The sequence below is a fragment of the Pseudomonas sp. GD04158 genome, from assembly GCF_029834875.1.
Taxonomy (GTDB): Bacteria; Pseudomonadota; Gammaproteobacteria; order Pseudomonadales; family Pseudomonadaceae; genus Aquipseudomonas; species Aquipseudomonas hydrolytica.
Window position 1 is genome coordinate 1 of the sequence record NZ_JAODYT010000025.1, and the last position, 54,755, is coordinate 54,755.

Here is a 54,755-nt window from a genome sequence, read left to right on the forward strand (position 1 = left end):
GGCGAACTGCAGCGGGCGCAGATCATCGAAGCCGAAGACGCCGGTGCAACGCGCCATGCGGCCGTTGACCCAGGCCAGCAGGCGAGTCCGCGGGGCGTTGGCAGCCCTCTGCACCTGATTGCGCGCTACCCGCTGCTGGCGAGTCAGGGCCGCAGGCTCGGCGCCCTGTACCTGCTCGACGAACGACCGCACGAACTGGACGCCGGCCAGCGCCAGGCGCTGCAGGACTTCGCCACCCTGGCGCTCGAGCTGCTGGCGCGGGAGGCGGACGAAGCCCGGCAGCGCCATGAGATCGCGGCCCTGCGCGATAGCGAGCGGCGCATGGCGCTGGCCATCGCCGGCAGCGGAACCGGCATCTGGGACCGCAACGTCGCCACCGGCGAGATTCATTACTCCAGCGGCTGGAAGGCGCTGCTGGGTTACGCCGAGCATGAGGTCGGCAATCGCATCGAAGAGAGCTACACGCGGGTGCATCCCGCCGATCTGGAGTACGTCAAGGCGACCATCCAGGCGCATCTGGATCAACGTACCGCGGCCTACGAAGTCGAGCATCGCCTGCGCTGTCGCGATGGCCAGTACAAATGGGTGTGCAGCCGCGGCAAGGTGGTCGAGCGCGACAGCCAGGGCAGGCCGCTGCGCATGATCGGCACCACTACCGACATCACCGCCATGCGCATGCTGGCCGAGCGGGTGCGGCAGACCGCGGACCTGATGACCGATCTGACCAACGAAGTTCCCGGCATGGTCTTCCAGTATCGGCGTGCGGCCAGCGGCGAGTCGTGCTTCACCTATGTCAGCGCCGGTGCCCAGGCCATCTGTGGGCTGAGCGCCGCGCAGCTGATGGAGGATGCCCAGGCGCTGACGGCCATCGTCCATCCCGAGGATCGCCGAGCCTTTATCGAGTCCTTCGAACACTGCGCCGAACGACTGTCGCCCTGGCACCTGGAGTTTCGCGTGCAAGCGCCGGGGCGCGACATCGCCTGGTGTCAGGGCGAGGCCCGCCCGCGGCGCCAGGACGATGGCAGCGTGCTCTGGCACGGGTTCATGACCGACATCACCGCGCGCAAGCAGATCGAAGGCGAGCTGCAGGCTCTGGCCACCACCGACTTTCTCACCCAACTGGCCAACCGCCGGCACTTCATGGCCCAGCTCGAAGCCGTACTCGCGCGCCTGCAGCGCAGCCCAGGGCAGAGCGCGGCCATCCTGATGTTCGACCTGGACCATTTCAAAGCCATCAACGACCGCTGGGGCCACGACGTGGGCGACCAGGCGCTGCGCCACTTCGCGGCCATCCTGCGTGGCCAGTTGCGCAAGACCGACACGGCCGGACGCCTGGGGGGCGAAGAATTCGCCGTGGTACTCAGCGAAGCCGATCTGCCAAAGGCCATGCAGTTCGCCACGCGCGTCCAGGGCGAACTGGCCAGAACGCCGATCCTGCATGACGGTGAGCAGATCTTCCTCGCCGTCAGCGTCGGCATCTCATCGCTGAGTAGCTGCGACGCCAGCGTCGAAGCCGCCCTGTCGCGCAGCGATATGGCCCTGTATTGCGCCAAGCGCGGCGGGCGCAATCGCATCGAGCATCACTGAGCTCAGGCCGCCGCGCCCTCATCGCTGCGCGCGAAGTGCGCCGACAGGCTTTACGCTGCCTGCAATGCCTGGCTCAGCGCTTCGTTGAAGGCTGGCAGATCGTCCGGGGTGCGCGAGGTGATCAACTTCCAGTTCTGCCCGGGGCAAACCTTGACCTGGGCATCCACCCAATCGGCGCCGGCGTTCACCAGGTCGGTGCGCACGCTGGAGTAGGAGGTCAGCGCCTTGCCGGACACCACTCCGGCATCGATCAGCAGCCAGGGGCCATGGCAGATCGCGGCCACCGTCTTGCTCGCTTGGCGAAACTCCTGCACCAGGCGCTGGGCATCGCTGTCCTGACGCAGGGTGTCGGCATTCACCGTACCCCCGGGGATCACCAGCAGGTCGTAGTCCGCCGCGCTCAGGCCCTTGAGCTGGGTGTCGGACTGCACGGTAACGTCCTTCTCGCTGTCCTTCAGCCAGGTCTCGGCCTCGCCACCCTTGACGCTGGCATGGGTGACGCTTGCGCCCTGATCCTTCAATGCCTGCATCGGCTTGAGCAACTCGTCGCGCTCGATGCCGCTGTTGGCAGTGATGAACAGCACCTTCTTGCCTTGCAGATTCGAACTCATGGGAAATACCTCCGCTGATGCGCCGTTGGGCGCAGTGATTGATCGCGTTCGCGAACGCGGCATGCATCAGGGTTGAGGGGTGGGGCGCGCAGAAGTTCGAACTGATTGGCCGCTAGTCGCATCGCTGGGGCTGCTCGTACGGCATTGGCACCGGGTCTTCAGCGGGCTGGCGTGCCAAGCCCCGGCAGGGCAGGTTCACAGATGGGCGGAGGGTAACTGCAACCAGAGGGAGAACACCCCCAGCGCGGCCCAGAACACGATGAACAGCCAGGGCGAACGCAGAAAGAACAGCAGGGACTTGTAGGTGCTTTCACGGCTCGCCTCCTGCTCGCTGAACAGTGGCGAGTCGTCATAGGCATGGCCGAACTTGGGGTCACTGCGCAGCAGCTGCTCCTGCTTGTAGTGCCAGTGCTCGACGATGGTGGCGGAGGCCCTGATGCCCGGCCAGGCGTGCAGTGAGTTGATGATGCCCAGCAGCGTCAGCATGGCGGGGACCACCAGGGTGAACACTGCACCCCAGTTTTCGTTGGAGTTGGCCATGGACGAGGCGTAGGCGATCACCAGAAACGACTGCGCCGTCAGATAGGCATTGGTGCGCCCGGCGAGCAGACTCGTTTCGTACTGAATTTCCCGTCGATAGAAATCGAGCCGCTCCTTCGGCGTGCCGAAAATCAGCAATTCCGCCTGCTCCTCGCGCGGCGCGCCATGGGTTTCAGTGGTAATGATTCGCGAGGTTTTCATCGCCTTTGCTCGACTGTAGGTGGGCTTTGCCGCTCGGCCAGCGGCTGCCAGGGGAATGAGGCTTTAGACTGCGGGCCTTGCGGTCATTCACTGTTTTTCTCCCGTGAACGTGCCCAGGTGCAGGTGACAAGATGCGCAAGCCGGCGGACAAGCGACGCCCACCCGGCTTTGCAGGGCTGCTCCAGCTGCAGCTCCGAGCGCCTGGTCTGATGCCCGCCACCGGGCGACAAACACATCAACGTGTCTCGGATTTTTTGCTGCGCCTTCGCAATGGCATCTAGCGCGTGCGCGCAGGGGGAGATTGACGGTGAATTAAGTTTCGGAGTGTCAGAAAGCTGAAGTTCCAACACCCGGTAAAAGCTCTGGCCGCGTAATAGCGAATAGCTAGTTCGCCAGTTTTCGTCAGCGCAGTTGATCTTTCCAGGTAACGATGGAATTGCAGTCCACACGATAGCCTTATGCCGGCTATTGCATTTTGCACGCCAGTTCTAAGCTCGCAGCCCCTGGCCACCCTAGAAAATTCAACGGCTTACAACTCAGAAACTCTTGGCATACATCCTGCCCTATGAGCTCACACTAATCGCGATGGAGTTCAAATGTCATGGATCACGTCATTCGTTACCTGAGCAAACAATTGCCTGGGCACGAGGTTGCGCTCAAGTCGCGCCCCGACGGGAAGTTATTGATGTCACTTAGCCAGAATGGCAAGAGCATTTACATGAAGGTTTTTGATCCCTGCACCTTGATGCGAGAGAAGGATTTGAGTTCGATAGTTTATGAATTCAAACTCAACCAGAAGATAATCAAGGGAAATGTTCATCGGGAAGATATTGGCAATCAGCTACTCCAATATTCCCTTCCCACCTTTAGCGGTAGCCCGATCAATCCCACCGCGGCCAAGATGCTTTGGAAGAAACGCCAGGCGATGCCTTGCGCAACCCGCTAGAGCCCGGTTTCCATCATCAAGGAACTCCGTGACGCCAGACCGGCTTTGCATGGAAGTGTCGGGCTGGCGTCAGGCACACAACGTATCGACCACATTCAATCCCGCCCCGGATCGCGGTAGGCGCTCGGCGTTATGCCCACTTCGCGGCGAAAGACCTGCGAGAAATGGCTGGCGCTCGAGTAGCCCACCTCCATTCCGATATCGATCACGCTGCGGTCGGTTTCCAGCAGCAGTTGCCGGGCACGTGCCATGCGCAGGCGAATGAAGTAGTGCGACGGCGACAGCCCGGTGGCGCGTTTGAACAGCCGGCTGAAGTGGTATTCGCTCAGTTGTGCGGCTTGCGCGAGGCTGGACAGGGAAAAGTCTTGCGCCAGATGCTGGTTCATCAGGTCGACGACGCGCCTCAGTTTGTAGGCCTGCAGGGCGTTGCTGCGTCTGCCTGTGGCCGGTGGGGCGCGATAGGTTCGCACCAGATGAATCGCCAGCGCCTGGGCCAGGCTGTGCACGAGCAGCTGACTCGGCGTGCGGCTGCCGGTGAGCTCCGTACGCAACTGTTCGAGCAGCATGCGTACCCAGTCGTCACGGCCACCGGAGACGTCGACGAAGCTTACCGTCCCGGCCTGTTGCAGCCCCAGGTCGTGCGCGGCGCGGTCGATCAGCGTAGGCGCGAGATACAGATGCATCACTTCGAAGCTGTCGCCCGCTCTGGTTTGCCAGCGCATTTCATAGGGTTGCGTGGTGCTGGTGAGGAAGAAGTCGCCAACGCGCACCTCGGTTTGCTCCCATTCGCCGCCCGCCACGCGCTCTTCGACGATGGCCGACCCTGCCAGCACCATCACCAGCAGCGGTTCGGCCACCGCCGGCACAAGGATCGGCTCGGCGATGCTGCGGTGCGTGAACAGGTGCAGCACCACGTCCTGCGCGGCAGGCGGCTGGGGCTGTGCCGGGCGGCCATCCGGCATGTATTGCCACATGGCCTCGGCCGGAATCCGCAGGGCGTCAGTAGAGGCGACAGGTTCGGATTGGCTCACCAGCAAGGCTTCCATCAATGGTGCCCGGTATCAGGGCGGCGCTGGACAGGTTAGCGCAAGGGCGCCGGGCATGTCTCAGCGGCTGCTCAGGCGGATTGAGCGCAAGATCGCGACAGCCAGCGCAAGGCGGCGAAAGCCCGCCATGGCCAATCGGGAGAGGATGAAGCCGTCTTCGAACGCACCCCACGGGGTTGCATGCAGACGAAGGTTTCGTTTCGCCCAATTGAGGAGTAGTCACCATGGCTGACATCAAGAACATCATCACCCAGGAAGTCGAGGGCAAGGTTGCCCTGGTTACCGGCGCCGCCAGCGGTATCGGCAAGGCCACCGCGCTGTTGCTGCATGCGCGCGGGGCCAAGGTCATCGCGGAGGACATCGATCCCGCCGTGGAGGAACTGGCCCAGCCGGGGCTGGCGCCCCTGGTGGCCGACATCACCGCGGACGGAGCCGCCGAGCGCGCGGTGGCTTTGGCAGTCGAACAGTTCGGTCGGCTCGACATCCTGGTGAACAACGCGGGCATCATCATCAACAAGGCGGTGGTGGACATGACCCGGCAGGATTGGGAACGCATCCAGGCCGTCAACGCCACCGCGGCGTTTCTGCATTGCCGCGAAGCGATGAAGGCGATGATGCCGAACAAGTCCGGCGCCATCGTCAATATCGCCTCCTACGCGTCGTACTTCGCCTTTCCCACCATCGCGGCCTACGCCGCTTCCAAGGGAGCGCTGGCCCAGCTCACCCGTGCGCTGGCGCTCGAGGCCATCGAGCATGGCATTCGGGTAAACGCCGTCGGTTCGGGAGATGTGGTGACCAACATCCTCAACGATGTGGTGGAGGACGGCCCGGCCTTCCTGGCCCAGCACGGCGAGGCCGCGCCGATCGGCCGTGCGGCTCAGCCGCAGGAGATTGCCGAGGTAGTGGCATTCCTCGCCTCCGAGCGGGCCAGCTTTATGGTTGGCGCGGTGGTCATGGCCGATGGCGGCATGACGGTGACGGCCGGCTGACCGGCAATGGGATGCGTTTGCGCCCAGGGCATCTGGCGCAAATGCATCGCTTGTGGCGCATGAGAGGCAGAGGAAAAGAACCTGCCTGCCGGACTGTCACTGCGGCAGCTGAACCGTCTTTTTCCGGCTGCCAAACAGATTCCAGCTGGCGACGAACAGTGCCGCCACCAGCGGGCCGATCACGAAACCGTTGAGGCCCAGCAGGGCCAGGCCGCCGAGGGTGGAGGTCAGGATCAGGTAGTCGGGCATGCGCGTGTCCTTGCCGACCAGGATGGGGCGCAGGATGTTGTCCACCAGGCTGATCACCAGCACGCCGAATACGCTCAGCGTGACCCCTTGCCAGACGCTGCCGCTGAGCAGCAGGTAGGCGGCCATCGGCGCCCATACCAGGCCGGCGCCGACTGCCGGCAGCAGGGACAGAAAGGCCATCAGCGCTCCCCACAGCAGCGGGCTGGGCAGGCCCAGCACCCAAAGGATCAGGCCGCCGAGGGCGCCCTGGACGGCCGCCACGACGATATTGCCTTTCACTGTGGCGCGTACCACACGGGTGAACTTGATCTGCAGGCGGCGCTTGGTGGTGTCCCCCAGCGGCACCGCGGTGCGGACGTCGCGCGCCAGGGTCCGACCATCGCGCAGCAGGAAGAACAGCAGGTACAGCATGATGAAGAAGCCGATGAGAAACTCGAAAGTCATCTGGCCGATGACGAACACCTTGGTCGCCAGGTACTGACTGCCGGCCATGGCGCCCTTGGAGATCTGCTCGCGCAGGCCTTCGAGGTTGCTCATGCCGAAGCGGTGGAGCTGGTCCTGCATGAACGGCGGCAGCATTTCGATGGTGTTGGTGACGTAGGCACCGATATCCAGTTCCCCCGATTCCAGGCGCTGGTAGAGGCTGGTGCCTTCGGCCACCACCGCCGAGATGACGAAGATCACCGGCAGAATCGCCACCAGCAGGCAGACGATCAGCGTCAGCAGCGCCGACAGGTTGCCTCTGCCGCCGAAGCGGCGGGCCAGGCGCTGTTGCAGCGGCGCGAACACCACGGCCAGCACGATGGCCCAGAACACGGCGCCATAGAAGGGCAGCAGTATCCAGAAGAAGGCGATGGTCACCAGGGCGAGCAGCAGGATGAAGGCTTTGTGTTCGACGGATGGGCTGGGCATGGTCGGTTCGCAGGGTTGGCTCATGCCTGTTAGTCCCCCGTGCCGCGAACAAAGTGCGGAAAAGTTGCCCTGCCTTCAGAGTGGAGGGGCTTGACAGCTCTGGGATACTGGATGAAACGCCGCGCTCGGCGCGGCCGTCCTCAAACTGCAAAGGAAGGTGCTGCATGACCGAAGAAGAACTCAAGGCGCTGTTCGATCAACAGGCCGCAGGCTACGACAAACAGTGGGCGGGTATGGCGCCCATCCGCAATACCCTGTACTTCCTGCTCGATTCGCTGTTCGTCGGCCTGCCGCAAGAGGCGCGGATTCTCTGCGTCGGTGCCGGTACCGGAGCGGAGATCGCCCATCTGGCCGAGCGCTTCCCCAACTGGCGCTTCACCGCCCTCGATCCCTCTGGCGCGATGCTGGACGTGTGCCGCCAGCGCGCACGGCAAGGCGGCTTCCTCGACCGTTGCGATTTTCATCAGGGCTATCTCGAAACGCTGGAGGCAGGTCAGGCCTATGACGGCGCCACCTGCTTTCTGGTGTCGCAGTTCTTCACCGACGCACAGGCGCGTACCGGCTTCTTCCGGCAGATCGCGCAGCGGCTGAAGCCTGGCGGGCTGCTGGCCAACGCGGACCTCGCGGCCGACACTCGGTCGCCTGCCTACGAACGGCTGCTGCACAGCTGGATGACCCTGATGTCTTCGGCCGGCGTCGACCCGCAGATGCTGGAGCGGGCACGTGCGGCCTATGCCACGGACGTGGCAGTGCTGCCGGCGCAGCAGGTGGCCGACATCATCCAGGCGGCCGGTTTTGCGGCGCCGGTGCAGTTTTTCCAGGCCGGGCTGATGCATGCCTGGATCTGCTGGGCCGATGGTGCGGGCGAGGCGTAGCGCGCGGCGCTAGCCTTCGAAGCGCTGGCTCTCGTCACGATCCCGTTGATAGTGACGCTGCAAGGGGAAAGGCGGCAGCCAGGCCTCGCGGCGGATGGTCCACAGCTCGTAGGTGGGGGCGAACTGGTCGGGGGCGTCCAGCGTGCCGAGGTTCACTTCGATCTCGTCCGCCGTGCGCCCGAACACCGATGAGCCGCAGTGCGGGCAGAAGTGCCGGCCGGCGTAGTGAGCGGTTTCGCCCTCGATCTTTACCGCGCTCTGCGGAAAGATCGCCGAGGCATGGAAGAGGGCGCCGTGGTGCTTGCGACAATCCATGCAGTGGCAGACGCCAACCCGGTAGGGCTGGCCGGTGGCTTCGAGGCGTATCTGGCCGCAAAGGCAGCCGCCGGTGACCTGGGACATGGCGTTGTTCTCCCGTTTCGCGTTGAGCAGTTGAACATAGCAGGGGACTGGCCAGTGTTCAGGTGAACGACTTTCCCATGGTTGCGGTGGTTTGCCTGTCGGGCAGCTACGCTTGGCTGGTACGGAGCCGGCTGGCGGCGCCTATCTTCTTTATCGGCACAGGGATGCGTGATGAAACCTTTGCACATTCTTCTGGCGTTGGGCTTTGCCTGGCTGCCCGGCTGCGGCCATGGCGTTTCCGAGCGGGTGATCCATGAGCAGGGCGGCGACTGGTCGATCCGCCAGGTGACGCAGCAGCATGCGTCCATCGGCCCGCGCACGCACTACCGCCTCTACTACCGGGGCGAGCTGGTGCGCTTCGCGCCTCCGCTGGTGCGGCGGGAAACGGTCGAGCTGCTCTCGGTGGGGCACTTCAACCCCGGGGTATCTCCCTATCCGGACCTGATCGTGCTGGTGCATGACCGTTTCACCAACGAGCGCGGCTTTGGCGATGCGCAGGTGCGCGCGTTCCAGCTGATCGCCCGCGCGGGGCGGGTGGACATCGTGCCCATCGCCATTCCCTGACGGCCCGGCGCCCGGTTACCCGGCAAGCGGGGGGATGTATCATCTGGCCCATGTTTGGTCGTGCGCCGACCTGCGAACGGCGGCGGCGATGAAACGCCTTCTTCCCTGTTTCGGGCTGCCCAGGCCGGCAGCCCGCCATCTGCGAGTGATGACACCATGATCGAGGTAACCGAAGTTTCCATCGCCGAGCTGCGTGCCGCGCTGGAGTCCGGCCGCACCACGGCGGTCGAACTGGTCAAGGCCTATCTGGCGCGTATCGATGCCTATGACGGGCCGAACACGCCGACCCGACTCAACGCGGTGGTGGTGCGCAACCCCGATGCGCTGAAGGAGGCCGAGGCCTCCGATGCGCGCCGCGCCCGTGGTGAAACGCTCGGCCCGCTCGATGGCATCCCCTACACCGCCAAGGACAGCTACCTGGTCAAGGGCCTGACGGCCGCCTCGGGCAGCCCGGCGTTCAAGGATCTGGTGGCGCAGCGCGACGCCTTCACCATCGAGCGTCTGCGCGCGGCCGGCGCCATCTGCCTGGGCAAGACCAATATGCCACCGATGGCCAACGGCGGCATGCAGCGCGGCGTCTACGGCCGTGCGGAAAGCCCGTACAACGCCGATTACCTCACCGCGCCGTTCGCCTCGGGTTCGTCCAACGGCGCCGGTACGGCGACCGCCGCCAGCTTCTCCGCCTTCGGCCTGGCCGAGGAAACCTGGTCCAGCGGGCGCGGCCCGGCCTCGAACAACGGCCTGTGCGCCTACACGCCTTCGCGCGGGGTGATCTCGGTGCGCGGCAACTGGCCGCTGACGCCGACCATGGACGTGGTGGTACCCTACGCCCGCACCATGGCCGACCTGCTGCAGGTGCTCGACGTGGTGGTCGCCGACGATCCGGACACCCGTGGCGACCTGTGGCGTTTGCAGCCCTGGGTGCCGATCCCGAAAGCCTCCGAGGTGCGTCCCGCGTCCTACCTGGCGCTGGCAGCCAAGCCCGAAGCGCTGGCCGGCAAGCGCCTGGGCGTACCGAAGATGTTTATCAACAAGGACGAGCTGGCCGGTACCAGCGAGAACCCGGGTATCGGCGGGCCGACCGGCCAGCGCATCCACACCCGGCCGACGGTGATCGCCCTGTGGGAGGCGGCGCGCGAGGCGCTGGAAGCGGCCGGCGCCGAAGTGGTGGAAGTGGACTTCCCGCTGGTGTCGAACTGCGAGGGCGACCGCCCCGGCGCGCCGACGGTGTTCAACCGCGGCATCGTCAGCCCGGAATTCCTCCATGACGAGCTGTGGGAGCTGAGCGGCTGGGCCTTCGACGACTTCCTGCGCGCCAATGGCGACCCGAAGCTCAATCGCCTGGCCGATGTGGACGGCCCGCAGATCTTCCCGCACGACCCCGGCACGCTGCCGAACCGCGAGGGCGACCTGGCGGCGGGCATGGACGAGTACGTCAACATGGCCAAGCGCGGCATCAAACCCTGGGATCAGATCGCCACGCTGCCCGACGGCCTGCGCGGCCTGGAGCGCACCCGCAAGATCGACCTGGAAGACTGGATGGACGAGCTGGGCCTGGACGCGGTGCTGTTCCCCACCGTGGCCGACGTCGGCCCGGCCGATGCCGACGTCAACCCGGCATCGGCGGACATCGCCTGGAGCAATGGCGTATGGGTGGCCAACGGCAACCTGGCGATTCGTCACCTGGGTGTGCCGACCGTGACCGTGCCGATGGGCGTGATGGCCGACATCGGCATGCCGGTGGGGCTGACCTTCGTCGGCCGCGCTTACGACGACTCGGCGCTGCTGCGACTGGCGGCGGCCTACGAGTCCACCGGCAGCAAGCGCCTGATCCCGCCGCGCACCCCGCCCTTGGCGTGAACGCCGCTCGTGACGCCTGAGCCGCGGTTCAGGCGTTCACGGTTGGATCAGCGCAGCATCTGCTCCACCAGACGTTTCTCTTCGGCCAGTTCGCGCTGGCGCGCGTCGATGCGCGAGGCCATCTGGAAGTTGTTGCTGGCGCGGCGCTTGGCGAAGTCGAGCTGTTCGATGGCCTGGTTGTAGTCCCCCACCAGAGCGAAGAACTCGGCGCGGGCCTGGTGCAGGCCGACGGTGTTGCCGCTCAGGCCGCGTACCTCGGCGACCTGATACCAGACGTCCGGATCCTTCGGCCGGCTCTTGAGCAGGTTGTCCAGCGCGCGTTCGGCGTCGCGGGTGCGCTGCTGCTTGAGCAACAGGTCGATGCGCGTCTGCTGCAGCGGGTAGTTGCTGGGGTAGAGGGTGAACATGCGCTCCTGCCGGCGCTCGGCGGCATCCAGGCGGTTGGCGGCCATGTCCAGTTCGATCTGCGCCAGGTTGTAGACGATGTCATCCGGCGCCTTGCTTAGCAGCGGGGCCAGGGTCTGCGCGGCTTCGCCAAGCTGGCCGGTTTTCATCTGCGCCAGCACCAGGCCGTAGCGGGCGGCGTCCAGGCCCGGGTTTTCGTCGAGCATGGCGCGGAAGCGCTTGGCTGCCACCCCCGGGGTTTCCTCGTAGGTCAGCTGCACGCGGGCGCGCATCAGCTGGTAGCGCAGGCTGTCTTCGCGGCCCTTGGCCGGGTACTGCTCGGCACGGTTGCGGGTGTCGGCGATACGCGATTCGGACACCGGGTGAGTCAGCAGGAACTCCGGCGGCTTGGCGTCATAGCGGTACTGGCGCATCAGCCGTTCGAACATCATCGGCATGGCGCGTGGGTCGTAGCCGGCCTTTTCCAGGTTGACCAGGCCGATGCGGTCGGCCTCCTGTTCGTTCTGCCGGGAAAAGCGCCGTTGTTCCTGAATCGCGGCGGCCTGGGCGGAGAAGATGGTGGCCATGCCGGCATCGCCGGCGCCTGCCGCGGCGGCGACGATGCCGGCGAGCATGGCGGCCATCACCGGCAGTTGCATGCGCTGCTGGGCCTCTACGCCGCGGGCGAAGTGGCGCTGCGACAGGTGCGCCAGTTCGTGCGCCATCACCGAGGCGTACTCGGCTTCGGTCTGGGCATAGAGGAACAGGCCGCCGTTGACCCCGACGATGCCGCCTGGTGCGGCGAAGGCGTTCAGCTGCGGGCTGTTGAGCAGCACGAATTCCAGGCGGCGGTCCTGCAGCTGGCTGGTTTCCGCCAGGCGGTAGACGCTGGATTCGACGAAGTCCTTGAGCTGCGGGTCGTCCAGTTGGGACACCTGGCCGCGCAGCAGGCCGAGCCAGGCGCGGCCGAGCTGATGCTCCTGTTGCGGCGAGACGATCGAGGAACTGGCGTCGCCCAGCGACGGCAGGTCACTGGCACCCGTGTGGGCGGCGAACAGGCAGGCGAGCGTCAGCAGGGTGGGGCGCAGAAATGTCATGCACTCAAGGCTCTCGGGCGGCAAAGGAGATACTGTAGCCGGCCAGCTACCGCGCTGGCCAGGGTTGCAGCGGCTTGGGTATCCTAGCCCTCTTTATGGAGTAGACGATGACAGACGTACCGGCCTTCGATGCCGAACTGGACGCCTGCGGGCTGAGCTGCCCGCTGCCGTTGCTCAAGGCCAAGCTCGAACTCAATCGCCTGGGCAGCGGTGCCGTGCTCAAGGTCAGCGCCACCGATGCCGGTTCGCAGCGGGATTTTCGCGCCTTCGCCAGCCTGGCAGGGCATGCGCTGCTGCATGAAGAGGTCGAGGCGGGCGTCTACCGCTACTGGCTGCGCAAGGCCTGAGCGGCTGTCGCAGCTTGAAACACATCCCAGTGGTCATTCATTCACGGCGTGCGCCATTTTTCACATGGCTGGCGTAGTGAAAGAGCCGGTTTCTCCCCGTTAAGGAATTCTATGGTCAAGGTTTTGCGTAGTTGGCTGCATCGTTACTTCTCCGATGAGCAGGCGGTGGTGCTGGCGGTGCTGTTGGTGCTGGGGTTCGCCGTGGTGCTCACGCTCGGCGGCATGCTCGCGCCGGTGCTCACCGGTTTGGTGCTGGCCTTCCTCATGCAGGGGCTGGTCAATGGCCTGGAGCGCCTGAAGGTGCCGCAGATTCTGGCGGTGTGGCTGGTCTTTGCGCTGTTTCTGGGAGGCTTGACCATGTTCATGCTGGTGCTGATGCCGCTGCTCTGGCATCAGCTGAGCACTCTGTTCAACGAGCTGCCGCGCATGGCGGCCGAGTGGCAGGCGGTGTTCCTGCTGCTGCCGGAGCGCTACCCGAGCCTGATCACCGACGAGCAGGTGGTGCAGCTGATCGACAGCATGCGCGGCGAGGCCGGCAAGTTCGGCCAGTGGGCGCTGTCGTTCTCGCTGTCCAGCCTGCCGATGCTGGTCAGCATCATGATCTATCTGGTGCTGGTGCCGATTCTGGTGTTCTTCTTCCTCAAGGACCGTGAGCAGATCGGCCAGTGGTTCCGCGGCTATCTGCCGCGCGAGCGCGCGCTGATTACCCAGGTCGCGCAGGAGATGAACCAGCAGATCGCCAACTACATCCGTGGCAAGTTCATCGAGATCATCATCTGCGGGGTGGTGACCTACATCGCCTTCGCCTTCCTCGGGCTCAATTACGCCGCGCTGTTGGCGCTGCTGGTCGGCCTGTCGGTGGTGGTGCCCTACATCGGCGCGGTGGTGGTAACGGTGCCGGTGGCGCTGATCGGCCTGTTCCAGTGGGGCTGGAGCGATCAGTTCCTCTATCTGATGGTGATCTACGGCATCATCCAGGCGCTGGACGGTAACGTGCTGGTGCCGCTGCTGTTCTCCGAGGCGGTCAATCTGCACCCGGTGGCGATCATCTGCGCCGTGCTGCTGTTCGGCGGTTTGTGGGGCTTCTGGGGCGTGTTCTTCGCCATCCCCCTGGCCACCCTGTTCAAGGCGGTGCTCAATGCCTGGCCGCGCGCCGAGCCGGAAGCCATCGAGTTGAACTAGGGACGCACAAAAAAAAGGCCGCAATTGCGGCCTTTTTTCTGGCGGTGCGGGGTCACGCCTTGTTCAGGGCTTCTGCGGCTTCCAGCACCTTGTCGACATGGCCGGCGACCTTCACGTTGCGCCATTCCTGGCGCAGCACGCCGTTCTTGTCGATCAGGAAGGTGCTGCGCACGATGCCCATGTATTCCTTGCCGTAGTTCTTCTTCAGCTGATACACGCCGAACTGCTCGCACAGCTTGTGCTCCTCGTCGCTGATCAGCTCGAAGGGGAACTCCTGCTTGCACTTGAAGCTTTCGTGCTTCTTCAGGCTGTCCATGGAAACGCCGAAGATCAGCGTATTGGCGGCCTGGAACTGGGCGAAGCGGGCACGGAAGTCCATGCCCTCGGTGGTGCAGCCCGGGGTGGCGTCCTTGGGGTAGAAATACAGCACGACCTGCTGCCCCTTGAGGTCGGACAGCTTGACCTGCTTGCCGCTGGTGGCCTCGGCCTGGAAGTCGGCAACGGGTTTGTCGAGTTCAACGGACATGAAAACTCCTTCATTTAGAGGTTGTCGGCGATCTCGCGAGCTAGAGCCATGCAAGGCAGAAGCAGGTGAGGCCGCGGAGTTTACGAGTTGTAAATGAGCAGGCCGAACCTGTTTCTAACGCAGCAGGGCCGACGCGCAGCAGATCGTCATGGATTCTGCGGGCGCCAGGGTTCGATCAGCGCATCCAGATTCAGCGCATCGGCGAAATCGAGGAACTGATCGCGCAGCCAGCTGATCTGGGTGCCGGCCGGCAGGGTCACGGTCAGCGTGGCGTTGAGCATGGTGCCGCCGGTCTGCGGGGCCTGGTAGGTATCGCAGGTGAGATTCTCCAGCTCGACGCGATGGTCGATGAAGAACTGACACAGCTCGTTGAGGATGTCCGGGCGATACACGGCGCTGACGTAAGCCACGTAGGGCAGCGCCTGCGGGCGGGCCTCGGCGGCGGCGCTGCGAATCATGCTGACCGAAAAGTCGCTCTTCTTGGCCAATAGCGGCAGGCTCGACTCCAGGCGCGCCAGAGCGTCCCAGCTGCCGGAGACTTGCAGCACCAGCGCACTGTATTCGCCATGACGGCTCAGGCGGGTGCTGATCACCGCGCAACGGTTCTCGTGACAGGCGCGGCTGAGCAGGTTGGTCAGGGCCATGGCGTCGGGGCCGAGAGCGCTGATGACGAGGAATTGTTCGCGAACGGGGGGGGTGGACATGCAGCCTTCCTAAAGCGATGAACGGTCTGCGCACGACACACCGCAGACCAAAGACAGCAGGTTAGCGAAAAGCACCGCCGAGGGGAATGCCGGGGACCATGCGCATGGGCCGACAAGCCGAGCCGTTAGGGCCTTGTCCGTTGCTTGTGCCGGACTGGTGGCACCAGTACCATTACGGCTCAATTTTTCCGGCAGGAGCGGTTGCATGATTGCGGGCAGTATGGTGGCACTGGTCACGCCCATGGATGCACAGGGTGGTCTGGATTGGGAGGCCCTGAGCAAATTGGTGGATTTCCACCTGCAGGAGGGCACCAATGCCATCGTCGCGGTCGGCACCACGGGTGAGTCCGCCACGCTGGACGTGGGTGAGCACATCGAAGTGATCAAGCGCGTGGTCGATCAGGTGGCCGGGCGCATCCCGGTGATCGCCGGCACAGGCGGCAACTCCACCCGCGAGTCGGTGGAACTGACCCGCGCAGCCAAGGAGGTCGGCGCCGATGCCTGCCTGCTGGTGACCCCGTACTACAACAAGCCGACCCAGGAAGGCCTGTACCTGCACTTCCGCCACATCGCCGAAGCCGTCGCCATTCCGCAGATCCTCTACAACGTGCCGGGCCGTACCGTCTGCGACATGCTGCCGGAGACCGTCGAGCGTCTGTCGAAGATCGACAACATCATCGGCATCAAGGAAGCAACCGGCGACCTGCAGCGCGCCCAGGAAGTGCTGGATCGCGTCAGCAAGGATTTCCTCGTCTACTCCGGCGATGACGCCACCGCCGTCGAGCTGATGTTGCTGGGCGGCAAGGGCAACATCTCCGTCACCGCCAACGTAGCGCCGCGCGCCATGAGCGATCTGTGCGCCGCCGCCATGCGTGGCGAAGCCGCCATCGCCCGCGCCATCAATGACCGCCTGATGCCCCTGCACAAGGCGCTGTTCCTCGAGTCCAACCCGATTCCGGTGAAATGGGCGCTGCACGAAATGGGCCTGATGGGCGACGGCATCCGTCTGCCGCTGACCTGGCTCAGCCCGCGCTGTCACGAACCGCTGCGCCAGGCCATGCGCCAGTGCGGCGTATTGGCTTAACCTAAGGATTCTACGCATGAAGCGACTGGCCGGATTTTCCGCCCTTGCTCTGATCGTCTCCAGCACCAGCGGTTGTGGCTGGCTCTGGGGTGACAATGGTTACTTCCGTGATCGCGGCAGCGACTACCTGGAGGCGCGCCAGACCGCGCCGATGCAACTGCCGGCCAACGTTCAGGCCAAACGTCTCGACCCGCTGCTGCCGGTGCCTGCGCAGGTAGCCAGCACCAGCGAAACCTCCGGCAAGTTCGAAGTGCCGCGCCCGCAGAGCCTGCAGGTGCGTGCCGACGAGCGTGAGTTCAGCCTGCAGCGCAGTGGCGATTCGCGCTGGGTGGTTGCCCAGCGTGTACCGGCCGAGGTCTGGCCGCTGGCGCGTCAGTTCTTCGAGGACAACGGTTTCCGCATCGCCAGCGAGCGTCCGCAGACTGGCGAATTCACCACCTCCTGGCAACGTTTCGATGAGCTCTCCGCCAGCATGGCGCGCCGCCTGAGCAGCCGCGTCTCCGGCGTCGCGCCGGACGCCGAGACCCGTGTGCGCGTGCGCATCGAGCCCGGCGTGCAGCGCAACACCAGTGAGATCTTCGTCACCAGCGCCGAGCGTCCGGCCGGCAGCACTGCCGATGTCGATTTCGCCGCGCGCAGTGGCAACGCCAGCCTGGAGGCGGCGCTGCTCGACGAAATGCTGGTGAGCATGGCGCGTGGCGTGGAGCAGGGCGGTTCCGTATCGCTGCTCGCTGCCCGCGATTTCGATGCGCCCAGCCGCGTCAGCCTCAGCGAAGACGGCAACGGCAACCCGGTGCTCAACCTCGGCGCCGACTTCGACCGTGCCTGGTCCGGCGTTGGTCGTTCGCTCGAGCTTGGCAACGTGCGCGTCGACGACCTCAACCGCAGCCTTGGCCTGTACTACATCAACCTGGCCGAAGGTGCCCAGGTCAACGAGCAGAAGCCCGGTTTCTTCGGTCGCATGTTCGGCAGCGAGCCGAGCAAGGAAGAGATCGAAGCCCGCGCCGAGCGCTACCAGGTGCGTCTGACCCCGGTGGGCGATGGCGTCCAGGTCACCGTGGAAAAGGATCTCAACACCGTTGCCCCGGCCGATGTGTCGCGCCGCGTGCTGAGCCTGATCCAGGATAATCTCGGCTGATCAGCGCAGCGCGCTCCAGCCGTTAATCGATGGGCGAAACCCGCAAAGGTTTCGCCTGTTTTGTTTGCCAGAAACGGAAATGCCGACATGAGCACACCCACCACCCTGAGCCTGAAGAAGATCTACTCGGGCAAGGTCCGCGACCTCTACGAAATCGACGACAAGCGCATGCTGATGGTGGCCACCGATCGTCTGTCGGCATTCGACGTCATCCTCGAACAACCGATTCCGGAGAAGGGCAAGATCCTCACCGCCATCTCCAACTTCTGGTTCGACAAGCTGGCCGGCCTGGTGCCCAACCACTTCACCGGTGACAAGGTCGAAGACGTGGTGCCGGCAGCCGAGCTGCCACTGGTCGAAGGCCGTGCGGTCGTCGCCAAGCGCCTCAAGCCTGTCGCCGTGGAAGCCATCGTGCGTGGCTACATCGTCGGCTCCGGCTGGAAGGAGTACCAGAAGAGCGGCACCGTCTGCGGTATTGCCCTGCCGGCCGGTCTGAAGGAGGCGGCCAAGCTGCCGCAGCCGATCTTCACCCCCTCGACCAAGGCTGCTGTAGGCGACCACGACGAGAACATCAGCTTCGAGCAGTGCGAAGCCATCATCGGTGCCGATCTGGCCGCCAAGGTGCGTGACACCGCGATCAAGCTGTACACCACAGCTGTCGAGTACGCCGCTACCCGCGGCATCATCATCGCCGACACCAAGTTCGAATTCGGCCTGGACGAAGACGGCACCCTGACCCTGATGGACGAGGTGCTGACCCCCGACTCCAGCCGCTTCTGGCCGGCCGACAGCTACGCCGAAGGCAGCAACCCGCCCAGCTTCGACAAGCAGTTCGTGCGCGACTGGCTGGAGTCCACCGGCTGGAACAAACAACCCCCGGCCCCGGCCGTGCCGGCGGACGTCGCGCAGAAAACCGCGGACAAATACCGCGAAGCGCTGACCCGGCTGACCGCGTAAGCGGCAGAGCCTGCCCAAGCGGCCAAAAAACGCCTCCCCTTTAAGGGGCGGCGTTTTCGTATGGGGCATGCGGAGTTTGAATGGCTTGACTGAGGTATGAAAGCAAAAGCCCCGGACCGCATTGCGATCCGGGGCTTTTCCATGAATGGCGGGAAGATAAGGATTTGAACCCGTTTTTACGGGTGCCTGTTGCTGCCCAAAGCCAGCAAAATCGAGCCTTGCGCCTCATGCCTTCTGCCCATTGCGGCACTCTTTCGCCCGTTGATTTCGACACTTTTTCGACACTCGGCTAGACAGCATTAGGGGCTCCGGGTAGCGTCTAGCCATCACAACGCCCTGGATCGTCTGAATTCTGGATGCTTTGCGTGTCGCTTTTCCTTCTGCCCAAGTTCCTTTCCTCATTTTTAGCTTGATTAAAATCAAGGGCTTAGCGAAATTCCAGGCAGGTTATCAGACGCCAGCGGGTATTTTATGCGACAGCAATGTCGCCTAATTAATAGTTAGAGGCTTTCATGGAAATTCGTGACGCTTTAAATCTTATTCACCGAATCGAAAACCTTCCAGAAATATATAATAAAATTGAAATGGCGGTATGTTCAGTCATACACAGCTACTTTGATGAGATGCTTGAGGTTGAAAAAAAAGAATCTGCAGTCATGGGGCGCGAAAATTACAGCTCCGATGAATTGAATTCATTTCTTGACCAGAAACGATCTATATATGATAAGTACTGGTCTAATCATTCCGCATATTATCAACCCTGCTCATCTAGTAGCGAGCCCCGGCATGTTTGGGCACACCTTTGCGACATTGAAGTGCTCCAGAATGGTGATGATGAAAATCCACTATTTATCTTTAAGGCGAACTACAAAAAACCAGATAGCAGCACAAAAATAGCTAAAGCGTTTATTTTAAAAGAATCTGGTTCATCACTTAAAATTGAACATGAGTTCTTTGGGTAGGCCTCTAACAAATGGTTCAAACCGTTCGCTTCGCTCACTGGGACGGGCTAAAGCCCGCCCCTTAACCAAACGTTAGGTCACACGATGAATTGGCGCCCACTTGCAAACTGCAAGAAAAAATCTTTTGGAAGAGGTGTGGTATTCCGTTTCCCGGCAAAAGCTCCATTTGAGAAAATCGTCGACTTCATGATTATCGAAGAACATGATTCACCAACGTTTTATAAGCTGATATGTTCATCTGGCCATCATGCCGGACAAACCGAGTTGGTGTTTCCTGCCGAAGCAAAGCATGAAACTGGCGCAGTGTCAGTGGCTTGGCTAAAGAAAAATTGGCAAACCTGGATTTATCCCGAGTGCGAAGTTGAAGCCGTCAGTTACGTGGACTGTTATCCACCGGGCCACGGCGTGAAACCTAACTAGTGGTTCAAACCGTTCGCTGCGCTCACTGGGACAGGCTAAAGCCCGCCCCTTAACCAAACGTTAAGAGCCACAAGGAAGTACCATGAAAAGACCACCAACAGATCGCAAAATTTTGCAGAAAATCCATGACCGGTATTTAAAAGAATTCGGCGATTTCAAAAAAAGGCGATCCGAAATCCGAAAGGCAAACGAAAATTTACGTGCCTATTGATTGTAAGGCTATAGCGAACGATCTTAAGGTCGATCCGGATATAGTATTTTGCCGCCTCTATTATCATCTAGATAAAAAATATGGATACCGCCAAGACGATGGATCTAAAGTGCACTTGTTCGCCTTTGCCTTAGGAAACGAACGACACGCCGTAAACTTTCCGCTACTCTCAGCTGTTTTGGCGGAGCTCAAACAATCTTGGTTTCAGTTTGCAGCTCCACTCGTCATATCAGTCATCGCCTTATTAGTTTCTCTAGTGAGCTTGCTGTGCGGCTCTTATCGCTCGCTTTGCTCGCTGGGACGGGCTAAAGCCCGCCCCTTAGCCAAACGTTAGGAGCCTTTGTGGAGTCTGTGCAGCTCAATCAAGCGTTCCTTAGCCATACGCCGATTTCTGGTGTGGCCTATCAGCATAATGATTTCGTGCTTGTCGTAAGTGGCGCGCACGCCGGCAGCAAAGGCTCGCTAGCTTCTCTTATATCTCTCAGCCCAGAACCAACATTTATTCTGGAGCTGGAATCCGGTCTTGATGTAGAAATCAAACAATCGGAGCTTGCGCATGCAGTCTCCTAACAATGCGCTCAAAGCGCTCACTTTTTTCGCTGGGACCGCGTTCCGCGGCCCCTTAGCTTAATCGTTAGGCAATAAAATGTTCGATCTCGATTATCAGCCTCTTCGTTACCGTACCCGCTGGTTCGCCTATCTGGACTTGTTGGGATTTACAAATTTGGTTAATTCAAAGGCTATTGAAGAGGTCATCCCAGTGTATTCTGAAGCACTTAGCCGAATGCGTTCGGCGTGTAAGCTAGGGATAAAAGAATCTGGATTGCTAAGTTACTGGTTTTCCGACACATTTATCATCTACACAGGGTCGGATAGCTTGGAGGACTTCGCTCACCTTGAAAGCGCTGCAAGGAATTTTTTCCAGCTACTTATTACGAAAAACATTCCGGTTCGAGGGTGCATTAGCCATGGGAAGCTTTACTCTCAAGCAAAGAAGAATATTTTCATTGGGCCAGCGCTGATAGAGGCTCATACTTATGGTGAGGCTCTGGACTGGATAGGCTTCTGTTTAGCTCCAAGCGTGGAAGAAAAGCTTAAGAGCGACTTGCCGCTAGATCAAAGGTATTGCTACAGGCAGGTTTCAGACAGGGCTATACTAAGAAAAGCTCCTGTAGATTATCTGTATGCTTATGCGTTCAACAACGGGTCCGTCAATGGGAAGAATCACTTCCGAACAGCGCTGACCAAAATGAAGCAGGACTCTCCGGTGAGTGCGCAAATTAAGTATGAAAATACGCTTGGATTCATCGATAAGCATGCCTAACTATCGCGTCAAATGCGACGCTCGTACCTCGCGCGCTTTACGCGGGCGTTAGCCAGCCTAGTCGCCATGCGGCATAACTTATGAAACTAGAAGAATTCGCAACCGAGTGGGTAAGAGCGATTGAACACTTTGATCAAAGTACAGAGGTTCCATGGACTGAGTCATTTCTGACCGATCTGTGGCTCAAAGGTAAGCACGAGCAACTCTGGGAATTTATCGTTTACACATCCCAGCTGGATCTTCCCGAGAATGTGGCAGGCTACTTGGCTGCAGGGCCACTAGAAGATCTATTGGCAAGTGCTGGGCCAGTTTTCATTGAGCGCGTTGAACTCCTTGCGGGCTCAAGTCCAAAATTTAAATCTCTGCTCCAAGGTGTTTGGAGAAATGAAATCGAAGAAGCCGTTTGGCTACGTATGCAAGCAATTCTTGCAAGCGGCTAACAAATGGTTCAAATCGTTCGCTACGCTCACTGGGACGGGCTAAAGCCCGCCCCTTAACCAAACGTTAGGCTTTTCAATGCATATATCGCGCTCAAATGACATTTTGCTCGCAGCAATCGTATCACTTGCAGTTGTCTGGCTTGCCTTGATCAATGGGGATGCACTGTACTTAGGTATTTGGTATTACTTTGCTGTTCCAATTGTCCTTTTAGGTGCCTGTGCAGCTCTTAACCCCGCGCCCCTTTTCCTAACAGGCACATCACTTGGCATTGCCATATCGCTGCTTTGTGTAATGTCTGTTAACTGGGGAGCCTCACGCCCCGAAGGTCTGCTTGGGCTAGGTCATTTATTCTCACTACCAGGTGCTATTATTAGCGCAATTCTTACAGCATCTCTGGTAAAAAGAAAATTTGGAAACCGGCCGCTTATGGCTTTATCCCTAGGTCTGAGCGGTCTACTTATTGGCTATTTCATCAACCAAATAATTGTTTGCAACTCTGTAATGTGGTGCGGGACACTTTCCCTGTCTGCCAAATGAAAAGCCTAGCAACAGGTTCAAATCGTTCGCTTCGTTCACTGGGACGGGCTAAAGCTCGCCCCTTAACCAAACGTTATTTCATGACATAGATATGATTGCTCGAATCACCGTAGCGTTCATCCTGATTGTGGCTATAGGCGGTATTTATCTAAATTTCACAACGCCTCATGCAAAAGAACAATTGTTTGACTCCGACTTGTGGATTAATCTCAATGGAGAGTCAATGCTGAGCGATCCTGGCTGCGTTAGGGGTGGAATGGCTCTATCTCTTATACGAAATGACAGGTTAATTGGCCTTCATAATACTGAGGTATTAGCACTTTTAGGCGACACTAAAGATCCAAATTCTTCTACCGAATTTCGCTATAGTCTCGGACAGTGTCATTGGGATTGGAAGCACAGCTCAATGGTAGTGCGCTTCAATGCCAGCGACATAGTGACGGATACTTTTATTGAGGCAGAGGAGTTTACTGAAAACTAATGTAGATCTGAATTTCTTAATCGATCTAAGTGCTACATAATTGCCTGTTGCTTAATTAAGTGGTTCTCAAAAAAATGAAATCGAAGCCATTTCTAATTGTTGGGGCGGTCGGGCTGCTATTTTTGTTCTTGGGGGCGAGTTTCATTATTGGGCTTAAAGTATTGCCGACTTCGGTTGATCCAAGCTGTAGGGCCATCTGTGGTCTAGGCCTGCTTTTCTCTACTTTCTTTGGCCCCGAGGTAGGTTCTTATCTCATTGGTCTTATATGGTCAGCGATTGGCATTTCCTTACTTGCTGCGGTTTATCGATTGTCACGATAGACGGAGCTTAATCAATCACTAGTCCCGGTAGTTAAGTCCAACATGCGACCTGCAATTTCGTCGCTCAATGCTTCCTTCTTTTCCTCCGCAGAAATCCTCCAGCTTTCTTTCTTCCTTGATTCCAGTAACTCGCAACTTCTCTTGCGGTCGCACTTGAATCACAGGCTTTGGAATTTCTCTAGAGCTGAGCACATTGTCAGCCCCTCTCGGGGTGTAGTTCTGATCGTTGAATACGGTTTGTTTGACTGCAGGGCTATCTGAGCCAGTGGGCTGCTCAGGTTGCTGCGTAGACATTGCGTCTCGCCTTGCCTGCTCTTCCACGATCTTGTCCCAGTCGTTCCTGGGCGCTGGTTCTGCTCGGCTGATTTCGGCAACCGGTGTGGGTTTCGGCTGCTGCCTGTTCTCGGCTTCAGCAATTGCCTGAACAGCTTCGACAAGGCCCTGGGTGAGTCTCGCTTGCCGGTGCCTGCTGGCCAGTCATCGCACGTGCTGCGGCACACCTTCGCCAGCCATTTCGTCATGAACGGTGGCAACATCCTGACCCTGCAGAAAATCCTGGGCCATACCACCTTGACCATGACCATGCGCTACGCGTACCTGGCTCCTGATCACCTGCAGGATGCCGTCAGGTTCGGACCAGCTAGCGATCACCAACGCTTTTTCGGCATCATCACTCCATAGCCATATCCGATGACGCGTGCTTTCCGGTGCCGCAAGCATTGCTTAGCATGTACACAACGTATATACGTTGTAGTTACGAATTGACTGATAGGTGACGACCATGGCCAAAGAAGCCGTTTTCAATCTGAAGCTTGAGCCCGAACTGCGCGAAGGCTTCATGGCAGCCGCCCAAGCTGCACACCGGCCGGCCTCACAGGTCATGCGCGACCTCATGCGCGACTTCATTCGCCAACAGCAACAGGCCAAAGAGCATGAGGAATTCGTGCAACGCAAGGTCGCTGCTGCCAGGGCATCGGTAGAGGCAGGTCGTGGCCGCTCCAATGATGATGTAGAAGCTGAATTCGCCGCTCGCCGTGCTAAGGCTCTGGGTCACTGATGCAGGTCATTTGGACACCCGAGGCACTGCAGGATCGTCTGGATATCTGGGAATACATCGCAACCGACAACCCACGCGCTGCTGTGCACCTGGACGAGCTATTCAGTGCTGCGGCCGCCAGTCTGGCTGACTTCCCCGACAAGGGCAGGTTGGGAACGGTGGCCGGTACTCGCGAACTGATCCCCCACGAGAACTACCGCCTTGTCTATCAGGCTGAGCCTGACGCCGTCTGGATTCTCGCCCTGGTGCACGTCGCCAGAATGTGGCCGCCGATCCAGAGCTAGCAGCAGTCTCAACCCGCTTTCGACACCTTGTATGTCGCAGATAGCAAAAGCCCCCGAAACTCTAGGAATTTCAGGGGCTTAGGCTTGAGATATGGCGGGAAGATAGGGATTTGAACCCTAGGTGCCATTGCTGACACAACGGATTTCGAATCCGTCCCGTTCGACCACTCCGGCATCTTCCCAGGCGGCGCGCATAATAACAGCTCAATGCGCTTTGGCGAAGCATATTTTGAAAAATTTTCTTGTTCTATCAGGTGGTTGAGTAAACGACGCGCACCGTGGCGCTCCCTTCTCTGCCTGCGCGTGGGTTCAGGCGAAACCACGTGCAGGTACTCCTGATGCGTGGCGTCTCAGAACGCCATGCTGAACCCGATGGTCGGGTTGAAGTGGAAGCGCGGGTCTGCGACGAACAGCTTGTCGTCACCGACTTTCTTTGCCACACGGACAATGTAAGGCGTGTCCTGCTGAATTTTTTCTAGCGAGTTTCTCCCAGCGACCTCAAGCAGCTCGGGACTTCTGGCCCAGTCTTCCAGATTGCTGGGGACGAACCTAAGCGATACATACCAAGCGCCCGACAACGCTGGCGGGAGGTCTTTCTCAGGCTCGCTTTTCTCGACTTTGATGTCAGTGATTTCGTAGCGGTTGGTAAAGCAGAAGCCAGGCATCTGTTCATCATGGACAGCTTTGCCCTTTGCAGTCAGCTCGTACTGTGCACCTGAGAGAACCACCAAGCCGGTGCTTGTGAAAGGTGCAAGAATTCTCTCGTTACCCTCGGCGCGTTTGGCATCCAGTGGGAATCTGAACAATGGCGATACTGCGCAGCCCTTCCTCCCTTGGTAGTTAGCCAGCGCACTCTTTATCTCCTCGTTGGACGGGGCGTTATCGCCACAGCCAATCAGGGCAAGTGCCAGAGGAAGTGTGATGGTGAAATTTTTCATATCGAGTCCTTTCGTTGGGGGCAGCGCCAAGGCACTAAGCATGACCAGTTCCTTTGGCGGCAGCTAAGGTGGGAGCGATAAATGTATCCGATCGCTTGGCAAGACTACCATTGCCATAGTTTCTGTCAGTGGCGTGGAGGCGCATATGTGAAGCCTGTCTTTTCTTGCGTCTGCGCCGATGCGTGCCTCAGGTGGGGCTCTGAGCCATCTGCCTATGGATGTGATCGAAACCGTAAAAATGAGGCTTGGCACAATGCCACTGCCTGGACTACTCTCCGGTCACCGGGCTAACGAAGTGGCCAACAGGCAGGACGCCGACCCCATACACTTCGTTAGCTCGGTATCCCAATCGCTCGCCGTGCGCGGTCATGCGGACGGAAAACGACAAAGCCCTCCGAGAGAGGGCTTTGTCGTTTCTGAGGCGTGAGGGCTGTGCGGAAGAGTAAAAAAGCGTCCCTGCTGGGTTTTCCCTTCCCGCCCTGTCTGCTGCTTAGCATAGGCGAAGCATGGCGCTCTGCCATGTCCGCTTGTGCATTTGACTGGAGAAGAGGGTGGCGCAGGCCGGGGAGTGCGCCGGTCTGCGCTGAGTTGCTGGAGGAGCCCCCGCCGTCCGGCGGGGGCGCTCAGTGGTGATGCTGCAGATGCGCCCTGTCGGGCTTGGCGGCGATCAGGTGCTCGGGCAGGTCGAGCAGGTCGGTGTCGTAGGTCTCCAGCGGCGGCGGGCGACGCTCGAAGCGGGCGCCGAGCACCAGCAGGCAGGGCGTCAGCAGCAGCGTCAGCACGGTGGCGAAGGCCAGGCCACCGGCGATGGCGCTCGACAGTTGCGTCCACCACTGCGTCGAGGGCGCGCCGAAGCCGAGGCTTGGCGTCACCAGGTCGACGTTGATGCTGAGCACCATGGGCATCAGGCCGAGGATGGTGGTCACCGCGGTGAGCAGCACCGGGCGCAGGCGCAGGCTGCCGGTTTCCAGCGCCGCCTCGCGCGGCTCCAGGCCCTGGCGGCGCAACTGGTTGTAGGTGTCGATCAGGATGATGTTGTTGTTCACCACGATGCCGGCCAGGGCAATCAGGCCCATGCCCACCATGACGATGCCGAACGACTGACCGTTGATCAGCAGGCCCATCAGCACGCCTGCGGTGGACAGGACGATGGCCGACAGCACCAGCGCGGCCTGGTAAAGGCTGTTGAACTGGGTCACCAGGATGATCGCCATGAGGAAAATGGCGACGATGAAAGCGGTCATCAGGAAGGTGGCGGCTTCGCGCTGGTCGGCGTCCTCGCCGGCGAACTTCACCTTGACCTCGGCCGGTACCTCGCCGAGCGCTTCGCGCAGCGCCTTGAGGCGTTCGTCCAGGCGCGCGCCTTCGGCCAGGTCGGCCTGCAGGGTGATGGTGCGGTCGCCGTCGACGCGGCGCAGGGTGCCGACCTTGGGCGCCGGCTGCAGATCGACGAAGTTGCTCAGCGGCACCTGGCCGGCCGGCGTATTGAGGGTCAGGCGACCAAGCTGGTCGAGCGAACGCCAGTTGCCGGGCAGGCGCACGCGGATGTCCACCTCGTCGGTGGCATCCTCGGGACGGTAGGTGGCCAGCTTCAGGCCGTTGGTGATCATCTGCACCGCGTTGCCGACGCTGAGCACGTCGGCGCCGAAGCGCGCGGCGGCCTCGCGGTCGACCTTGATCCGCCACTCGATGCCGGGTAGGGCGCGGTCGTCCTCGATATCGGCGAAGCCGCCGAGTCGCGTCATTTCATCGCGAATGCGCTCGACCCACTGTTCGCCCAGCGCCGGATCCATGGCGCTGATCTGCAGTTTGACCGGCTTGCCGTCGGTGGGGCCCTGTTCCTGCTTGCGGAATTCCAGGACCACGCCGGGAATGCCGGCGGTGCGCTGACTCATCTCGGCGAGAATGTCCTTGGCCGGGCGGCGCTGGTGCCAGTCGACGAACTGGAACTGCAGGGTGCCGATCACGTCGGCGCCGAGCTGGCCATCCGGTTGGGCCAGGGAGCGTGCGTACAGCGCCTTGACTTCGCGCATGCCCAGCACCTGGCTCTCCACCTGCTTGAGCAGGGCGTCCTTCTCCTGCACCGACAGATCGCCGCGGGCGCGCAGCCAGATCTGCGCGCTTTCCGGCTCGACGTCGGGGAAGAATTCCACGCCGTGGTTGAAGCGGCCGTAGCCGACGTAGATCAGCGCGATCAGCGCAAGCATGCCGAGCAGGGTCAGGCCCGGACGCCTGAGCAGCTTCTCCAGCAGGCGGCGATAGGCATTGCCGGCACGGCTGAGGCCCTGTGCCTGCGGTCGCGCATTGCCGCCGCTGACCGCACCGAGCACCGGCAGGAACACCAGGGCCATGGCCAGCGAGGCCAGCAGGCAGAGGATCACCGTGGCCGGCAGGTACTTCATGAACTGGCCGACCACGCCGGGCCAGAACAGCAGCGGCAGGAACACCACCAGGGTGGTGGCGGTGGAGGCGATCACCGGCCAGGCCATCCGCGTGGCGGCATTGGCCCAGGCCTGGCGCGGGCTCTGGCCCTGGTGCAGATAGCGGTCGGCCAGTTCGGAGACGACGATGGCGCCGTCGACCAGCATGCCGGCCACCAGAATCAGGCTGAACAGCACGACGATATTGAGGGTGAAGCCGAGCATCCAGATCAGCAGGATGCCGGTCAGGAAGGCGCCGGGAATGGTCAGCCCCACCAGCAGCGCCGAACGCATGCCCATGCTCGCCACCACCAGGATCAGCACCAGGACGATGGCGGTGAGCACGTTGTTGAGGAGGTCGCCGAGCATGGTCCGCACTTCCTGCGACTGATCCATGATGTAGCTGACTTCCACGCCCGGCGGCAGCAGCGGCTGCGCCCGCTCCATTAGCGCCTTGACCTGCTCGATGGTCTCGATGATGTTGGCGCCGCTGCGCTTGGCCACTTCCAGCACGATGGCCGGCTGGCCATTGATGCGGGCGAAGCCGGTGGGGTCCTTGAAGGTGCGGCGAATGCTGGCGACATCGGCGAAGGTGACCACGCTGTCACCGACCACCTTGATCGGCATTTTCATCACGTCTTCGAGGTCTTCGATGACGCCCGGCACCTTCATGCTCATGCGCCCGGCACCGGTGTCCAGGCTGCCGGCGGCGACCAGGCGGTTGTTGCGGCTGACCAGGTTGAACAGCTCGTTGTAATCGATGCCGTAGCTGTCGAGCACCTGCGGGTCGACGACGATTTCCAGCAGGTCTTCGCGGTCGCCGCCGATCTCCACCGAGAGCACCTCGGCGATGCCTTCGATGTTCTCCTTCAGGCGCCGGGCGATGTAGACCAGTTCGTTTTCGGCGATGGGGCCGGACAGGCCGATCGACAGCACCGGGAACAGCGCCACGTTGACCTCGTTGACCGTCGGCTCGTCGGCCTCTTCGGGCAGTTTGCTGCGTGCGGTGTCGACCTTCTCGCGCACGTCGGCCAGGGCCACCTTGGCGTCGAAGCCGGCGTCGAACTCCAGGGTCACCGAGGCGTGGCCTTCGCTGGACACCGAGCGCATTTCCTTGACGCCCTCGAGGCTGCGCAACTCCTGCTCGAGCGGGCGCACCAGCAGGCGTTCGCCGTCTTCCGGGCTGATGCCCTCCAGGGTGACCGAGACGTAGATGATGGGAATCGCCACATCCGGGTTGGATTCCTTGGGAATGGCGACATAGGCGGCCAGGCCGCCGAAAATCAGGAAGGCCAGGATCATCAGGCTGGTGCGACTGCGATCCAGCGCCGCGGCAATCAGTGCATGCATCTCAGCTGCCCTCGGCGGCAAGTTGCGTGCGCACCTGCTGGCCGGGCTGGACGAAGCCCTGGCCGAGGGTGATCAGCGCCACCTTCGGTGGCAGGCCGCTGACCCAGGCGCCCTGGTTGTCGACGCTGATCAGTTGCACCGGGGTGAACTCCACGCGTTGCGCCTCGTTGACCCATTTGACCCCGTGGCGGCCGCTTTCATCCAGGCTGAGCAGGGCAGGGGACAGGCGGTGAGCCATGGCCTCGCCGGTCTGGATATGCAGGGTGGCGCTGGCCCCGGCCAGACGCAGGCCGTCCGGGTTGTCCATCTTGACCTCGATGCGGAAACTGCGCGAGCCCGGATCGGCGGCGGCGGCGATAAAGTGCAGTTCGCCCTGCAGCGTGCGGCCGTCGAGCAGTTCCACCTTCACCGGCTGGCCCAGTTCAAGCTGGGTGACCTGTTGCTGGGCGATCTGCGCGCTGACCTTGAGGCGGTCGATGTCCACCAGGGTCAGCAGGCTCTGCCCCGGCTGGACGAAGTCGCCCAGCTCGACCATGCGCTGATCGTAGATGCCGGCGAACGGCGCCCTGATCTTGGTATTGCGCAGTTGCAGGCGAGCGCTGTCCAGTTCGGCGCGGGCCTTGGCCAGCTCGCTTTCCAGACGCATCAGCTCGTTGGCGGAAATCAGGTTGCGCTCGCGCAGGCGTTTGGCGGCGGTCACATCGCTTTCGCGCTGGCGCACATCGGCCTCGCTACGCGCGACCTGGGCCGGGCGATCATCCGGGGACAGGCTCAACAGCAGTTGCTCGGCGGCGACGCGGTTGCCCTTGTCCTGATCCAGGCTCTGCACGCTGCCGCTGACCTGGGCGCGCAGCTCGACCCGGCGCCAGGCCTCGATCTGGCCCTGCACCACATGCTGGCGCTGCATCGGCTCGGCCTGCAGCCATTGCACCTCGACGCGCGCCAGATCGGCGGCCGCAGCGGGTTGGTCCGGCTCGACCGCGTCGCGAGCGGCGAAACGATCACCGCTGAGCAGCCAGGCCAGCAGCGCGACCACGATGACGATGGCGATGATCCAGGGACGTTTGCTGAGTTGCGCGAACATGGGGGTTACTCGCTGAGTGCAGGCGCTGCTTGCAGCGCGGCAGCCTGGCCTTGCAGGCCGGCGATGATGAAATCGGTGACGCGTTCGAAATAGGCGTCCAGTTCGATGGGCTCGGCCCAGTGAGCGAAACCGCCCGAGGCGATGCGGGCCATCACGCCGTTGACGCAGGCTTCGACGCCCCACAACAGGTTCTGGCAGTGCGCGGGGGAGAGCTCGCCGAAGCTGCCTCGCAGCAACTGGTTGAACAGAGCCATGTACTGGCCTTCCAGCTCGATGAACTGTTCACGGTAGGGCGCGTCCAGGCGCTCCTGAAAGGCCGGGCGGTCGCATAGCAGACAGAGCTCGGCCTGCAGCGGGTCGGCCAGCAATTGCTCGAAGGCGCGGCGAATCACCCGGCGCATGGCTGCCTGCGGTGATGCCTGGTTCGCGACTTCGCGCAGTTCGCTCAGGTGCCGGCGCGAGCAGTCCAGTACCAGGCGGGCATAGAGCGCCTCCTTGCTGGAAAAGTGCTTGTACACCGTGCCCTTGCCGATGCCGGCGTGAAGCGCCACTTCGGCGATGGTGACGCGGTCCCAGGATTGCTCCTGAAACAGCTGGCGAGCGGATTCGAGCAGGGCGTTTTCCCGTTGCTGGAAGAGTTGATCCTGGTAGCGCATGGGCCTTTCACGGAGAGTTGTGACCGGTGGTCATACTATGACTGTTGGTCACAGTGCGGCAAGGAGGGAGTTGTAACAAGGCACTTGGTGGGGATGGGCGTTCGCCATGGCGTTGGCGATTGGAGAGGTAATCGTAGGTGGTTGGCGACGCTGGAAACACGTTGCGAGACGTGACGCCAGGCGTAGGGTGCGCCATGCGCACCAGGGCGGCGGTAGTGAATGGGTGCGCCATGCGCACCCTGTGTGCGGCCGTCAGCGCGCCACGCTAACCCCTTCGAGGCTGGCGAAGGAGGTGTCCTTGGCGGTGAGCAGGAAGTCGCGCATGAAGGGCGCATCGAGCATGTCGGTGCGGATCGCCGCATAGAGCGTGGCGAACAGGCCCTTTTCCCCCAGGCGCTTGGCGCTGACGTAGCCGCGCGAGCTGTACTCGTGCAGCGCCCAGTTGGGCAGGCCGCACACGCCGCGGCCGCTGGCCACCAGCTGCATCATCATCACCGTCAGCTCCGAGGTGCGCACCTGCGCCGGCTCCACGTCGGCCGGCTCGAGAAAGCGGGTGAAGATATCCAGGCGGTCGCGCTCCACCGGGTAGGTGATGAGGGTTTCCGTGGCCAGATCCAGCGGCTGGATGAAGGCCTTGTGCGCCAGACGGTGCTGGTTGGCCACAGCAAGCATCGCCTCGTAGGTGAACAGCGGCACATAGGTGATGCCGGCCAGCTCGACGGGATCCGAGGTCACCACCAGGTCCAGGTCACCACGGGCCAGCGCCGGCAGCGGGGCAAAGGAGAAGCCCGAGGCCAGGTCCAGTTCCACCTCCGGCCAGGCATCGCGAAACTGGTCGATGGTCGGCATCAACCATTGAAAGCAGCTGTGGCACTCGATGGCCATGTGCAGCCGACCGGCAGTGCCGCCGGCCAGGCGCGCCAGGTCACGCTCGGCGCCGCGCAGCAGCGGCAGGGTGGCGTCGGCCAGCTGCAGCAGGCGCAGGCCGGCGCTGGTGAAGCGTACCGGCTTGGTCTTGCGCACGAACAACTGCAGGCCCAGGCGTTCTTCCAATTCCTTGAACTGGTGCGACAGCGCCGACTGGGTCAGGTGCAGGCGCTCGGCCGCCTCCACCAGGCTGTCGGTTTCGCGCAGGGCGTGCAGGGTTTTCAGATGGCGCAGCTCGAGCATGACGATTCTCTACGAGGGTTTCGCTCATCCAATGTCAGGGCTGGATGAAGGCAGTTCATACAGCCTACATGAGTAAATCTTTAGATCAAGACGAAAATCTTGAGTTTGTCTCACTCGGTGTCGATGCCGAGAATGGCGCCATCTCGATTTCATACTGGAGCGTTCCGACATGGCCCTGTCCCATTCCCTCGGCTTCCCGCGCATTGGCCGCGACCGCGAACTGAAGAAAGCCCTCGAAGCCCACTGGAAAGGTGAACTGGACGAAGCCGGCCTGCGCACCGTTGGTCAGCGCCTGCGGGCCGAGCATTGGCAGCTGCAGAAGGACGCCGGTATCGACCTGCTACCGGTGGGCGATTTCGCCTGGTACGACCAGGTGCTCGCTCATTCCCTGGCCTTCGGCGTGATTCCCGAGCGCTTTCGCCCGGCCGCCGGCAAGCCGGCGCTGGATACCCTGTTCGCCATGGCGCGGGGGGCCGTTGCAAACAAGAGCGGTGGCAGTTGCTGCGGTGGTGCTCACGCGCAGGAGATGACCAAATGGTTCGATACCAACTACCACTATCTGGTGCCGGAATTCAGCGCTGATCAGCAGTTCGCCCTGAGCTGGGAGCAACTGTTCGAGGAAGTGGCTGAGGCGCATGCCCTCGGTCACAGCGTCAAGCCGGTGCTGATCGGCCCGCTGACCTATCTGTGGCTGGGCAAGGAAAAGGGCAGCGACTTCGATCGTCTCGATCTGCTGGAGCGGTTGCTGCCGGTCTATGGCGAGATCTTCCAGCGGTTGGCGGCGCAGGGCGTGGAATGGGTACAGATCGACGAGCCGATCCTGGTGCTGGACCTGCCGCAGGCGTGGAAGAATGCCTTCGAGCGTGCCTACAACCTGATTCAGCGCGAGCCGTGCAAGAAGCTGATCGCCACCTACTTCGGCGGCCTGGAGGACAACCTCGGTCTGGCCGCCAACCTGCCGATGGACGGTCTGCATATCGACCTGGTGCGCGCGCCCGAGCAGTACCCGACCATTCTCGACCGCCTGCCAGCCTATAAAGTGTTGTCGCTGGGCGTGGTCAACGGGCGCAACGTCTGGCGCTGCGATCTGGAGAAGGTGCGCGAGCTGCTGCGCCATGCCCACGAACGTCTTGGCGAGCGCCTGTGGGTCGCGCCGTCCTGTTCGCTGCTGCACAGCCCGGTGGACCTGGAGCGCGAGGATCAGCTGGACGCCGAACTGAAGAGCTGGCTGGCCTTCGCCGTGCAGAAGTGCCAGGAGGTCGCCTTGCTCGGCAGGGCCCTGGAGGCGCCGGATGATGCCTCGGTGCAAGCCGCGCTGGAAGCCAGCCGTGCGGTGCAGGCCGCCCGCGCCGCATCGACGCGCATTCACAAACCTGAGGTGAAGGCGCGTCTGGAGGCGATTCGTCCGCGTCATGCCCAGCGCCAATCGCCGTTCGCCGAACGCATCGCGCAACAACGTGAATGCCTGCAGCTGCCGTTGCTGCCGACCACCACCATCGGCTCCTTCCCGCAAACCTCGGCCATCCGCCTGGCGCGACAGTCGTTCAAGCAGGGCAAGCTGAGTGCGGCCGAGTACACCGAGGCCATGCGCGCCGAAATTCGCCACGCCGTTGAGGTGCAGGAGAACCTTGGTCTGGACGTGCTGGTGCACGGCGAGGCCGAGCGCAACGACATGGTCGAGTACTTCGCCGAGCAGCTCGACGGCTACGCCTTCACCCGCTTCGGCTGGGTGCAGAGCTACGGCTCGCGCTGCGTCAAACCGGCGGTGATAGTCGGCGATCTGAGCCGCCCGCAGGCCATGACCGTGGAGTGGATCAAGTACGCCCAGGGCCTGACCGACAAGCCGATGAAGGGCATGCTGACCGGCCCGGTGACCATGCTGATGTGGTCCTTCCCGCGCGAGGACGTCTCCCGCGAAGCGCAGGCGCGACAGCTGGCGCTGGCCATTCGCGACGAGGTGGTGGATCTGGAGGCGGCGGGTATCCGCATCATCCAGATCGACGAGGCGGCGTTCCGCGAGGGGCTGCCGCTGCGCCAGGCGGCCTGGCAAGGCTACCTGGACTGGGCGACCGAGGCCTTCCGCCTGACCGCCAGTGGGGTGCGCGACGAGACGCAGATCCACACCCACATGTGCTACAGCGAGTTCAACGATGTGATCGAGTCCATCGCCGCCATGGACGCCGATGTCATCACCATCGAGACCTCGCGTTCTGACATGGAGCTGCTGGAGGCTTTCGAGCGCTTCGACTACCCCAACGAGATCGGCCCGGGCGTCTACGACATCCACTCGCCGCGCGTGCCGGACAGCGCCGAGATGGCCGGTCTGTTGCGCAAGGCGGCGCGGCGTATCCCGCTCGAGCGCCTGTGGGTCAACCCCGATTGCGGCCTGAAGACCCGTGCCTGGCCGGAGACCGAGGCGGCGCTGGTGAACATGGTGGCGGCGGCCAGGCAGTTGCGTGCCGAACTGGCCTGACCGTTCTCTCGGCCCGGCGAACGCCCCTTGCACAGGTATGTGAAGGGCGTTCCCGACGCTCTTGATGGCGCCTGCCGTCACCTGGGAAGCGACCGCTCGTCCCCCTTCATCAAACTGTCATGCTTGTGTGGCAGCGCCGTCGAACGTCTTTCATCAGACTCGCGTTTCAGTGGGGTTCTGCGTTTCTGGTGTTTCCATGCGTGCGTTCATTTTCTTCGCCGCGCTGCTGTGCGGCCTGCCGTCCTTTGCGGCCAATCATTGCGACCTGTCCGAGCCGACCCGTTACGCGGAGGTGGGCGACGTGCGCCTGGCCTACCAGAGCGTTGGCAGTGAGCACGATCCGGCATTGCTGCTGATCATGGGGCTCGGTGGGCAACTGATCCACTGGCCCGACGAAGTCGTTGAACGCCTGTGTCAGCAGGGTTTTCGCGTGGTGCGTTTCGATAATCGCGATGTCGGTCTGAGCGTCTGGCAGAAGCCGGCCCCGAGCATCAATCTGGCTTACGAGGTGCTGCGCTACCGACTGGGGCTGTCGCTCGGCGCGCCGTACCACCTGCGTGACATGGCTGGCGACGCGCTGGGGTTGATGGACAGTCTCGATGTCGATGCCTTCCACGTGCTGGGCGCGAGCATGGGCGGCATGATCGCCCAGCACCTGGCCGATCTGGCGCCGCAGCGCGTGCTCAGCCTGACGCTGGTGATGACCAGTTCCGGCGCCCAGGGCCTGCCTGCACCCAGCGATGCCCTGGTGGCGCTATTGGCCCGACGCGAGGCCGGCAGCCGGGAGGCGGCCCTGCAGCAGCAGGCCGACCTGCTCGCCGCGTTGGGCAGCCCGGCGGTACGTGATGATCGGGCGATGCTGCTGCATCAGGCCGAACTGGCTTATGACCGTGCCTTCAACCCCGAGGGCGTGCAGCGACAGTTGCTGGCGATCCTGGCCGAATCGAGTCGGGTCGAACTGCTCAACCGCCTGCAGGTGCCGACGCTGGTGGTGCATGGCACCGCCGATCCCTTGCTGCCGGTGATGCATGGTGTGCACGTGGCGGCGCACATAAAAGGTGCCGAGCTCAAGCTGATTCCGGGCCTGGCTCACCGTTTTCAGGATGCTTTCAAGGAGCCGTTGCTGGCCGCGGTGCTGCCGCACCTGGCAGCACACCGCAGTGATCTGGGGCTGGCGCGTCTGTGAGGCGAGGGGCGCTCACAGCTCCTGGTTGTGCTTGATCGCTTCGCGGCGTTGCAGCTGGTCGATGTGCTCGCTGCTGTGGCGTAGCAGCTTGTCGGCCATGGCCATGCGCTCGATGTAGCGGACGATGCTCTGCTCGGCATCGTGGCGTGAGGTGAAGGGGCCTTCCAGCGTGCCCTCGCGCGTGGCGAAGAAGTACTGGCCATTGACGGCGCTCAGGCGCGAGCTGCGGTAATGCGTGCCGGGCTGGGGGTCGACGTTGCGTTGGCCGAACATGACGAGAGCTCCATCTGCAGGTGCTGGATGATCTGAGTCTACTGCGCGCGCCGCGCGGCGTAGGGGCAGGCGACCAATGGTCGAAATTGCCGACCTGATCGCAGTTTTTGGTGGTATTTCCAGGATCTTGACGCCGGAGAGCTGACGTCTTCTCGCCGCTGACAGGTACAGTTACGGCTGGGAGCGGGGTGGAACTGTTACTGTGTCTATCTCCCTGCCTTCCCTAGAATGACCTGCTGCGGCTGGCAAGCTCTGCCGGCCGCGAGCTAGAGGTCACCATGCACATTTCTTCCGGCCGTTGGCTATACGGCCTGCTGCTCGCCCTGACCACGTCCGTGTTGTGGGGCATCCTGCCGATCAAACTGAAAGAAGTTCTTCAGGTGATGGACCCGATCACCGTCACCTGGTACCGCCTGGCGGTGGCCGGTTCGCTGTTGCTGGCCTACCTCGCCGCCTCGCGTCGTTTGCCGCGCTTTCGCCCGCTGGGCCGCAAGGGCGGCTGGCTGCTGGCGCTGGCCGTCGCCGGGCTGACCGCCAACTACGTGCTCTATCTGATGGGGCTCAACCTGCTCAGCCCGGGCACCACGCAACTGGTGATCCAGGTGGCGCCGATTCTGCTGCTGATCAGCAGCCTGTTCGTTTTCCGCGAGCGGTTCAGCCTGGGCCAGGCGATTGGCCTGCTGGTGATGCTGCTGGGCTTCGGCCTGTTCTTCAACCAGCGCCTGGGCGAGCTGCTGACTTCGCTGACCACCTACACCACGGGTGTGCTCACCGTGCTGGCGGCTGCTTTCGTCTGGACCTTCTACGGCCTGGCGCAGAAGCAGTTGCTGACGCTGTGGAGTTCGGTGCAGGTGATGATGGTGATCTACCTGGCCTGCGCACTGCTGCTGACGCCCTGGGCGCATCCGCTGCAAGTGCTGGAGTTGAGCCCGCTGCAGGGCTGGTTGCTGCTCGCCTGCTGCCTGAACACTCTGGTGGCTTACGGGGCCTTCGCCGAGGCGCTGGCGCACTGGGAGGCCTCCAGGGTCAGCGCGACCCTGGCCCTGACGCCACTGGTGACCTTCGTTTCGGTGGCCCTGGCGGCGAGCTGGTGGCCCGACCACGTGCTGCCCGAGCAGGTCAACTGGATCGCCTACGCCGGTGCGGTGGTGGTGGTCCTCGGTTCGGCGCTGACCGCCCTTGGGCCATCGATCATGGCCAGCTGGCGTGCGCGAGCGGCCTCCATACACCTTGACGAGACGGAGCGAGAGCAATGGACGAAATGAAGCAGGGCAACAAGCTGGCCGAGATCAACCGCAAGATCCTCGCACCGGGGGAGTCGTTACCGGCGGTGACGCTGCAGGACGGCAGCCGCGTGCAGACCGGTACGGTGGCCGCCATGCTGCATAACATCGGGCTTTACGACCAGGGCGCGCGCGGCGAGGTCGAGCGCGAGCTGCGCCTGGCGGTGCCGACCTTGTGCCGCGTCGGCCTGTTCCGCCTGTTCAGCCCCGAAGAATGGATGGCCAGTGCTACCAGCCCGGGGCGCCGCTTCGTTGGCGAGCAGGCGCGCGACTATCTGGCTGCGAGCGCTCCGGAGAACGTCACGCCCTGAGACCCAGTGCCTCGGCCTTGCGCAGCCAGTTCTGGCGTTGCTGTTCGTCGGACGGGCGCACCGGTGCGAATTCGGTCAGGCGGCGGGTTTTGATACCGCAGAAGCCGAGGATGGTACGCACCATCTGCCGATGCGCCGGCGCGCCGTAGATCCAGCGGAAGTACCAGCGAGGCGTATCCATGGTCACCAGCAGGTCGGCGCTGCGCCCGCTGAGCAGTTTGTCCCACAGCTGTGAGCGATTGCGATAGCGGAAGGCGAAGCCGGGCAGAAATACCCGGTCGAAGAAGCCCTTGAGCAGTGCCGGCAGGCCGCCCCACCAGACCGGATAGACGAGCACCAGGTGCTCGGCCCAGTGGATCAGGCGCTGGGCCTCGAGCAGATCCGGCTCCAGGGATTGGCTCTGGTCGTAGCCGTCGCGCAGTATCGGGTCGAACTGCATCTCGCCCAGCCTGAGCTGGCGCACCACATGGCCCTTGCTGCGTGCGCCGTGGCTGTAGGCCTCGGCCAAGGCATGGCAGAGGCTGTCCTTCTTCGGCGTGCCGAGAATCAGCAGGATTCGCTTGCCGTCGCCTTCCAGCGGGGTGGCGCCGCTCTTGCCCTCAGTCATGCCGACCGGCTCCGAGCATGTCCTGCGGGCGAACCCATTGCTCGAACTGTTCTTCGGTCAGGTAGCCGAGCTGCAGCGCGGCCTGGCGCAGGGTGCTGCCCTCGGCATAGGCCGTCTTGGCGATCTCCGCGGCCTTGTCATAGCCGATATGCGGGTTCAGCGCGGTCACCAGCATCAGGCCGTTTTCCAGGTGCGCGGCCATCTGCGCGGCGTCCGGCTGCAGTTCGGCCACGCAGTGCTGCTGGAAGTTGCGGCAACCGTCGGCGAGCAGGCGGATCGACTGCAGCAGGTTGTGGATGATCACCGGTTTGAACACGTTGAGCTGCAGGTGCCCTTGGCTGGCGGCGAAGCCGATGGTGGCGTCGTTGCCCAGCACCTGGCAGGCGAGCATCGACAGCGCTTCGCACTGGGTCGGGTTGACCTTGCCGGGCATGATCGAGCTGCCCGGCTCGTTGGCCGGCAGGCGCACCTCGGCAAGCCCGGCGCGCGGGCCGGAGCCGAGCAGGCGCAGGTCGTTGGCCAGCTTCATCAGCGCCACGGCCAGGGTTTTCAGGGCCCCGGAGAGCTGCACCAGTGGCTCGTGACCGGACAGCGCGGCGAACTTGTTCGGCGCGCTGGTCAGCGGCAGGCCGGACAGTGCGGCGAGCTCGGCGGCAATGGCCTCGGCGAAGCCGGCCGGGGCGTTGAGCCCTGTGCCGACGGCTGTGCCACCCTGGGCCAGCTCGCAGACGGCGGGCAGGGCGGCGCGGATCGCTGCTTCGGCATGGCCAAGCTGGGCGACGAAGGCGGAAAGCTCCTGGCCGAAGGTGATGGGTGTGGCGTCCATCATGTGGGTGCGCCCGGTCTTGACCAGGTTGGCGTGACGCTGCGCCTGCTCTTGCAGACCGTCGCGCAGCTCGGCCAGCGCCGGCAGCAGGCAATGACGCACGCCTTGGACGGCGGCGATATGCATGGCGGTGGGGAAGCAGTCGTTGGAGCTTTGTGCGCGGTTGACGTGATCGTTGGGGTGCACCGGGCTCTTCCCGCCACGGCTGCCGCCGGCCAGTTCGTTGGCGCGGCCGGCGATCACCTCGTTGACGTTCATGTTGCTCTGCGTGCCGCTGCCGGTCTGCCAGACCACCAGGGGAAACTGCGCGTCATGCTGGCCATCGAGCACTTCGTCCGCAGCCTGTTCGATCAACCGGGCGATGTCGGCCGGCAGCTCGCCGCTGCGGCTGTTGACCCGTGCGGCGGCCTTCTTGATCAGCGCCAGGGCGTGCAGCACCGCCATGGGCATGCGCTCCTGGCCGATGGCGAAGTTGATCAGCGAGCGCTGGGTCTGGGCGCCCCAATAGGCTTCGTTGGGGACCTCGATGGGGCCGATACTGTCGGTTTCGGTGCGGCTCATGGCGTTCTCCGGGGGCAATTGCAAGGTTGCTGGCAGTTTAGGTCGTGCCGCCCGGTACTGGTTCCGCAACTTATCTATCGCGCCTATTACCAGCGGGCGTGCGTCTCGCCCAGCCAGCCGAGGGCGCCATCCACCGGCACGCGTTCGCCCTTGGGGCCGCGCAGTACACCGCTGTAATGGCCGAAGCGCTGGATGGTATTGGCATGGAAGGGGCCGAGCTTGGGACAGGCTTTGTGCAGCTGGCGCGGGGTGAAGCGCAGGGCCACGCGATCGTCCTCGCTGTCCAGGCGCCACGGGGCCAGCGGCGCCTGCGAGCTGCGTTCGATGTGCAGCGGGCTGTCGAGCAATTGCAGTTCGCCACCGAACCACAGGGCATTTTCCGAGAGCCCGCTGTAGTCCAGCCAGCCGGAGCCGAAATTCCCGGCGATGCCGCCAGCGGCGGCAAAGGCCGCGCGCTGCCAGTAGCTGTTCAGTGGCCAGACGCCACGGCCGAAATCCAGGGCGGCGAAGCTATGCCCGGGCACGCAGCTGTACTGTTTGCGCCCCAGCTGCACGCTGCCGGCCGCCGGCAGGCCGAGTTGGCGGCTGGTGGCGTGGAAACCGCCGCCCTGCAGAGGGGCGACCAGGTTGATCGACTGCAGGTGGGCCGGGCGCTGAATGTCCAGTGCGACCTGCAGCGGCTGGCCGCCGATGTCCGGCGCGGTGGCGGAGAGACGAAGGCGCCCGGAATGCTCATCGATGCGCAGTTGCAGGCGCGAGTGATTGAAGGCGTGGCTTTCCAGCGGCAGATCGGGCAGCTGGCAGCCCAGGCCGAAGGGGCGGAGCTGGGTATGGGCCACGGACTGGCCGCTGTCCAGATCGAGGAAGTAGGCGGCGCCGTAGCCCACGTAGTCGAGATCGGCGAGGGTCAGCGCAAGCATCCATTGCGGCGTGGTGATGCACCAGTGATTCCAGCGTTTGCGTCGGCCGGCGTGGCCGTGCAGGGTACAGTCCACCTGCGGGCGACTCGACCAGCCGATGGCCTCGTCCAGCAGTCGCCCTTTGCTGTCGCAAAGCCGCTGGAGCGGAAAGGTGGCGTGTGAGGCGAGACTGGTCATCGGGCACGTCCGTGTGTGTGCGCGGGTTGGCGATCAGGTGCCGGAGCGGGCGCTGCGCAAGCCGTTGGTATGGAAAGCGGAGATCGCAAGCATGCAGAGCCAACTCAAGCATGAGCAAGTACTGGCAATTTGGCAACTGACCAGTGGGTGCGCCAGTGGGCAGCCTGTCTGTGAGGTGGTGCACAAATCGCGTCTCTTGAGGGATTTTGGCGCAGGGCACAAAATGCCGGCACCGCAGTCTACCCAGACTCATTCATAGCCCTGGACGCCTTCTCATGCTCCGTTTCTCCCAACTCTGCACCGCCGTTCTGCTCAGCGCGAGCGCATCCCTGGCCATGGCCGATGCCGCCAGTCACGCCGCCGATGCCGAGCGTTTCCTCAAGCTGGCCCACGCCGACAAGCTGACCGTGCCGGTGTACGGCCAGGTGCAGCAGATGTTCGCCCAGCGTTTCGCCGAGGCGCCGAATGGCAAGAAGGCGGTGCTGGAAAGCTATCAGGCCAAGGCCAATGCCGCGCTGGACAAGGCGGTGGGCTGGGACAAGCTCAAGCCGGACATGGTCAAGCTCTACACCAGCAACTTCAACGAGCAGGAGCTCAAGGACCTGATCGCTTTCTACGAATCGCCGCTGGGGCAGAAGGTGCTGCAGAAGATGCCGACCCTGACCGCGCAGTCCGCGCAGATCACCCAGAGCAAGCTGGAAACCGCCGTGCCCGAGGTGAACAAGCTGCTGGCGGACATGAGCAGCGAGCTCGGCCTGCCGAAACAACCCTGATGGAGCCCACGATGTCCAAGCAAGACCTGATCACCGCCGCCCTGGCCGCGTTGCAACCCGAGCACCTGGAGGTGCTGGACGAGAGCCACATGCACAGCCGCGGTCTGGAGACCCACTACAAGGCGGTGATCGTCAGCCCGGCGTTCGCCGGGCTGAATGCGGTGAAGCGACATCAGAAGGTCTACGCCACCGTTGGCGAACTGATGGGGCAGATCCATGCCTTGGCCCTGCATACCTATACCCCGCAGGAATGGGCAGAGCAGGGCGCAGCCCCGGCCTCGCCGACCTGCCGCGGCGGGCATTGAGGTAGCCGGATGCAATCCGGGGACGACCTGCGGCAGTTCCCGGATTGCATCCGGGCTACGTGACAGGCTGTCGCGCCTTGTCGCCAACCCGCCCCGGCGATTCTCTGCTTTGCTACAATCGCTCCCGCGCCGGCCCACGCCGGCGCTTTCGTTTAGATTCTCGATCCAGCGAGCTAGAGCCATGCAAGGCAAAAGCAGGCGAGGAAGCGCAGTGTACTTTTGTACTTGAGCATTCCGAGCCTGTTTTTAACGCAGCAGGGCCGACGCGCAGCTGATCGAAGTCCAGTCCGCCCTTTACGTGGGCGACTACTGAGAGAACTGTTCATGACCGACAAGATCGTCGTCGCGGCGCTGTATAAATTCGTCTCCCTGCCGGACTACCAGGCGCTACGCGAACCCCTGCTGCAAACCCTGCTCGACAACGGCATCAAGGGCACCCTGCTGCTCGCCGAAGAGGGCATCAACGGCACCGTGTCCGGCAGCCGCGCCGCCATCGATGCGCTGCTCGCCTGGTTCCGCCAGGACGCCCGCCTGGCCGATATCGACCACAAGGAATCCTACTGCGATGAGCAGCCGTTCTATCGCACCAAGGTCAAGCTGAAGAAGGAAATCGTCACCCTCGGCGTGCCGGGCGTTGACCCCAACCAGCGTGTCGGCACCTACGTCGAGCCGCAGGACTGGAACGCCCTGATCAGCGACCCCGAGGTGCTGCTGATCGACACGCGCAACGACTACGAGGTGGCCATCGGCACCTTCGAGGGCGCCATCGACCCCAAGACCAAGTCGTTCCGCGAGTTTCCCGAGTACGTCAAGGCCCACTTCGATCCGAGCAAGCACAAGAAGGTGGCGATGTTCTGCACCGGTGGCATCCGCTGCGAGAAGGCCTCCAGCTACATGCTCGGCGAGGGGTTCGAGGAGGTCTATCACCTCAAGGGCGGCATCCTCAAATACCTCGAGGAAGTGCCGCAGGAGCAGACCAAGTGGCGCGGCGACTGCTTCGTCTTCGACAACCGCGTGACCGTGCGCCACGACCTGTCCGAAGGCGACTACGATCAGTGCCACGCCTGCCGCAATCCGATTTCCGTGGAAGATCGCCAGTCCGAGTACTACAGCCCCGGCGTCAGTTGCCCGCATTGCTGGGATTCGCTGCCGGAGAAGACCCGTGAAAGCGCCCGCGAGCGGCAGAAGCAGATCGAGCTGGCCCGTGCGCGCAACCAGCCGCACCCCATCGGCCGCGACCCCCGCCAACTGAACGAGGCCTGACCATGGCTAGCCGCCTGCTCTACGTGATGGACCCGATGTGCTCCTGGTGCTGGGGCTTCGCACCCGTGGTCGAAGCCCTCGCCGAGCAGGCGGCTGCGGCCGGCGTGCCGCTGCAGATCGTGGTGGGTGGCCTGCGCCGCGATCAGGTGGCGATCGATGCGGCAGCGCGGGTGCGTTACCTGGGCTACTGGCAGGCGGTCAACGCCAGCACCGGGCAGCTGTTCGACTTCGACCACGGCCTGCCCGAGGGCATGGTGTACGACACCGAGCCGGCCTGCCGTGCGCTGGTCACCGCACGCCAGCTCGATGCGCCCAGCGCCTGGACCCTGCTCAAGCTGATCCAGCAGGCCTTCTACACCGAGGGTGCCGATGTCACCCAGGCCAGCGTGCTGGTGGAGTTGGCGGAGCGGGCCGGCATTCCGCGTATCGAATTCGCCGAGGCCTTCGACAGTCAGGCCATGGTTGATGCCACCGCTGCCGATTTCGCCTGGGTGCAGGATCTGGGCATCGCCGGTTTCCCCACCTTGCTGGCCGAGCGCGAAGGCCAGCTGGCGCTGCTGACCAACGGCTATCAGCCGCTCGAGGCGCTTTCGCCGCTGCTGGAACGCTGGCTGGAGCGCGCTGCCAATGCCTGATCGGTTGAGCTGGGCAGAAGTCCGTCGCCTGGCCCTGCGTCACAAGAAAGCGCTGATCCTGGCCAATCTGGTTGCCGTGCTGGCGACCCTGTGCAGCGTGCCGATCCCGCTGCTGTTGCCGCTGCTGGTGGACGAAGTGCTGCTGCATGACGGCGATGCGGCGCTCAAGGTGATGGACAACTTCCTGCCCGCCGAGTGGGAAACCGCCGCCGGCTACATCGGCCTGATGCTGCTGCTGACCCTGCTGCTGCGCGGCTCGGCGCTGATCTTCAACGTGCTGCAGGCGCGGCTGTTCGCCAGGCTGTCGAAGGACATCGTCTACCGCATCCGCATGCGCCTGATCGAACGGCTCAAGCGCATTTCCCTCGGCGAGTACGAGAGCCTGGGCGGCGGCACCGTGACCACCCACCTGGTCACCGATCTGGACACCCTGGACAAGTTCGTCGGCGAGACCCTCAGCCGCTTCCTGGTGGCGATCCTGACCCTGGTCGGCACCTCGGCCATCCTGATCTGGATGCACTGGCAACTGGCCCTGCTGATCCTGCTGTTCAACCCGCTGGTGATCTACGCCACCGTGCTGCTGGGCAAGAAGGTCAAGCACCTGAAGAAGCTGGAGAACGACAGCACCTCGCGCTTTACCCAGGCGCTGACCGAGACTCTGGATGCGATCCAGGAAGTGCGCGCCGGCAACCGCCAGGGCTACTTCCTCGGCCGCCTCGGCGGGCGGGCGCGCGAGGTGCGCGACTACGCCGTGGCCTCGCAGTGGAAGAGCGATGCCTCCAACCGCGCCAGCGGCCTGCTGTTCCAGTTCGGTATCGACGTGTTCCGCGCCGCGGCGATGCTCACCGTGCTGTTCTCCGACCTGTCCATCGGCCAGATGCTCGCGGTGTTCAGCTACCTGTGGTTCATGATCGGCCCGGTGGAGCAGCTGCTCAGCCTGCAGTACGCCTTCTATGCCGCCGGTGGTGCGCTGACGCGGATCAACGAGCTGCTGGCGCGCCAGGACGAGCCGCAGTACGCCGGGCGCGTCGACCCTTTCAAGGGGCGCGACACGGTCGGTATCGAGGTGCAGGGGCTGACCTTCGCCTATGGCGAGGAACCGGTGCTCGACCGGCTCGACCTGTCCATCGCTCCAGGCGAGAAGGTGGCCATCGTCGGTGCCTCCGGCGGCGGCAAGAGCACCCTGGTGCAGCTGCTGCTGGGCCTGTATACGCCGCAGGCCGGCAGCATCCGCTTCGGCGGCAGTGCGCTGGAGGAGATCGGCCTGGACTGCGTGCGCGACAACGTCGCGGTGGTGTTGCAGCACCCGGCGCTGTTCAACGACACGGTGCGCGCCAACCTGTGCATGGGCCGTGAGCGCAGCGACGAGGCCTGCTGGCGTGCGCTGGAGATTGCCCAGTTGGCACCGACCATCCAGGCGCTGCCGCAGGGGCTGGACAGCGTGGTCGGGCGCAGTGGCGTGCGTCTTTCCGGCGGCCAGCGTCAGCGCCTGGCCATTGCCCGCATGGTGCTGGCCGAGCCCCGGGTGGTGATCCTCGACGAAGCCACCTCGGCGCTGGACGCTGCCACCGAATACGCCCTGCACGAAGCGCTGGCGCAGTTCCTCAGCGGCCGTACCACGCTGATCATCGCCCACCGCCTGAGCGCCGTGAAGCAGGCCGATCGCGTGCTGGTGTTCGATGGCGGCAGCGTCGCCGAGGACGGTGACCACCAGCAGCTGATCGCCGATGGCGGTCTCTACGCCAAGCTCTACGGGCATCTGCAGCAGGGTTGATTGCACCGCTCCAACCTTCAGTTCGCTGCACTTTGCCCTCGGCGCCGGGGTGGCTGGTGAAATCCGCCAGCCCCCTGAAAAGCTGCTGGCACCGCTCTGTCACCGCCTTCCTGCCGATCCTGGAGACAACCGCGGCAGCTCGTCTGGCAGGCTGTCGAACCACTCTGGCAAGAAAACCTTACGCATTTGCAGGGGTAGCCATGCTGCCAGCCTGGCTGTAAGAAAAACTTGCCAAGGCTTTGCGGCCAGCGACCTGCCCGAGCCATCGCACCGCCTTGTTCGCCGTCTGCCATCGGGTTGTCATGGGTTCATCCAAACGCGCCCTGCGGCGCAGCCCACAAAAACAATGAGGAGGCGAGATGAACGCCGTGGCCAAGATCGAGCAGCACAACCCCATCGGAACCGACGGTTTCGAGTTCGTCGAATTCACCGCACCGACCGCCGAAGGCATCGAGCAACTGCGCCAGTTGTTCACCGCCATGGGCTTTACCGAAACCGCCAAGCACCGCTCGAAAGAGGTGTGGCTGTTCCAGCAGAACGACATCAACATCGTGCTCAACGGCAGCCCCACCGGGCACGTGCGCGCCTTCGGCGAGAAGCACGGCCCCAGCGCCTGCGCCATGGCCTTCCGGGTCAAGAACGCCGCCCAGGCCGCGGCCTACGTCGAGCAGCAGGGCGCCAAGCTGGTGGGCAGTCACGCCAATTTCGGCGAGCTGAACATTCCCTGCGTCGAAGGCATCGGCGGCTCGCTGCTGTATCTGGTTGACCGCTATGGCGACAAGACCATCTACGACGTCGACTTCGAGTACATCGAAGGCCGCAGTGCCAACGACAACGCTGTCGGCCTGCAGTGCATCGACCACCTGACCCACAACGTGCGCCGCGGACAGATGGACGTATGGTCCGGCTTCTACGAGCGCATCGCCAACTTCCGCGAGATTCGCTACTTCGACATCGAAGGCAAGCTCACCGGCCTGTTCTCCCGCGCCATGACCGCGCCATGCGGCAAGATCCGCATCCCGATCAACGAGTCGGCCGACGACAAGTCGCAGATCGAGGAATTCATCCGCGAGTACCACGGCGAGGGCATTCAGCACATCGCCCTGTCCACCGACGACATCTACGCCACCGTGCGCCAGCTGCGCGCCAACGGCGTGGACTTTATGACCACCCCGGACACCTATTATGAAAAGGTCGACAGCCGCGTCGCCGGCCATGGCGAGCCGACCGATGTGCTGCGCGAGCTGAACATCCTGATCGACGGAGCGCCGGGCGATGACGGCATCCTGCTGCAGATCTTCACCAACACGGTGATCGGCCCGATCTTCTTCGAGATCATCCAGCGCAAGGGCAATCAGGGTTTCGGCGAGGGCAACTTCAAGGCGCTGTTCGAGTCGATCGAGGAAGACCAGCTGCGTCGCGGTGTGATCTCCGAGGAGTGATGCGATGAGCCGCCAATGGATCCGCTTTCCCCTGCGTGAAGGCGAGTGCTCGCGCCAGGCGCATTGCGACCTGCCGCAGGGCACCTACGAGCGCGAGATGGGCCGTGAGGGCTTCTTCGGCCCCACCGCGCACCTGCACCACAAGCATCCGCCCACCGGCTGGATCGACTGGGAAGGCCCGCTGCGCCCGCATGCGTTCAACTTCAACGACATCCCCAGCGAGCGCGACTGCCCGCTGGCGGCGCCGCTGACCCTGCACAACGCCGATGTGAAGTTGCGTGTGTGGCGCACCCACGGCGCCATGCGCCACCTGGTGCGCAACGCCGACGGCGACGAGTTGCTGTTCGTCCACGAAGGGGCAGGGCACCTGTATTGCGATTTCGGCCATCTGGAGTACCGCGACGGCGATTACCTGCTGATCCCCCGCGGCACCGCCTGGCGCATCGAGGCCAGCACGCCGAGCTACTTCCTGCTGATCGAGAACAGCGACGGCGCCTACCAGCTGCCGGACAAGGGCCTGCTGGGGCCGCAGGCGATCTTCGACCCCGCCGTGCTCGATCATCCGCGGCTCGACGAGGCCTTCAAGGCGCAGCAGGACGAGAACACCTGGCAGATCAGGATCAAGCGGCGCAATCAGATCAGCACCGTGACCTACCCGTACAACCCGCTGGACGTGGTCGGCTGGCACGGCGACAACACCGTGGTGCGCCTGAACTGGCGTGACATCCGTCCGCTGCTCAGTCATCGCTATCACCTGCCGCCGTCGGCGCACACCACCTTCGTCGCCAACGGCTTCGTGGTCTGCACCTTCACCCCGCGGCCGGTCGAATCCGACCCCGGCGCGCTCAAGGTGCCGTTCTATCACAACAACGACGACTACGACGAAGTGCTGTTCTATCACCGCGGCAACTTCTTCAGCCGCGACAACATCGAGGCTGGGATGGTCACTCTGCACCCCTGCGGTTTCCCCCACGGGCCGCACCCCAAGGCGCTGAAAAAGAGCCAGGAGGACCCGGCGACCTTCATCGACGAGGTGGCGGTGATGATCGACACCCGCCGCGCGCTGGAAGTGGCCGATGCCGCCGGCGCGGTGGACGTGGCCGAGTACGTCAACTCCTGGCGCGCGCCGGGGTTGTAGGACGCGCGGGGCCGCCTAGGCTGTGCGCCCGATGACTGATTGCAATGGTGCGCACAGCGCACCCTACGAGGTTTGAACATGAAACTCGCATCACTGAACCAGGGCCGCGACGGCGTGCTCGTCGTGGTCTCCCGCGACCTGGCCCGCGCCGTGCGCGTACCGCAGATCGCCGCCACCCTGCAGGCCGCGCTGGACGACTGGGCCGTGACCCGGCCCAAGCTCGAAGCGGTCTATCAGCGTCTCAACGACGGTCTGGAGGAGGGCGCCTTCGCCTTCGATCAGGCCGCTTGCCACAGCCCGCTGCCGCGTGCCTACCACTGGGCCGACGGCAGCGCCTATGTCAATCACGTCGAGCTGGTGCGCAAGGCGCGTGGCGCCGAGATGCCGGAATCCTTCTGGCACGACCCGCTGATGTACCAGGGCGGCGCCGATGCCTTTATCCCGCCGCACAGCCCGATCCGCCTGGCCGACGAAGCCTGGGGCATCGACCTGGAAGCCGAGCTGGCAGTGATCACCGACGACGTGCCGATGGGCGCCACGCCGGCTGAAGCGGCAGGCCATATCCGCCTGCTGATGCTGGTCAACGACGTGTCGCTGCGCAACCTGATCCCTGGCGAGCTGGCCAAGGGCTTCGGCTTCTACCAGAGCAAGCCGTCGTCGAGCTTCTCGCCGGTGGCCATCACCCCGGACGAGCTGGGCGACAGCTGGAAGGACGGCAAGGTGCACCGGCCGCTGGTCTCGCACATCAACGACGCGCTGTTCGGCCAGCCGAACGCCGGCGTGGACATGACCTTCAACTTCCCCACCCTGGTCGCCCACGCCGCCAAGACCCGCCCGCTGGGCGCCGGCACCATCATCGGTTCGGGCACCGTGTCCAACTACGACCGCAGCGCGGGCTCTTCCTGCCTGGCGGAAAAGCGCATGCTGGAAATCGTCGAGCAGGGCGAGGCGAAGACGCCGTTCCTCAAGTTCGGCGATCGGGTGCGTATCGAGATGTTCGACGTAGCCGGGCAGAGCATCTTCGGCGCCATCGATCAGGTGGTGGAAAAGTATGAGTAGCCCGGATGAAATCCGGGAAATTCCCAGGCCAGCCCCGGATTGCATCCGGGCTACGGGGGATGATCGATGCTGAAACTCTATGGCTACTGGCGCTCCAGCGCCGCCTACCGCGTGCGTATCGCCCTGAACCTCAAGGGCCTGGCTTACCAGCAGGTGCCGGTGCACCTGGTCAAGGATGGCGGGCAGCAGCACGGCGCCGACTACCGCGCGTTGAACCCGCAGGGGCTGCTGCCGCTGCTGGTGGACGAGGAGAACGGCGGCGTACGCATCGCCCAGTCCCTGGCGATCATCGAATACCTCGAGGAAATCTTCCCGGTACCGGCGCTGCTGCCGGCCGATCCGGCCGAGCGCGCCCAGGTGCGGGCGCTGGCGCTGCACATCGCCTGCGATGTGCATCCGCTGAACAACCTGCGCGTGCTGCAGTACCTGTCCAGCGAGCTGGGCGCCTCCGACGAGGCGAAGAACGCCTGGTACAGGCACTGGGTCGGCCTCGGCCTGGCGGCGGTGGAAGAGGGGCTGGCGGCCTTCGACGGTCGTCTGTCGCTTGGCGAGCGGCCGGGATATCTGGAAGCCTGTCTGATCCCGCAGCTGTATAATGCGCGGCGTTTTAACTGTGACCTTGCCGCGTACCCACGCATTCTCGCCCTGGCGGCGCGCTGCGAACCCCTGCAGGCCTTCCAACAGGCCGCGCCGGAGGTGCAGCCCGACGCTCAGTGAGCCCGGTTGGCTTCGCCCACCGAGCCCAGGCGAACCCGGCCCGATAAAAGCCTTGCATTCCGCTGCGCCACAAGCGCGGCGGGTCCGATTCTCGTCACAGATAAAAACAAACAGGTGACGCATGACCCGTGAAAAACCCAAGAACCTCTGGCTCTCGCGCTGGGGCTTCATCCTCGCTGCAACCGGCTCGGCCGTGGGCCTGGGCAATATCTGGAAGTTCCCCTACATCACCGGCGAGTACGGCGGCGGCGCCTTCGTGCTGATGTACCTGGCGTGCATCCTGGCCATCGGCATTCCGGTGATGATGACCGAGATCGCCATCGGCCGCCGCGGCCGCGGCAGCCCCATCGATGCTATCGGCCGGGTGGTACGCGAGAACCAGGGCAACCCGCTGTGGAAGGCGGTCGGCGGCATGGCCATGCTCGCCGGTTTCATGATCCTGTGTTTCTACGTGGTGGTGGCCGGCTGGGCCTTCGCCTACACCTGGAAGATGCTCGACGGCTCGCTGGCCGCCACCAGCGTCGAGGCGCTCGGCGGGGTGTTCGAGGCGCACAACGCCAACCCCTGGCAGCTCGGCGGCTGGAGTGTGCTGGTGGCGCTGCTGACCCTGTGGATCGTGGCCAAGGGCGTGCAGCAGGGCATCGAGAACGCCGTGCGCTGGATGATGCCGGGGCTGGCGCTGATGCTGATCGTGCTGGTCGGCTACGCCTTCACCAGCGGTAGCTTCCACGCCGGGTTCGACTTCCTGTTCCATTTCGATGCCTCGAAGATCACCGGCGAGGCGTTGCTGGCCGCATTGGGCCATGCCTTCTTCACCCTCAGCCTGGCCTCGGGCGCCATCCTCACCTACGGCTCCTACATCCCCGACGGCCAGTCCATCGCACGCACCACCTTTCTCGTGGCGATCTGCGACACCTGCGTGGCGCTGCTGGCGGGGCTGGCGATCTTCCCGATCATCTTCGCCAATGGCATGAGCCCGGGCGCAGGGCCGGGGCTGATCTTCATGAGCCTGCCGCTGGCCTTCCAGCAGATGCCGCTGGGCACCGCCTTCGGCGTGCTGTTCTTCGCCATGGTGTCGATCGCCGCGCTGACCTCGGCCATCTCCATGATCGAGGCCACCGTCGCCTACCTGAACGAAAAACACGGTATCAGCCGTCTGAAGTCCGCTGCCTTGGCCGGTGCCGTGCTGCTGGTCATCAGCCTGCTGGCCATGCTGTCGTTCAACCTGCTGGCCGGCTGGACGCCGCTGGGCAAGAACGTCTTCGACTGGCTGGACTACCTGACCTCGCGCTGGATGATGCCGCTGGGCGGAATCTGCATGGCGATCCTCGCCGGCTACGTGCTCAATCGCGAGATCATGCGCGACGAGCTGGACCTGCCGCCGCTGGGTTATGCGCTGTGGCTGTTCATGGTGCGTTACGTCAGCCCGGTGCTGATCATGGTGGTGTTCCTCCACGCCCTGGGCTGGCTGCTGTTCGATCCGGTGGCGCAGTGGTACTGGATCGCCGGCGCCATCGGCCTGCTGACGGTCGCCGGCGAGGTGCTGCGGCCACGCGTGGTGCCGGTGCTGGCCGGTCGCTGAGTCTGGCGGCAGATCGAGGCGCAGCTCCGCGAGGGGCTGCGCCTTTTTTGTGGGCGGCGAAAATTCGCCAGTAATTCGGCGTCAATAAGCGGATAGTTGCCGAGCGGGGCCGGGTCATCGTCCGGCAGCGGCTATGCTCAAAGAAGCGAATTGGCGAATTGCCAGTACTCAAGCAGGGTGCCCCTCCTGCCGATACCTGGGTTTCGGTTTGGCACAGCAGTTGCGTTGCCTTCCGACCAGGCTGCGCTCACGAGGTGCGGTCCTATAAGAAGAACCCTGGAGTTGCCCCTATGTTTGAACCTGCCGCACGTCTGTTCGCCAACCTTGCCGTTGGCAAGAAACTCTTCATCGGCTTCGGTCTGGTATTGCTGCTCACCGCAGCCATGACCGGCAGCGGCTTTCTTGCCGTGCAAGCCGTGCTGCAGGGGCACGCCCAGGTCGGCCAGCTGGCACAGGTCAACCAGGAGATTCTCCAGGCCCGCCGCCTGGAACGCAGTTTCGCCATCGAGCAGACCCCGCAGAGCGCGGAGCGCGTGCGGGCCAGCCTGCTTCAGGTGCAGGGACTGCTCGACCAGCTCGCGCAGAACGGTTCGGGCGCCAGCTCGCGCAATCAGACCATGCAGCAGGCCGTGGCCGAGTACCTCAAGCAGTTCGACAACTATGTCGAGCAGCAGGACAAGGCGCGCGAGGCGCGCCGCGACATGCGCGCCGCCGCCGCGGAAACCCGCGACCAGTTCGAGGTGATCGAACTGGACATGTACGACGCCGTGCGCGAGCTGCGTCTGCAGGGCGACCGCCTGCGTGGCAGCGATCCGCTGACCCTGGCCGAGACCGCCTCCGGTCTGAGCAAGCGCATGCTCGACCTGCGTGGTCATGAAAGCCTGTACATCATCGACGGTTCGGCCGAGGCGCTGGAGGAGTGGGAGTACGTCAGCGAAGACCTGCAGACCGTGGCCCGCAGCCTGATGGTATGGCTCAACGACGACCAGAAAGGCGCCATCGACACCGCCTTGCAGGCGCTGACCCTGTACCAGCGCTCGTTCCTCTACTACCAGCAGCTGCGTGAGCAGAACCAGGCGACGGAAAACGCCATGATCGAACGCGCGCGTTCCGTGGTGGACCTGGCCGAAGCCGCCCAGGCCGCGGCCGAGCAGGGCATGCTCGACGACAGTCAACGCGCCTTGGTGATGCTCGGCATCATGGGCGCCGCAGCGGTGGTGCTGGGCCTGTGCGCAGCCCTGCTGATCACCCGCCTGATCGTTGTGCCGCTGCGCCAGAGCGTCAGCTTCGCCCAGCGCATCGCCAGTGGCGATCTGAGTCAGGACATTCCCCAGCAGCGCAGCGACGAGGTCGGCCAGTTGTTTGCCGCCATGCAGGACATGACCCTCAGCCTACGCAACCTGGTCGGCCGTATCGGTGGCGGCGTCGGGCAGATCGCCGCCGCTGCCGAGCAGCTGTCGGCCATCACCGCGCAGACCAGTGCCGGTGTGCAGACGCAGAAGCTGGAAACCGAACAGACCGCCACCGCCATGCACCAGATGGCCGCCACCGTGCAGGAGGTGGCGCAGAACGCCGAGCAGGCCTCGCTGGCCGCACGCGACGCCGATCTGGAGGCGCAGCAGGGCAATCGCGTGGTGCAGCAGGCAGTGGATCAGATCGACAGCCTGGCCAGCGAGGTGGAACAGTCGGCCGAGGCCATCGCTGCGCTGAACCAGGAGAGCGCGCGTATCGGCAGCGTCCTGGAAGTGATCCGCAACGTCGCCGAGCAGACCAACCTGCTGGCGCTCAACGCCGCCATCGAAGCCGCGCGGGCGGGTGAGCAGGGCCGCGGCTTCGCCGTGGTCGCCGACGAGGTGCGGGCGCTGGCCAAGCGGGCCCAGGACAGCACCGAAGAGATCGAGAGCCTGATCGCCGGTCTGCAGCGCATGGCCAAGGGCGCCGTGCAGCAGATGGACAGCAGCCGCGAGCTGACTCGCCGCACCGTCGAGCTGGCGGGCGAGGCGGGCGATGCGCTGGGACGCATCACGCAGGCGGTGAGCACCATCGAGCAGATGAACCAGCAGATCGCCGCCGCCGCCGAGGAGCAGAGCGCGGTGGCCGAGGCGATCAACGAAAGCGTGACCCGCGTGCGCGACATCGGCGAGCAGAGCGCCGCCGCCACCGAGCAGACCGCCGCCTCCAGCGCCGAACTGGCGCGCCTGGGCGGGGAGCTGCAGGAGCTGGTGCGGCAGTTCCGCACGTAGGGTGCGCCGTGCGCACCAAACCTCCGGTGTTGGCGATCGGGCTGACCACCGCAACCGTTTTGCGGAATGTCCCCTGTGTACCTGGTGCGCGCGGCGCGCCCTGCGCAGCGCTGCTCCTGGTTACCGCTGGCTGAAGCGTTGTCCCGATAGCGCCGGGTGGTACAGCGGCTGCACCTTGTTGCCGGCCGGGTCGAGCAGATGGAAGCTGCGCGCCCCGTCGCCGTGATCGAAGGGGCGATCCAGCAACGTCACCCCACGCGCCTGGAGGTAGTGGTACCAGGCCTCCAGCTCCTCGACGCTGTCGACGATGAAGCCGTAATGATCGACCAGCGGCACGCCGTGACTCTCGGCATAGGCGCGGCCGAGGGAGAGGTTGTCGTTGCCGCAGGTCAGATAGACCAGATCCTCGTTGGCGCGGTGCAGCACCTGCATGCCCAGCACCTCCACGTAGAAGCGCTCGCACTCCTCCAGGTTGGGCACCAGCAGAGCCAGGTGGCGCAGGCCGTTGAGACGGGACGGACGGTCGAGCATGTGCGTGCACTCCTATTTTGTATACAATTTGTCTTTCAATATAAGACATAAAGGAGTGTGCTGTGTACGGCCTTCTGCTCAAGACCCGCCTCAAGCCGGGTGCCTGCGATGCCTTCATGGACGCCATGCGCGTCAACGCCGCCGCCTCGGTGCGCGACGAGCCGGGCTGTCTGACCTTCGACGTGCTGCGCGACCGCAGCGACGCGGACCTGGTCTGGCTGTACGAGGTCTACGTCGACGAGGCGGCCTTCGAGGCGCATATGCGCACGCCGCATTTCCTCGCCAGCCGGCCGCTGGTGGAACCGCTGATCGAGAGCCAGGAGGCCATCGAGGCCGACCTGCTGGCGCTCAATCCGTCACGCTGACTGCATCTCCCTCAACCCAGGTGAAAGCCGCCGTCGATGGGGATGATGGCGCCGGTCATATAGGCCCCGGCGCTGCCGGCCAGGGTCAGTGCCAGGGCGGCCATCTCGTCCTCGCGGCCCCAGCGTTTCATCGGAATCAGCGCCGTGTCGGCGGCCAGCGCTGCTTCGTCCTCGGCGATGAAGCGCGTCATCTTGCTCGGAAAACGCCCCGGTGCGATCACGTTGACGTTGATGTGCTCGCCCACCAGTTCCTTGGCCAGCATGCGCGACAGCTGGTGCAGCGCCGCCTTGCTCGGCCCGTAGGCGTAGGCCTGCTCGCCCATGGCGCTGATGCCGGCCACCGAGCCGATATTGATCACCCGCGCCGGGCATTCGGCCGAGCCGGCCCTGCGCAGCAGCGGCAGCAATTGCTGGATGCAGCCGAACACCGAGGTGACGTTGAGCTGCATGACCTT

The 54,755-nt window shown here is 63.4% G+C and carries 54 protein-coding genes, 1 tRNA gene and 1 pseudogene (1 of these 56 running past the window's edge); 36 read left to right on the top strand and 20 right to left on the bottom strand.

The window, feature by feature from the left end:
* Positions 1 to 6: 6 nt before the first annotated feature.
* Positions 7 to 1,587: a diguanylate cyclase gene (locus N7333_RS11670; protein ID WP_279858867.1), complete on the top strand. Its 1,581-nt coding sequence runs from the start codon at positions 7 to 9 to the stop codon at positions 1,585 to 1,587.
* Between the two features lie 50 nt (positions 1,588 to 1,637).
* Here the strand turns inward: N7333_RS11670 and N7333_RS11675 are convergent, their stop codons facing one another.
* Together N7333_RS11675 and N7333_RS11680 are read right to left on the bottom strand one after the other, a co-directional pair.
* Positions 1,638 to 2,198, bottom strand: a complete 561-nt coding sequence (locus N7333_RS11675; protein WP_003245142.1) for a type 1 glutamine amidotransferase domain-containing protein — start codon at positions 2,196 to 2,198, stop codon at positions 1,638 to 1,640.
* Between the two features lie 195 nt (positions 2,199 to 2,393).
* Positions 2,394 to 2,939 (bottom strand): hypothetical protein, encoded by a 546-nt coding sequence (locus N7333_RS11680; protein ID WP_012018174.1) that lies wholly within the window; start codon positions 2,937 to 2,939, stop codon positions 2,394 to 2,396.
* Between the two features lie 601 nt (positions 2,940 to 3,540).
* Between N7333_RS11680 and N7333_RS11685 the strand changes: the two genes are divergently transcribed.
* Positions 3,541 to 3,885, top strand: coding sequence for a hypothetical protein (locus tag N7333_RS11685; protein WP_012018175.1), 345 nt, complete (start codon positions 3,541 to 3,543; stop codon positions 3,883 to 3,885).
* Between the two features lie 95 nt (positions 3,886 to 3,980).
* Here the strand turns inward: N7333_RS11685 and N7333_RS11690 are convergent, their stop codons facing one another.
* A complete protein-coding gene (locus N7333_RS11690; RefSeq protein WP_129484166.1) occupies positions 3,981 to 4,931 on the bottom strand; it encodes an AraC family transcriptional regulator in 951 nt (316 codons plus the stop codon).
* A 224-nt stretch (positions 4,932 to 5,155) separates the two neighbouring features.
* Between N7333_RS11690 and N7333_RS11695 the strand changes: the two genes are divergently transcribed.
* Positions 5,156 to 5,920: an SDR family oxidoreductase gene (locus N7333_RS11695; RefSeq protein WP_129484167.1), complete on the top strand. Its 765-nt coding sequence runs from the start codon at positions 5,156 to 5,158 to the stop codon at positions 5,918 to 5,920.
* Between the two features lie 96 nt (positions 5,921 to 6,016).
* Here N7333_RS11695 and N7333_RS11700 read toward each other — a convergent pair whose 3' ends face one another.
* Entirely contained in the window at positions 6,017 to 7,081 is a 1,065-nt protein-coding gene (locus N7333_RS11700; protein ID WP_041772846.1) for an AI-2E family transporter, read from the bottom strand.
* Between the two features lie 164 nt (positions 7,082 to 7,245).
* Here N7333_RS11700 and N7333_RS11705 point away from each other — a divergent pair, with 164 nt between their 5' ends.
* A complete protein-coding gene (locus N7333_RS11705; protein ID WP_129484168.1) occupies positions 7,246 to 7,956 on the top strand; it encodes a class I SAM-dependent methyltransferase in 711 nt (236 codons plus the stop codon).
* Positions 7,957 to 7,965: 9 nt separating this feature from the next.
* Here N7333_RS11705 and N7333_RS11710 read toward each other — a convergent pair whose 3' ends face one another.
* Positions 7,966 to 8,358, bottom strand: coding sequence for a GFA family protein (locus N7333_RS11710; RefSeq protein ID WP_012018181.1), 393 nt, complete (start codon positions 8,356 to 8,358; stop codon positions 7,966 to 7,968).
* Positions 8,359 to 8,529: 171 nt separating this feature from the next.
* Here N7333_RS11710 and N7333_RS11715 point away from each other — a divergent pair, with 171 nt between their 5' ends.
* A complete protein-coding gene (locus N7333_RS11715) occupies positions 8,530 to 8,922 on the top strand; it encodes a hypothetical protein (RefSeq protein ID WP_129484169.1) in 393 nt (130 codons plus the stop codon).
* A 156-nt stretch (positions 8,923 to 9,078) separates the two neighbouring features.
* Entirely contained in the window at positions 9,079 to 10,782 is a 1,704-nt protein-coding gene (locus N7333_RS11720; RefSeq protein WP_129484170.1) for an amidase, read from the top strand.
* A 47-nt stretch (positions 10,783 to 10,829) separates the two neighbouring features.
* Here the strand turns inward: N7333_RS11720 and N7333_RS11725 are convergent, their stop codons facing one another.
* Positions 10,830 to 12,263, bottom strand: coding sequence for a M48 family metalloprotease (locus tag N7333_RS11725; RefSeq protein ID WP_003245122.1), 1,434 nt, complete (start codon positions 12,261 to 12,263; stop codon positions 10,830 to 10,832).
* Positions 12,264 to 12,370: 107 nt separating this feature from the next.
* Here N7333_RS11725 and N7333_RS11730 point away from each other — a divergent pair, with 107 nt between their 5' ends.
* Entirely contained in the window at positions 12,371 to 12,610 is a 240-nt protein-coding gene (locus N7333_RS11730) for a sulfurtransferase TusA family protein (protein ID WP_003245121.1), read from the top strand.
* A gap of 111 nt (positions 12,611 to 12,721) precedes the next feature.
* Positions 12,722 to 13,792, top strand: a complete 1,071-nt coding sequence (locus N7333_RS11735) for an AI-2E family transporter (RefSeq protein ID WP_096826133.1) — start codon at positions 12,722 to 12,724, stop codon at positions 13,790 to 13,792.
* 52 nt (positions 13,793 to 13,844) lie between these two features.
* Here the strand turns inward: N7333_RS11735 and N7333_RS11740 are convergent, their stop codons facing one another.
* Both N7333_RS11740 and N7333_RS11745 read right to left on the bottom strand, forming a co-directional pair.
* Positions 13,845 to 14,318, bottom strand: coding sequence for a peroxiredoxin (locus N7333_RS11740; RefSeq protein ID WP_012018185.1), 474 nt, complete (start codon positions 14,316 to 14,318; stop codon positions 13,845 to 13,847).
* Between the two features lie 146 nt (positions 14,319 to 14,464).
* Positions 14,465 to 15,022, bottom strand: a complete 558-nt coding sequence (locus N7333_RS11745) for a glycine cleavage system protein R (RefSeq protein WP_012018186.1) — start codon at positions 15,020 to 15,022, stop codon at positions 14,465 to 14,467.
* A gap of 205 nt (positions 15,023 to 15,227) precedes the next feature.
* On the opposite strand from N7333_RS11745, the gene dapA reads away from it, so the two are divergent.
* The 12 genes and pseudogenes from dapA (at position 15,228) to N7333_RS11805 (ending at position 24,238) form a co-directional block, all read left to right on the top strand.
* Positions 15,228 to 16,106, top strand: coding sequence for a 4-hydroxy-tetrahydrodipicolinate synthase (dapA, locus tag N7333_RS11750; protein WP_003245112.1), 879 nt, complete (start codon positions 15,228 to 15,230; stop codon positions 16,104 to 16,106).
* A 16-nt stretch (positions 16,107 to 16,122) separates the two neighbouring features.
* Positions 16,123 to 17,244: an outer membrane protein assembly factor BamC gene (gene bamC, locus N7333_RS11755; protein ID WP_003245111.1), complete on the top strand. Its 1,122-nt coding sequence runs from the start codon at positions 16,123 to 16,125 to the stop codon at positions 17,242 to 17,244.
* An 87-nt stretch (positions 17,245 to 17,331) separates the two neighbouring features.
* On the top strand, positions 17,332 to 18,201 hold the full coding sequence (locus tag N7333_RS11760; RefSeq protein WP_129484172.1) for a phosphoribosylaminoimidazolesuccinocarboxamide synthase: 870 nt from the start codon (positions 17,332 to 17,334) through the stop codon (positions 18,199 to 18,201).
* Between the two features lie 512 nt (positions 18,202 to 18,713).
* The gene (locus N7333_RS11765; protein ID WP_129484173.1) at positions 18,714 to 19,163 is read left to right on the top strand and encodes a hypothetical protein; all 450 of its coding nucleotides are present in this window, start codon (positions 18,714 to 18,716) and stop codon (positions 19,161 to 19,163) included.
* 84 nt (positions 19,164 to 19,247) lie between these two features.
* Positions 19,248 to 19,583 (top strand): Imm45 family immunity protein, encoded by a 336-nt coding sequence (gene imm45 / locus N7333_RS11770; RefSeq protein WP_252576672.1) that lies wholly within the window; start codon positions 19,248 to 19,250, stop codon positions 19,581 to 19,583.
* A gap of 553 nt (positions 19,584 to 20,136) precedes the next feature.
* Positions 20,137 to 20,364 (top strand): hypothetical protein, encoded by a 228-nt coding sequence (locus N7333_RS11775; protein ID WP_129482044.1) that lies wholly within the window; start codon positions 20,137 to 20,139, stop codon positions 20,362 to 20,364.
* 76 nt (positions 20,365 to 20,440) lie between these two features.
* The gene (locus N7333_RS11780) at positions 20,441 to 21,118 is read left to right on the top strand and encodes a hypothetical protein (protein ID WP_129482045.1); all 678 of its coding nucleotides are present in this window, start codon (positions 20,441 to 20,443) and stop codon (positions 21,116 to 21,118) included.
* Between the two features lie 80 nt (positions 21,119 to 21,198).
* On the top strand, positions 21,199 to 21,558 hold the full coding sequence (locus tag N7333_RS11785) for a DUF6869 domain-containing protein (RefSeq protein WP_129482046.1): 360 nt from the start codon (positions 21,199 to 21,201) through the stop codon (positions 21,556 to 21,558).
* Positions 21,559 to 22,187: 629 nt separating this feature from the next.
* Positions 22,188 to 22,577, top strand: a complete 390-nt coding sequence (locus N7333_RS11790) for a hypothetical protein (RefSeq protein WP_129482048.1) — start codon at positions 22,188 to 22,190, stop codon at positions 22,575 to 22,577.
* Positions 22,578 to 23,305: 728 nt separating this feature from the next.
* Positions 23,306 to 23,578: pseudogene (locus N7333_RS11795) on the top strand (tyrosine-type recombinase/integrase); the annotation flags it as partial.
* Between the two features lie 100 nt (positions 23,579 to 23,678).
* The gene (locus tag N7333_RS11800) at positions 23,679 to 23,954 is read left to right on the top strand and encodes a hypothetical protein (RefSeq protein ID WP_003245104.1); all 276 of its coding nucleotides are present in this window, start codon (positions 23,679 to 23,681) and stop codon (positions 23,952 to 23,954) included.
* Positions 23,954 to 24,238 carry a type II toxin-antitoxin system RelE/ParE family toxin gene (locus N7333_RS11805; RefSeq protein ID WP_129482050.1) on the top strand — a complete coding sequence of 95 codons (285 nt, stop codon included), beginning with the start codon at positions 23,954 to 23,956 and terminating at the stop codon, positions 24,236 to 24,238. Before N7333_RS11800 ends, N7333_RS11805 begins: the two co-directional genes overlap by 1 nt.
* Positions 24,239 to 24,330: 92 nt before the next feature.
* Here the strand turns inward: N7333_RS11805 and N7333_RS11810 are convergent.
* The 6 genes from N7333_RS11810 to metR all read right to left on the bottom strand — a co-directional run bounded on the left by N7333_RS11810 (position 24,331) and on the right by metR (position 31,856).
* Positions 24,331 to 24,420: transfer RNA gene (locus N7333_RS11810), tRNA-Ser, on the bottom strand.
* A gap of 168 nt (positions 24,421 to 24,588) precedes the next feature.
* Positions 24,589 to 25,176, bottom strand: coding sequence for an acyltransferase (locus N7333_RS11815; RefSeq protein WP_129482051.1), 588 nt, complete (start codon positions 25,174 to 25,176; stop codon positions 24,589 to 24,591).
* A 623-nt stretch (positions 25,177 to 25,799) separates the two neighbouring features.
* Complete coding sequence (locus N7333_RS11820; RefSeq protein ID WP_129482052.1) at positions 25,800 to 28,946, bottom strand: efflux RND transporter permease subunit; 3,147 nt, start codon at positions 28,944 to 28,946, stop codon at positions 25,800 to 25,802.
* A gap of 1 nt (position 28,947) precedes the next feature.
* Positions 28,948 to 30,030 carry an efflux RND transporter periplasmic adaptor subunit gene (locus N7333_RS11825; RefSeq protein ID WP_129482053.1) on the bottom strand — a complete coding sequence of 361 codons (1,083 nt, stop codon included), beginning with the start codon at positions 30,028 to 30,030 and terminating at the stop codon, positions 28,948 to 28,950.
* A gap of 5 nt (positions 30,031 to 30,035) precedes the next feature.
* A complete protein-coding gene (locus N7333_RS11830) occupies positions 30,036 to 30,686 on the bottom strand; it encodes a TetR/AcrR family transcriptional regulator (protein WP_012018204.1) in 651 nt (216 codons plus the stop codon).
* Between the two features lie 252 nt (positions 30,687 to 30,938).
* Entirely contained in the window at positions 30,939 to 31,856 is a 918-nt protein-coding gene (gene metR / locus N7333_RS11835) for a transcriptional regulator MetR (protein ID WP_012018205.1), read from the bottom strand.
* Between the two features lie 169 nt (positions 31,857 to 32,025).
* On the opposite strand from metR, the gene metE reads away from it, so the two are divergent.
* Both metE and N7333_RS11845 read left to right on the top strand, forming a co-directional pair.
* On the top strand, positions 32,026 to 34,329 hold the full coding sequence (gene metE, locus N7333_RS11840; protein WP_129482054.1) for a 5-methyltetrahydropteroyltriglutamate--homocysteine S-methyltransferase: 2,304 nt from the start codon (positions 32,026 to 32,028) through the stop codon (positions 34,327 to 34,329).
* Positions 34,330 to 34,525: 196 nt separating this feature from the next.
* A complete protein-coding gene (locus N7333_RS11845; RefSeq protein ID WP_012018207.1) occupies positions 34,526 to 35,515 on the top strand; it encodes an alpha/beta hydrolase in 990 nt (329 codons plus the stop codon).
* A 12-nt stretch (positions 35,516 to 35,527) separates the two neighbouring features.
* Here the strand turns inward: N7333_RS11845 and N7333_RS11850 are convergent, their stop codons facing one another.
* Entirely contained in the window at positions 35,528 to 35,788 is a 261-nt protein-coding gene (locus N7333_RS11850) for a DUF6316 family protein (RefSeq protein WP_003245089.1), read from the bottom strand.
* Between the two features lie 278 nt (positions 35,789 to 36,066).
* On the opposite strand from N7333_RS11850, the gene N7333_RS11855 reads away from it, so the two are divergent.
* Entirely contained in the window at positions 36,067 to 37,053 is a 987-nt protein-coding gene (locus tag N7333_RS11855) for a DMT family transporter (RefSeq protein WP_012018208.1), read from the top strand.
* Positions 37,041 to 37,382, top strand: coding sequence for a hypothetical protein (locus tag N7333_RS11860; protein WP_129482055.1), 342 nt, complete (start codon positions 37,041 to 37,043; stop codon positions 37,380 to 37,382). The genes N7333_RS11855 and N7333_RS11860 overlap by 13 nt, the downstream gene beginning before the upstream one ends.
* On the opposite strand, the gene N7333_RS11865 is transcribed toward N7333_RS11860, so the two are convergent.
* The 3 genes from N7333_RS11865 to N7333_RS11875 all read right to left on the bottom strand — a co-directional run bounded on the left by N7333_RS11865 (position 37,372) and on the right by N7333_RS11875 (position 40,473).
* Positions 37,372 to 37,989 carry an NAD(P)H-dependent oxidoreductase gene (locus N7333_RS11865; RefSeq protein ID WP_012018210.1) on the bottom strand — a complete coding sequence of 206 codons (618 nt, stop codon included), beginning with the start codon at positions 37,987 to 37,989 and terminating at the stop codon, positions 37,372 to 37,374. The two genes, N7333_RS11860 and N7333_RS11865, sit on opposite strands and share 11 nt — an antisense overlap.
* A complete protein-coding gene (locus tag N7333_RS11870; RefSeq protein ID WP_129482056.1) occupies positions 37,982 to 39,376 on the bottom strand; it encodes a class II fumarate hydratase in 1,395 nt (464 codons plus the stop codon). The genes N7333_RS11865 and N7333_RS11870 overlap by 8 nt, the downstream gene beginning before the upstream one ends.
* A gap of 86 nt (positions 39,377 to 39,462) precedes the next feature.
* The gene (locus N7333_RS11875) at positions 39,463 to 40,473 is read right to left on the bottom strand and encodes a DUF2804 domain-containing protein (RefSeq protein ID WP_012018211.1); all 1,011 of its coding nucleotides are present in this window, start codon (positions 40,471 to 40,473) and stop codon (positions 39,463 to 39,465) included.
* 275 nt (positions 40,474 to 40,748) lie between these two features.
* On the opposite strand from N7333_RS11875, the gene N7333_RS11880 reads away from it, so the two are divergent.
* The 11 genes from N7333_RS11880 (at position 40,749) to N7333_RS11930 (ending at position 53,404) form a co-directional block, all read left to right on the top strand.
* Positions 40,749 to 41,246, top strand: coding sequence for a DUF2059 domain-containing protein (locus tag N7333_RS11880; protein WP_003245078.1), 498 nt, complete (start codon positions 40,749 to 40,751; stop codon positions 41,244 to 41,246).
* Positions 41,247 to 41,257: 11 nt separating this feature from the next.
* A complete protein-coding gene (locus N7333_RS11885) occupies positions 41,258 to 41,551 on the top strand; it encodes a BolA family protein (RefSeq protein ID WP_090425922.1) in 294 nt (97 codons plus the stop codon).
* A 324-nt stretch (positions 41,552 to 41,875) separates the two neighbouring features.
* Positions 41,876 to 42,814, top strand: a complete 939-nt coding sequence (locus N7333_RS11890) for a rhodanese-related sulfurtransferase (RefSeq protein WP_003245074.1) — start codon at positions 41,876 to 41,878, stop codon at positions 42,812 to 42,814.
* A 2-nt stretch (positions 42,815 to 42,816) separates the two neighbouring features.
* Positions 42,817 to 43,449 (top strand): DsbA family protein, encoded by a 633-nt coding sequence (locus tag N7333_RS11895; RefSeq protein WP_129482057.1) that lies wholly within the window; start codon positions 42,817 to 42,819, stop codon positions 43,447 to 43,449.
* A complete protein-coding gene (locus N7333_RS11900) occupies positions 43,442 to 45,223 on the top strand; it encodes an ABC transporter ATP-binding protein (RefSeq protein ID WP_012018214.1) in 1,782 nt (593 codons plus the stop codon). The genes N7333_RS11895 and N7333_RS11900 overlap by 8 nt, the downstream gene beginning before the upstream one ends.
* A 359-nt stretch (positions 45,224 to 45,582) precedes the next feature.
* Entirely contained in the window at positions 45,583 to 46,665 is a 1,083-nt protein-coding gene (gene hppD, locus N7333_RS11905; RefSeq protein ID WP_003245067.1) for a 4-hydroxyphenylpyruvate dioxygenase, read from the top strand.
* 4 nt (positions 46,666 to 46,669) lie between these two features.
* The gene (locus N7333_RS11910; protein WP_129482058.1) at positions 46,670 to 47,803 is read left to right on the top strand and encodes a homogentisate 1,2-dioxygenase; all 1,134 of its coding nucleotides are present in this window, start codon (positions 46,670 to 46,672) and stop codon (positions 47,801 to 47,803) included.
* 78 nt (positions 47,804 to 47,881) lie between these two features.
* Positions 47,882 to 48,862, top strand: a complete 981-nt coding sequence (locus N7333_RS11915) for a fumarylacetoacetate hydrolase family protein (RefSeq protein ID WP_012018216.1) — start codon at positions 47,882 to 47,884, stop codon at positions 48,860 to 48,862.
* 66 nt (positions 48,863 to 48,928) lie between these two features.
* Positions 48,929 to 49,579, top strand: a complete 651-nt coding sequence (gene maiA / locus N7333_RS11920) for a maleylacetoacetate isomerase (RefSeq protein WP_129482059.1) — start codon at positions 48,929 to 48,931, stop codon at positions 49,577 to 49,579.
* Positions 49,580 to 49,700: 121 nt separating this feature from the next.
* A complete protein-coding gene (locus tag N7333_RS11925) occupies positions 49,701 to 51,161 on the top strand; it encodes a sodium-dependent transporter (RefSeq protein WP_129482060.1) in 1,461 nt (486 codons plus the stop codon).
* A gap of 290 nt (positions 51,162 to 51,451) precedes the next feature.
* The gene (locus tag N7333_RS11930; RefSeq protein WP_129482061.1) at positions 51,452 to 53,404 is read left to right on the top strand and encodes a methyl-accepting chemotaxis protein; all 1,953 of its coding nucleotides are present in this window, start codon (positions 51,452 to 51,454) and stop codon (positions 53,402 to 53,404) included.
* Between the two features lie 120 nt (positions 53,405 to 53,524).
* Here the strand turns inward: N7333_RS11930 and N7333_RS11935 are convergent, their stop codons facing one another.
* Positions 53,525 to 53,935: a VOC family protein gene (locus tag N7333_RS11935; protein ID WP_003245055.1), complete on the bottom strand. Its 411-nt coding sequence runs from the start codon at positions 53,933 to 53,935 to the stop codon at positions 53,525 to 53,527.
* A 62-nt stretch (positions 53,936 to 53,997) separates the two neighbouring features.
* Here N7333_RS11935 and N7333_RS11940 point away from each other — a divergent pair, with 62 nt between their 5' ends.
* Positions 53,998 to 54,300, top strand: coding sequence for a putative quinol monooxygenase (locus N7333_RS11940; RefSeq protein WP_003245053.1), 303 nt, complete (start codon positions 53,998 to 54,000; stop codon positions 54,298 to 54,300).
* 11 nt (positions 54,301 to 54,311) lie between these two features.
* On the opposite strand, the gene N7333_RS11945 is transcribed toward N7333_RS11940, so the two are convergent.
* A protein-coding gene (locus N7333_RS11945; protein WP_129482062.1) for an SDR family oxidoreductase crosses the window boundary here: on the bottom strand, positions 54,312 to 54,755 show its 3' portion. It continues 330 nt past the right edge of the window; the window shows 444 of its 774 coding nt (coding positions 331-774); its start codon lies off the right edge, out of view; its stop codon occupies positions 54,312 to 54,314.

Bases quoted from the DNA above. Each gene is read 5' to 3' on its own strand.
- N7333_RS11675 (WP_003245142.1), bottom strand. From the start codon at position 2,198: ATGAGTTCGAATCTGCAAGGCAAGAAGGTGCTGTTCATCACTGCCAAC.
- N7333_RS11680 (WP_012018174.1), bottom strand. From the start codon at position 2,939: ATGAAAACCTCGCGAATCATTACCACTGAAACCCATGGCGCGCCGCGC.
- N7333_RS11685 (WP_012018175.1), top strand. From the start codon at position 3,541: ATGGATCACGTCATTCGTTACCTGAGCAAACAATTGCCTGGGCACGAG.
- N7333_RS11690 (WP_129484166.1), bottom strand. From the start codon at position 4,931: ATGGAAGCCTTGCTGGTGAGCCAATCCGAACCTGTCGCCTCTACTGAC.
- N7333_RS11695 (WP_129484167.1), top strand. From the start codon at position 5,156: ATGGCTGACATCAAGAACATCATCACCCAGGAAGTCGAGGGCAAGGTT.
- N7333_RS11700 (WP_041772846.1), bottom strand. From the start codon at position 7,081: ATGCCCAGCCCATCCGTCGAACACAAAGCCTTCATCCTGCTGCTCGCC.
- N7333_RS11705 (WP_129484168.1), top strand. From the start codon at position 7,246: ATGACCGAAGAAGAACTCAAGGCGCTGTTCGATCAACAGGCCGCAGGC.
- N7333_RS11710 (WP_012018181.1), bottom strand. From the start codon at position 8,358: ATGTCCCAGGTCACCGGCGGCTGCCTTTGCGGCCAGATACGCCTCGAA.
- N7333_RS11715 (WP_129484169.1), top strand. From the start codon at position 8,530: ATGAAACCTTTGCACATTCTTCTGGCGTTGGGCTTTGCCTGGCTGCCC.
- N7333_RS11720 (WP_129484170.1), top strand. From the start codon at position 9,079: ATGATCGAGGTAACCGAAGTTTCCATCGCCGAGCTGCGTGCCGCGCTG.
- N7333_RS11725 (WP_003245122.1), bottom strand. From the start codon at position 12,263: ATGACATTTCTGCGCCCCACCCTGCTGACGCTCGCCTGCCTGTTCGCC.
- N7333_RS11730 (WP_003245121.1), top strand. From the start codon at position 12,371: ATGACAGACGTACCGGCCTTCGATGCCGAACTGGACGCCTGCGGGCTG.
- N7333_RS11735 (WP_096826133.1), top strand. From the start codon at position 12,722: ATGGTCAAGGTTTTGCGTAGTTGGCTGCATCGTTACTTCTCCGATGAG.
- N7333_RS11740 (WP_012018185.1), bottom strand. From the start codon at position 14,318: ATGTCCGTTGAACTCGACAAACCCGTTGCCGACTTCCAGGCCGAGGCC.
- N7333_RS11745 (WP_012018186.1), bottom strand. From the start codon at position 15,022: ATGTCCACCCCCCCCGTTCGCGAACAATTCCTCGTCATCAGCGCTCTC.
- dapA (WP_003245112.1), top strand. From the start codon at position 15,228: ATGATTGCGGGCAGTATGGTGGCACTGGTCACGCCCATGGATGCACAG.
- bamC (WP_003245111.1), top strand. From the start codon at position 16,123: ATGAAGCGACTGGCCGGATTTTCCGCCCTTGCTCTGATCGTCTCCAGC.
- N7333_RS11760 (WP_129484172.1), top strand. From the start codon at position 17,332: ATGAGCACACCCACCACCCTGAGCCTGAAGAAGATCTACTCGGGCAAG.
- N7333_RS11765 (WP_129484173.1), top strand. From the start codon at position 18,714: ATGGAAATTCGTGACGCTTTAAATCTTATTCACCGAATCGAAAACCTT.
- imm45 (WP_252576672.1), top strand. From the start codon at position 19,248: ATGAATTGGCGCCCACTTGCAAACTGCAAGAAAAAATCTTTTGGAAGA.
- N7333_RS11780 (WP_129482045.1), top strand. From the start codon at position 20,441: ATGTTCGATCTCGATTATCAGCCTCTTCGTTACCGTACCCGCTGGTTC.
- N7333_RS11785 (WP_129482046.1), top strand. From the start codon at position 21,199: ATGAAACTAGAAGAATTCGCAACCGAGTGGGTAAGAGCGATTGAACAC.
- N7333_RS11790 (WP_129482048.1), top strand. From the start codon at position 22,188: ATGATTGCTCGAATCACCGTAGCGTTCATCCTGATTGTGGCTATAGGC.
- N7333_RS11800 (WP_003245104.1), top strand. From the start codon at position 23,679: ATGGCCAAAGAAGCCGTTTTCAATCTGAAGCTTGAGCCCGAACTGCGC.
- N7333_RS11805 (WP_129482050.1), top strand. From the start codon at position 23,954: ATGCAGGTCATTTGGACACCCGAGGCACTGCAGGATCGTCTGGATATC.
- N7333_RS11815 (WP_129482051.1), bottom strand. From the start codon at position 25,176: ATGAAAAATTTCACCATCACACTTCCTCTGGCACTTGCCCTGATTGGC.
- N7333_RS11820 (WP_129482052.1), bottom strand. From the start codon at position 28,946: ATGCATGCACTGATTGCCGCGGCGCTGGATCGCAGTCGCACCAGCCTG.
- N7333_RS11825 (WP_129482053.1), bottom strand. From the start codon at position 30,030: ATGTTCGCGCAACTCAGCAAACGTCCCTGGATCATCGCCATCGTCATC.
- N7333_RS11830 (WP_012018204.1), bottom strand. From the start codon at position 30,686: ATGCGCTACCAGGATCAACTCTTCCAGCAACGGGAAAACGCCCTGCTC.
- metR (WP_012018205.1), bottom strand. From the start codon at position 31,856: ATGCTCGAGCTGCGCCATCTGAAAACCCTGCACGCCCTGCGCGAAACC.
- metE (WP_129482054.1), top strand. From the start codon at position 32,026: ATGGCCCTGTCCCATTCCCTCGGCTTCCCGCGCATTGGCCGCGACCGC.
- N7333_RS11845 (WP_012018207.1), top strand. From the start codon at position 34,526: ATGCGTGCGTTCATTTTCTTCGCCGCGCTGCTGTGCGGCCTGCCGTCC.
- N7333_RS11850 (WP_003245089.1), bottom strand. From the start codon at position 35,788: ATGTTCGGCCAACGCAACGTCGACCCCCAGCCCGGCACGCATTACCGC.
- N7333_RS11855 (WP_012018208.1), top strand. From the start codon at position 36,067: ATGCACATTTCTTCCGGCCGTTGGCTATACGGCCTGCTGCTCGCCCTG.
- N7333_RS11860 (WP_129482055.1), top strand. From the start codon at position 37,041: ATGGACGAAATGAAGCAGGGCAACAAGCTGGCCGAGATCAACCGCAAG.
- N7333_RS11865 (WP_012018210.1), bottom strand. From the start codon at position 37,989: ATGACTGAGGGCAAGAGCGGCGCCACCCCGCTGGAAGGCGACGGCAAG.
- N7333_RS11870 (WP_129482056.1), bottom strand. From the start codon at position 39,376: ATGAGCCGCACCGAAACCGACAGTATCGGCCCCATCGAGGTCCCCAAC.
- N7333_RS11875 (WP_012018211.1), bottom strand. From the start codon at position 40,473: ATGACCAGTCTCGCCTCACACGCCACCTTTCCGCTCCAGCGGCTTTGC.
- N7333_RS11880 (WP_003245078.1), top strand. From the start codon at position 40,749: ATGCTCCGTTTCTCCCAACTCTGCACCGCCGTTCTGCTCAGCGCGAGC.
- N7333_RS11885 (WP_090425922.1), top strand. From the start codon at position 41,258: ATGTCCAAGCAAGACCTGATCACCGCCGCCCTGGCCGCGTTGCAACCC.
- N7333_RS11890 (WP_003245074.1), top strand. From the start codon at position 41,876: ATGACCGACAAGATCGTCGTCGCGGCGCTGTATAAATTCGTCTCCCTG.
- N7333_RS11895 (WP_129482057.1), top strand. From the start codon at position 42,817: ATGGCTAGCCGCCTGCTCTACGTGATGGACCCGATGTGCTCCTGGTGC.
- N7333_RS11900 (WP_012018214.1), top strand. From the start codon at position 43,442: ATGCCTGATCGGTTGAGCTGGGCAGAAGTCCGTCGCCTGGCCCTGCGT.
- hppD (WP_003245067.1), top strand. From the start codon at position 45,583: ATGAACGCCGTGGCCAAGATCGAGCAGCACAACCCCATCGGAACCGAC.
- N7333_RS11910 (WP_129482058.1), top strand. From the start codon at position 46,670: ATGAGCCGCCAATGGATCCGCTTTCCCCTGCGTGAAGGCGAGTGCTCG.
- N7333_RS11915 (WP_012018216.1), top strand. From the start codon at position 47,882: ATGAAACTCGCATCACTGAACCAGGGCCGCGACGGCGTGCTCGTCGTG.
- maiA (WP_129482059.1), top strand. From the start codon at position 48,929: ATGCTGAAACTCTATGGCTACTGGCGCTCCAGCGCCGCCTACCGCGTG.
- N7333_RS11925 (WP_129482060.1), top strand. From the start codon at position 49,701: ATGACCCGTGAAAAACCCAAGAACCTCTGGCTCTCGCGCTGGGGCTTC.
- N7333_RS11930 (WP_129482061.1), top strand. From the start codon at position 51,452: ATGTTTGAACCTGCCGCACGTCTGTTCGCCAACCTTGCCGTTGGCAAG.
- N7333_RS11935 (WP_003245055.1), bottom strand. From the start codon at position 53,935: ATGCTCGACCGTCCGTCCCGTCTCAACGGCCTGCGCCACCTGGCTCTG.